At 27.1% G+C, this 45,132-nt stretch carries 39 protein-coding genes and 4 pseudogenes; 39 read left to right on the forward strand and 4 right to left on the reverse strand.

What is annotated here, in order from left to right; translation table 11 throughout:
* The 18 genes and pseudogenes from JWF52_RS00170 to JWF52_RS00250 all read left to right on the forward strand — a co-directional run.
* Positions 1 to 871 (forward strand): trans-4-hydroxy-L-proline dehydratase activase (locus tag JWF52_RS00170; RefSeq protein WP_208331358.1); only part of this gene is annotated, 871 nt, incomplete at its 5' end.
* Positions 872 to 875: 4 nt separating this feature from the next.
* Positions 876 to 3,244, forward strand: a pseudogene (gene hypD, locus JWF52_RS00175) (trans-4-hydroxy-L-proline dehydratase).
* 25 nt (positions 3,245 to 3,269) lie between these two features.
* Positions 3,270 to 4,076 carry a pyrroline-5-carboxylate reductase gene (gene proC, locus JWF52_RS00180; RefSeq protein WP_208331359.1) on the forward strand — a complete coding sequence of 269 codons (807 nt, stop codon included), beginning with the start codon at positions 3,270 to 3,272 and terminating at the stop codon, positions 4,074 to 4,076.
* Positions 4,077 to 4,218: 142 nt separating this feature from the next.
* Entirely contained in the window at positions 4,219 to 5,244 is a 1,026-nt protein-coding gene (locus JWF52_RS00185) for an AAA family ATPase (protein WP_208331360.1), read from the forward strand.
* Positions 5,244 to 6,035 carry a DUF3226 domain-containing protein gene (locus tag JWF52_RS00190; protein WP_208331361.1) on the forward strand — a complete coding sequence of 264 codons (792 nt, stop codon included), beginning with the start codon at positions 5,244 to 5,246 and terminating at the stop codon, positions 6,033 to 6,035. Before JWF52_RS00185 ends, JWF52_RS00190 begins: the two co-directional genes overlap by 1 nt.
* 138 nt (positions 6,036 to 6,173) lie before the next feature.
* Positions 6,174 to 6,680: a TraX family protein gene (locus JWF52_RS00195; protein WP_286183919.1), complete on the forward strand. Its 507-nt coding sequence runs from the start codon at positions 6,174 to 6,176 to the stop codon at positions 6,678 to 6,680.
* 11 nt (positions 6,681 to 6,691) lie between these two features.
* On the forward strand, positions 6,692 to 6,898 hold the full coding sequence (locus tag JWF52_RS19100) for a TraX family protein (protein ID WP_286183920.1): 207 nt from the start codon (positions 6,692 to 6,694) through the stop codon (positions 6,896 to 6,898).
* Positions 6,899 to 7,141: 243 nt separating this feature from the next.
* The gene (locus JWF52_RS00200; protein WP_208331362.1) at positions 7,142 to 7,381 is read left to right on the forward strand and encodes a (2Fe-2S)-binding protein; all 240 of its coding nucleotides are present in this window, start codon (positions 7,142 to 7,144) and stop codon (positions 7,379 to 7,381) included.
* A 114-nt stretch (positions 7,382 to 7,495) separates the two neighbouring features.
* A complete protein-coding gene (locus JWF52_RS00205; RefSeq protein WP_208331363.1) occupies positions 7,496 to 8,224 on the forward strand; it encodes a YwaF family protein in 729 nt (242 codons plus the stop codon).
* 89 nt (positions 8,225 to 8,313) lie between these two features.
* Positions 8,314 to 11,187 (forward strand): DNA mismatch repair protein MutS, encoded by a 2,874-nt coding sequence (gene mutS / locus JWF52_RS00210; RefSeq protein WP_208331364.1) that lies wholly within the window; start codon positions 8,314 to 8,316, stop codon positions 11,185 to 11,187.
* Between the two features lie 99 nt (positions 11,188 to 11,286).
* Entirely contained in the window at positions 11,287 to 13,284 is a 1,998-nt protein-coding gene (gene mutL, locus JWF52_RS00215) for a DNA mismatch repair endonuclease MutL (protein WP_208331365.1), read from the forward strand.
* Between the two features lie 16 nt (positions 13,285 to 13,300).
* Positions 13,301 to 14,233, forward strand: a complete 933-nt coding sequence (gene miaA / locus JWF52_RS00220; RefSeq protein WP_208331366.1) for a tRNA (adenosine(37)-N6)-dimethylallyltransferase MiaA — start codon at positions 13,301 to 13,303, stop codon at positions 14,231 to 14,233.
* An 84-nt stretch (positions 14,234 to 14,317) separates the two neighbouring features.
* The gene (hfq, locus tag JWF52_RS00225; RefSeq protein WP_208331367.1) at positions 14,318 to 14,581 is read left to right on the forward strand and encodes an RNA chaperone Hfq; all 264 of its coding nucleotides are present in this window, start codon (positions 14,318 to 14,320) and stop codon (positions 14,579 to 14,581) included.
* 112 nt (positions 14,582 to 14,693) lie between these two features.
* Complete coding sequence (locus tag JWF52_RS00230; RefSeq protein WP_208331368.1) at positions 14,694 to 15,209, forward strand: transcription repressor NadR; 516 nt, start codon at positions 14,694 to 14,696, stop codon at positions 15,207 to 15,209.
* Positions 15,210 to 15,284: 75 nt separating this feature from the next.
* A complete protein-coding gene (locus JWF52_RS00235; protein WP_208331369.1) occupies positions 15,285 to 15,848 on the forward strand; it encodes a hypothetical protein in 564 nt (187 codons plus the stop codon).
* Between the two features lie 167 nt (positions 15,849 to 16,015).
* Positions 16,016 to 17,293, forward strand: a complete 1,278-nt coding sequence (locus JWF52_RS00240; RefSeq protein WP_208331370.1) for a methionine gamma-lyase family protein — start codon at positions 16,016 to 16,018, stop codon at positions 17,291 to 17,293.
* A gap of 13 nt (positions 17,294 to 17,306) precedes the next feature.
* Positions 17,307 to 17,863: pseudogene (locus JWF52_RS00245) on the forward strand (NUDIX hydrolase).
* Between the two features lie 130 nt (positions 17,864 to 17,993).
* Complete coding sequence (locus tag JWF52_RS00250) at positions 17,994 to 19,364, forward strand: MATE family efflux transporter (protein WP_208331371.1); 1,371 nt, start codon at positions 17,994 to 17,996, stop codon at positions 19,362 to 19,364.
* 81 nt (positions 19,365 to 19,445) lie between these two features.
* Here the strand turns inward: JWF52_RS00250 and JWF52_RS00255 are convergent, their stop codons facing one another.
* A complete protein-coding gene (locus JWF52_RS00255; RefSeq protein WP_208331372.1) occupies positions 19,446 to 19,835 on the reverse strand; it encodes a 4Fe-4S binding protein in 390 nt (129 codons plus the stop codon).
* Between the two features lie 151 nt (positions 19,836 to 19,986).
* Positions 19,987 to 21,048, reverse strand: a complete 1,062-nt coding sequence (locus tag JWF52_RS00260) for a HAMP domain-containing sensor histidine kinase (RefSeq protein ID WP_286183921.1) — start codon at positions 21,046 to 21,048, stop codon at positions 19,987 to 19,989.
* A 277-nt stretch (positions 21,049 to 21,325) separates the two neighbouring features.
* On the opposite strand from JWF52_RS00260, the gene JWF52_RS19105 reads away from it, so the two are divergent.
* Positions 21,326 to 21,610, forward strand: a complete 285-nt coding sequence (locus JWF52_RS19105; RefSeq protein WP_286183922.1) for a hypothetical protein — start codon at positions 21,326 to 21,328, stop codon at positions 21,608 to 21,610.
* On the opposite strand, the gene JWF52_RS00265 is transcribed toward JWF52_RS19105, so the two are convergent.
* A complete protein-coding gene (locus JWF52_RS00265; protein ID WP_208331373.1) occupies positions 21,560 to 22,276 on the reverse strand; it encodes a response regulator transcription factor in 717 nt (238 codons plus the stop codon). The two genes, JWF52_RS19105 and JWF52_RS00265, sit on opposite strands and share 51 nt — an antisense overlap.
* 417 nt (positions 22,277 to 22,693) lie before the next feature.
* On the opposite strand from JWF52_RS00265, the gene JWF52_RS00270 reads away from it, so the two are divergent.
* From JWF52_RS00270 to citG, 19 genes and pseudogenes are all read left to right on the forward strand, one after another.
* Positions 22,694 to 22,888, forward strand: a complete 195-nt coding sequence (locus tag JWF52_RS00270; protein WP_208331374.1) for a hypothetical protein — start codon at positions 22,694 to 22,696, stop codon at positions 22,886 to 22,888.
* An 88-nt stretch (positions 22,889 to 22,976) separates the two neighbouring features.
* Entirely contained in the window at positions 22,977 to 23,858 is an 882-nt protein-coding gene (locus JWF52_RS00275; protein WP_208331375.1) for a hypothetical protein, read from the forward strand.
* Positions 23,859 to 24,068: 210 nt separating this feature from the next.
* On the forward strand, positions 24,069 to 24,608 hold the full coding sequence (locus tag JWF52_RS00280) for a dihydrofolate reductase family protein (RefSeq protein WP_208331376.1): 540 nt from the start codon (positions 24,069 to 24,071) through the stop codon (positions 24,606 to 24,608).
* Between the two features lie 187 nt (positions 24,609 to 24,795).
* Entirely contained in the window at positions 24,796 to 25,824 is a 1,029-nt protein-coding gene (locus tag JWF52_RS00285) for a threonine aldolase family protein (RefSeq protein WP_208331377.1), read from the forward strand.
* Between the two features lie 356 nt (positions 25,825 to 26,180).
* A complete protein-coding gene (locus JWF52_RS00290; protein ID WP_208331378.1) occupies positions 26,181 to 26,423 on the forward strand; it encodes a hypothetical protein in 243 nt (80 codons plus the stop codon).
* Between the two features lie 162 nt (positions 26,424 to 26,585).
* The gene (locus JWF52_RS00295) at positions 26,586 to 27,977 is read left to right on the forward strand and encodes a TldD/PmbA family protein (protein WP_208331379.1); all 1,392 of its coding nucleotides are present in this window, start codon (positions 26,586 to 26,588) and stop codon (positions 27,975 to 27,977) included.
* Position 27,978: 1 nt separating this feature from the next.
* Positions 27,979 to 29,322, forward strand: coding sequence for a TldD/PmbA family protein (locus tag JWF52_RS00300; protein ID WP_208331380.1), 1,344 nt, complete (start codon positions 27,979 to 27,981; stop codon positions 29,320 to 29,322).
* Between the two features lie 83 nt (positions 29,323 to 29,405).
* Positions 29,406 to 29,897: pseudogene (locus tag JWF52_RS00305) on the forward strand (winged helix-turn-helix domain-containing protein); the annotation flags it as partial.
* Entirely contained in the window at positions 29,878 to 31,938 is a 2,061-nt protein-coding gene (locus JWF52_RS00310; RefSeq protein WP_208331381.1) for a sensor histidine kinase, read from the forward strand. The pseudogene JWF52_RS00305 and the gene JWF52_RS00310, both read left to right, overlap by 20 nt.
* Positions 31,939 to 32,192: 254 nt before the next feature.
* Positions 32,193 to 32,861: an HAD family hydrolase gene (locus JWF52_RS00315; protein WP_208331382.1), complete on the forward strand. Its 669-nt coding sequence runs from the start codon at positions 32,193 to 32,195 to the stop codon at positions 32,859 to 32,861.
* 423 nt (positions 32,862 to 33,284) lie between these two features.
* Complete coding sequence (gene nrdE / locus JWF52_RS00320; RefSeq protein WP_286183923.1) at positions 33,285 to 35,396, forward strand: class 1b ribonucleoside-diphosphate reductase subunit alpha; 2,112 nt, start codon at positions 33,285 to 33,287, stop codon at positions 35,394 to 35,396.
* Positions 35,397 to 35,410: 14 nt separating this feature from the next.
* Positions 35,411 to 36,370 (forward strand): class 1b ribonucleoside-diphosphate reductase subunit beta, encoded by a 960-nt coding sequence (gene nrdF / locus JWF52_RS00325; protein ID WP_208331383.1) that lies wholly within the window; start codon positions 35,411 to 35,413, stop codon positions 36,368 to 36,370.
* Positions 36,371 to 36,686: 316 nt separating this feature from the next.
* A complete protein-coding gene (citD, locus tag JWF52_RS00330; protein ID WP_042274784.1) occupies positions 36,687 to 36,971 on the forward strand; it encodes a citrate lyase acyl carrier protein in 285 nt (94 codons plus the stop codon).
* A gap of 11 nt (positions 36,972 to 36,982) precedes the next feature.
* The gene (locus JWF52_RS00335; protein ID WP_208331384.1) at positions 36,983 to 37,885 is read left to right on the forward strand and encodes an aldolase/citrate lyase family protein; all 903 of its coding nucleotides are present in this window, start codon (positions 36,983 to 36,985) and stop codon (positions 37,883 to 37,885) included.
* Positions 37,886 to 37,887: 2 nt separating this feature from the next.
* Positions 37,888 to 39,438, forward strand: coding sequence for a citrate lyase subunit alpha (gene citF, locus JWF52_RS00340; RefSeq protein WP_208331385.1), 1,551 nt, complete (start codon positions 37,888 to 37,890; stop codon positions 39,436 to 39,438).
* 117 nt (positions 39,439 to 39,555) lie between these two features.
* Positions 39,556 to 40,908, forward strand: a complete 1,353-nt coding sequence (gene citS, locus JWF52_RS00345; RefSeq protein ID WP_208331386.1) for a citrate/sodium symporter CitS — start codon at positions 39,556 to 39,558, stop codon at positions 40,906 to 40,908.
* A gap of 145 nt (positions 40,909 to 41,053) precedes the next feature.
* Positions 41,054 to 41,203: a hypothetical protein gene (locus JWF52_RS00350; RefSeq protein WP_208331387.1), complete on the forward strand. Its 150-nt coding sequence runs from the start codon at positions 41,054 to 41,056 to the stop codon at positions 41,201 to 41,203.
* Between the two features lie 58 nt (positions 41,204 to 41,261).
* Positions 41,262 to 42,278 (forward strand): [citrate (pro-3S)-lyase] ligase, encoded by a 1,017-nt coding sequence (citC, locus tag JWF52_RS00355; protein WP_208331388.1) that lies wholly within the window; start codon positions 41,262 to 41,264, stop codon positions 42,276 to 42,278.
* A 70-nt stretch (positions 42,279 to 42,348) separates the two neighbouring features.
* Positions 42,349 to 43,710, forward strand: coding sequence for a triphosphoribosyl-dephospho-CoA synthase CitG (citG, locus tag JWF52_RS00360; protein WP_208331389.1), 1,362 nt, complete (start codon positions 42,349 to 42,351; stop codon positions 43,708 to 43,710).
* 96 nt (positions 43,711 to 43,806) lie between these two features.
* On the opposite strand, the gene JWF52_RS00365 is transcribed toward citG, so the two are convergent.
* Positions 43,807 to 44,487 (reverse strand): GntR family transcriptional regulator, encoded by a 681-nt coding sequence (locus JWF52_RS00365; RefSeq protein WP_208331390.1) that lies wholly within the window; start codon positions 44,485 to 44,487, stop codon positions 43,807 to 43,809.
* Between the two features lie 316 nt (positions 44,488 to 44,803).
* On the opposite strand from JWF52_RS00365, the pseudogene JWF52_RS00370 reads away from it, so the two are divergent.
* Positions 44,804 to 45,132, forward strand: a pseudogene (locus JWF52_RS00370) (oxaloacetate decarboxylase subunit alpha); the annotation flags it as partial.

Genomic DNA, 45,132 nt, shown 5'->3' on the forward strand with positions numbered 1-45,132 from the left:
ACATGATGGTCCAGGTATAAGAACGACAGTTTTTTTCAAAGGCTGCCCACTAGAATGTGCTTGGTGTCATAACCCGGAGAGCCAATCTCATAAAAAAGAAGTTCTTTATAATGAAGAAAAATGTAGCAGATGTGAGACTTGTATTAAAAAGTGTCCACATGATGCTATATATAAAGAAGAAAAATATATATATTTGAAAAAAGACAAGTGTCAGCTTTGTGAAACTTGTTTAGATTATTGTATAAATAATGCTAGAGAAATAGTAGGAAATAATTATAAAATCAAAGATTTAGTCAAAGAAATTGAAAAAGATATGATATTTTATGAACAATCTAAAGGTGGGGTTACCTTATCTGGAGGAGAGGTAATGGCTCAAGATATAGGTTACATAGAAGATATTGTATCAGCTTGTAAAGAAAAAGGAATAAATGTAGCAATTGACACTTGTGGATATGCTACATTTGAAAATTATGAAAAAATACTTCCTTATGTAGATTTATTCTTATATGATATAAAATTGATTGACAATGAAAAACATAAGAAATTTACAGGAAAAAGTAATGAATTAATTTTAGATAATTTAAAAAAGTTAAGTAAGAAAAATGCAAATATAAATGTAAGGATACCTTTAATAGAAGGTGTAAATGTAGATGAAGAAAATATTGAAATATTAAAAATCATAGAATTTTTAAAAGATATTAATGTAGAAAAAGTTAATCTTCTTCCTTATCATAATATAGGAATTCATAAGTATAAAAAACTTTATAAAGATTATAAAGGAGCAGATTTTAAAAAACCAAATGATAGTAAGTTAGAAGAAATTAAATATTTATTTGAAAAAAATAACTTTAAAACTAAAATAGGGGGATAGGAAAATGGATAGAGGAAGTTTTGATAGAACTAAAAAGCTAAGAAAGCAAAGCATAAATGAAACACCTCATATAACTATTGAAAGAGCACATCTTATAACTGAAGCATACAAAAAATACGAAGGTACTGTTGAAACACCAGTCCTTAGAGCTTTAGCTTTCAAGCATTATATGGAAAACAGATCATTATGTATAAATGAGGGAGAACTTATTGTAGGAGAAAAAGGAGATCGTCCGCAAGGTGCGCCAACTTATCCAGAGTTATGCTGCCATACTTTGGAAGACTTAGATATAATGGATCAAAGAGATATAATATCTTTTAAAGTAGATAATGGAGTTAAAAAAATACAAGAAGAAGAAATAATACCATATTGGGAAAACCGTCAAATAAGAAAAAAGATAATGGATTCTATGACTAAAGAATGGTTAGATTGTTATGAGAGTGGAATATTTACGGAATTTATGGAACAAAGGGCTCCAGGACATACGGTTGGTGGAGGAACTTTTTATAAAAAAGGATTTTTAGATCTTAAAAAAGAAATCAAAGAAGAAATAGATAGGTTAGATTTTATAAACGATTTAGATGCATATGATAAAAAAGCACAATTAGAAGCTATGGATATAGCTTGTGATGCTTTAATTATTTATGGAAAAGATATGCTAATTATGCTAGAGAATTAGCAGATAAAGAAACTGATGAAAGTAAGAAAAAAGAATTATTATTCATAGCAAAAAACTGTGATATAGTACCGGCTAATAAACCACAGACTTTCCATCAAGCAGTTCAAATGTATTGGTTTGTTCATGTTGGAGTTACGACAGAATTAAATATATGGGATGCTTTTAGTCCAGGTAGATTAGATCAACATTTGAACCCTTTCTATGAAAATGATATTGAAGAAGGTTCGTTAAATAAAGAAAAAGCAAAAGAAATACTAGAATGTTTATGGATAAAATTTAATAATCAGCCAGCACCACCTAAGGTAGGTATAACTTTAAAAGAAAGTGGAACTTATACTGATTTTGCAAATATAAATACTGGTGGTATAACAGAAGATGGAAAAGATGGTGTAAATGATGTAAGTTATATAATATTAGATGTAATGGATGAAATGAAGCTATTACAGCCAAGTTCAAATGTTCAAATAAGTAGAAAAACTCCACAAAAATTTTTAGAGAGAGCTTGCGAGGTATCTAGAAAAGGATGGGGGCAACCAGCTTTTTATAATACAGAGGCAATACTACAAGAACTTATAGAAGCAGGTAAAAGTATAGAAGATGCTAGACATGGAGGAACTAGTGGGTGTGTTGAAACTGGTTGTTTTGGAAAAGAAGCATATATACTTACAGGATATATAAATCTACCTAAAATACTTGAAATAACTTTAAATAATGGTATAGACCCTATGTATGGTAAAGAGGTAGGAATTAAAACTGGAGATGCAAGAAATTTCAAAAACTATCAGGAATTATTTGAAGCGTTTAAGGCCCAATTACACCATTTTATTGATATAAAAGTAAATGGAAATAATATAATAGAAAAAATATATGCAAAGCATATGCCTGCACCACTTATGAGTGTTATAGTTGACGACTGTATTAAAAAAGGAAAAGACTATAACGATGGAGGAGCAAGATATAATACTAAGTATATTCAAGGCGTTGGTATAGGTACAATAACAGATAGTTTATGTGCTATAAAGTATAATATATTTGACAAAGAAAAATTTACTATGGATGAACTTTTAAATGCACTTTCTAATAACTTTGAAGGCAATGAATTAATTCATAATATAGTAGTTAATAAGACACCTAAATATGGAAATGATGATGATTATGCAGATGAATTGATGCAACAAGTATTTAATGCTTTTTATAAAGAAGTTACAGATAGAAAGTCTGCTATAGGTGCTAAATATAGAATAAATATGTTACCTACAACTTGCCATGTATACTTTGGTGAAGTTATGAAAGCAAGTGCAAATGGAAGACTTTCGCAAAAACCACTGTCAGAAGGGATATCTCCAGAAAAAGGAGCAGACACAAATGGACCAACAGCAGTAATAAAATCATGCTCTAAAATGGATCATATAAAAACAGGAGGGACACTACTTAATCAACGATTTGCGCCATCTGTAGTAGAAGGCGAAGATGGACTTAATAATATGGCAAATTTAGTTAGAGCATACTTTAACATGGATGGACATCATATACAATTTAATGTATTTGACAAAAATATTTTACTAAAGGCTCAAAAAAATCCTGATGAATATAAAGATTTAATAGTAAGAGTGGCAGGGTATAGCGATCATTTCAATAATTTAAGTAGAGCATTACAAGATGAAATAATAAATAGAACTGAACAAGTTTTTTAATGAAAAGTGTAAAGGAGATTAAAAAATGAACAAAAAGATTGGTTTTATAGGTTCTGGGAATATGGCAAAAGCAATGATAGGTGGAATAATCAAATCAGGATTAGTTAATTCTGAAAATATAATCACATCAGATTTAAATGAAAATACGTTAAAAAGCATTAAAAGTGAGTTTAATATAAATACAACTACAAAATCAGAAGAAGTAGTCAAAGATAGTGACATAATAATAGTTGCAGTTAAACCAAATATATATGATATGGTATTAGGCAGTGTATCTGAATTTATAGATAATAAGAAAATAATAGTAACCATAGCAGCAGGAAAAACAATATCTTCTATTGAAAATGTTATAGGAGATGATAAAAAAATAATAAGAACTATGCCAAATACTCCAGCTTTAGTAAATGAAGGTATGAGTGCCTTATGCCCGAATAAAAACATAGATGATGAAGAGCTAGGAATGGTTAAATCTATATTTAATTCATTTGGAAAAGCTGAAGTAGTAAATGAATATTTAATAGATTCTGTAATAGGTGTTAGTGGATCAGCCCCTGCATATGTATTTATGTTTATAGAAGCTATGGCAGATGCGGCAGTACTTCATGGAATGCCAAGAAGTCAAGCTTATAAATTTGCAGCTCAGGCGGTAATGGGATCTGCAAAAATGGTACTTGAAACAGGAACTCATCCAGGAGAGTTAAAAGATATGGTATGTTCTCCAGGAGGAACTACAATAGAGGCGGTTAAAACCTTAGAAAATAAAGGATTTAGAGGTTGTGTAATAGATGCAATAACAGACTGTGTTGAAAAATCAAAAGAAATGAGCCAATAGATTAATAAAATTTATATTACAAATAAAATAATTACAAATAAAATAATTATAAATATTTAAATAAGACTAGATATATTATACTAGTCTTATTTTTATGCCTTTGAATATAATTTTATATAAGTGTTTTGAGGAGGGATATGTATTGCCAAACCATATAAAAGATATTTATATAAAAAGTTTTAAAGGGATAAAAGATTTAAAATTAGAAGATATGAAATCAGTAAATATATTAGTTGGAGATAATAATTCAAAAAAAACTACTGTACTTGAAGCTGTGGAACTCTTTGAAAGACCTTATGACTTTATATCTCACATAAAAAGGATTAGCAGAAAATACAATCTAAAAACTGTTAAATATAATAAAATAAAGGAAATGTTTTATAATTGTGACTTAGATAATGAAATTAACATAAATTTATATGTAAAAGATAAATTACATAGACTATTCATAAATGGAAAAGAAGAACAGCTTATATGCATTGATGATAACGGTCAAAGTAATGAGTTAAAAGATATTGATAGAACTATACTTAGATATGAATTTAATAATGAGCCAAAAGAATTTATAATGAATGATAATGAGAAGAGTTTTGTAAGACCTAAAAAACAATTAAAGCTTTTAAATATAGGATATATGATGCCTATAGATACGTATATAGAAAGTAGATCTATAGAAGCAATAGATAGAGTAATACAAAAGGGAGAAAAACAAAGATTAATAGATATGTTAAAAATATTTGATGATAATATAGTAGATATAAATTTTACATCTGATAGAGAAATATATATAACTACTAATGACAAATTAAGTATGAGTATGGGGAGTTTTGGTGATGGATTTAAAAAGGCTATAATACTTACGTCTAAAGTTATAGATGCTGAAAATGGAATATTATTAGTAGATGAAATAGAAACAGGAATACATAAAGATATAATAGGAAAAATTTTAAAAGAAATAATAAAGAACAGTAAACTATATAATACTCAGATAATAGCAACTACTCATAGTTTAGAGGCAATAGGAGTATTACTTGAGAAATTTGATGAAAGTCTAAATGAAGTGGCTATATATAGATTGGAAGAATTTAAAGATCAAATATATTCAAGGAGATTTTCAGGAGATAAGGCCTATGAAATCGTAGTACAAGAAGGTGGTGATTTAAGATAATGGATCATTACCTTTTTATAGTAGAAGGAGCTCATGATGTTGCATTGATATCAAGTATACTTAGGGTATTAAAGTTCAGATGCATAAAAGATATTAATAATGTAATAAAACCTTTTAATAATTTATTAATAGATAAATTTCCATGTGAAAAAAATAGTTTAGAAAATTATAATAAGATACCAAGTTTTTATGATAAAGAAAATAAAAATATATGTATAATAAGTGCAGATGGAGAAACGAAATTAATTAAAGCATTAGATAATGCTATAAGTAAGTTTCGGTTAGATGAACTAGATGAGATTACTAAGGTAGTAATTTTTTGTGATGGAGACCTTAAGAGTAGAGAAGAGAAGATAAGCGAGTTAATAAAGATTAGCTTCCCAAAGAATAATGACTTAGAAATAAGTAAAGACAAGTTAATTGAGGGTTTTTTGTCATTAAATAATATAGATATTATAAGTATAGATACTGAGTTCTTTGTTATGCCAAATAATAAAGATAGCGGAAGGTTAGAACAAATATTAATAGAGGCTATAAAATCAGTAGACAAAACTTTGTTGGAAGAAGTAGATATATTTTTAGCTAATATTCCGAATAAATATAAAAGTAAATGGAGCGAAAGTAATTCAAGGTATGATAAAACTAGAATATCTTGTGTTGGAAATGTTAAAAACCCGGCTTCATCAATGGGATCATTAATAGGAAGTAGCAAGTGGATAACATCGGATACAGTAAAAAGTTGTAAACTACTTGGAGGAATCTATAAATATATAGAAGAAACAATTAAATGACCTAAATTTAGGTCATTTTTTATTGAAATACATTTAAATCTTACAAAAATGTAAGCACAATGTAATGCAATTAAATGTCTTCTTTTAAACTATGATTATATAATTAAAGCATAAAATCATAAGAGATAAGGAGACAATATGAAAAAATTAGACGGATTTCAATTAAAAATTATAGCACTTATATTAATGCTACTTGATCATTTGTATTTTGCATTCCCAACAGTATTTCCAGAATGGTTTCATCCATTATCAAGAATAGTTGCACCGATATTTGCTTATTTAATGGTAGAAGGATTTTTCTATACTAGAAATAGATTTAAATATAATTTAAGACTTTGTGGGTGGGCTTTATTTATGGAAGCTGGAAATAGAATTTTGAGTATGGTTTTAGTTTCTAAAGAAGTAGGAGTTCATAACAATATATTTATGACTTTAGCACTAGGTCTTACATTACTTAATTTAATAGAATTAGTTAAGAAAAATAATGGATTTAAAAAGATAGGATTAATAGTAGTTACTTTATTATTACTTCCATTAACAATGTTAGTAGAAGGAGGAATAGCATTAATACCTTTTATATTAGTAACATATTTCTTTAGAGGAAATATGAAAAAACAGTTATTGGTTATACCGTTTTATCATTAATCTTATTTAAGATGGATTTTGTATGGTATGGAAATATTAAAGAAACAATAGATATGTTAATGTTTAACTCAGACTTTTTACTTATATTAGCAGTACCATTTATATTAGCTTATAATGGAGAAAGAGGGATTAATAATAAGTTTTCAAAATATTTATTTTACGTATTTTATCCACTACACCTATGGGTATTAGCTATATTACAATTTATATTAAAATAAAAAATTTTAATATAGATATTGTTCTTAAAAAAGATAATAATAGCTATGTAATCAAAGGAGATTTAAATCTTATGAAAGATATTTTAAATATTGTTATTGGTGGAGGAACTGGTTATTTAGAAGCTTATAATGAAAAACATTCTGAAGAGGTAAAAGAATAAATATAAAAAGTTATAGTTATGAATTTATGGGTATATATAATAATAATTTTTATCAAAACTATAAATTTGAAAGAGGATTATTATGATAAAAAAACTTGTAGATAAATATAAAAAATATTTTAAAGCAAATAAAAATGAGCAAGTGTGCCGTTGCTTTAATGTAACTAGTGATGACATAGAAAAAATAATTAATGAAGGTTCAAGTTCTATAAAAGATATAAGAACAATTACTAAGGCAGGCAAGGGATGCGGTAGATGTAATGCAAGTGTAGAAAGAGTTACTTATAAGGCTATAAAAATGAAAAATAAACGATTAGATTAAGAGTATGATAAACGTCCTACTCTTTTTTTATTTTGCAAAAATAAAAAGTTAAAATAACATTTAATAAAACTCATATATATAATAAACTGTTAAATTTTAAGGGGATGAGATTATATGTCTGAATTTTTTAATTATGTAACTGTATTTGATCATAAGACAACAGTACTTGAAATAGGAATTCCAATGTTATTTATAGCTATTATTATAATATTAATATTTACTTTTAGGAATAAGTTGAGCTTAGGTAGTAAAGCTGATAAAATAGTAAGATTTATATTATTTATTTTATTATTAACTTTTTATGTATCAAATTATATTTTATTATGGACTCAAAGTAGTATAAAAATATCAAATCTTCCACTTCAATTATGTCCAATAAGTGCACTACTTTGTATTTTATTACTAATTAATAAAAATAAAAGAATATTTAACTTTGTTATATTTACAGGAGTATTAGGAGGAATAGGGTCAGTGCTTAGTCCTGATGTTTCTTGTTCATTTATCTATTATAGATATTATCAATTTATGGGTATGCATATGTTAATTGCAATAGTTCCTATTTATTATGCAATAGTTTATAAGTATTTACCAAATAATAAAGAGGCTATAGAAACATTTGTAGCAGTACATATATTGGCAGTTTTTATGGGAATATTTAATACAATATTTAACACTGACTATATGTATATATCATTTACAAAGAATATAGGTCCAAGAGGAACCATACTTGCATCTTTTGGAGAGGGATATATGTATATTATAACCTTTGAAGTATTTGTAGCTGCTTTATTTATAATATGGTTTTATGCAGTTAGATTTATTTTTAGAAAAAATATATTGTAAGTACAATAACACTTGAAATTGTGCATATAAGATTACAATAATTTTCACTTATGATATAATAATTATCTAGAAATAAAGGAGGTTTTACAATGACAATAGATAGAAATAAACTAACTCCTATGATGAAACAATACTTTGAAGTTAAAGATAGATATCCAGATTGTGTATTATTTTTCAGATTAGGAGATTTTTATGAGATGTTCTTTGAAGATGCAATAGTAGCTTCAAAAACACTTGAAATAGCTCTAACAGGAAAGTCGTGTGGTCTAGATGAAAGAGCCCCAATGTGTGGGGTACCTTTTCATAGTGCCAATTCATATATATCAAAACTTGTAGAAGCTGGATTTAAGGTTGCAATAGGCGAACAGTTAGAAGACCCAGCAACTGTTAAAGGTATAGTAAAAAGAGATGTTATAAGAGTTATAACTCCAGGGACTGTGCTTGAAGGAAGCTTACTTGAAAATAAGAAAAATAACTATTTATTATCAATATACAAAGAAAATGAAAATATAGGTTTAACTTATGTAGATATAAGCACTGGTGAAGTTAATGCAACTCATTTATCTAGTGATAAAGTAGTTGAAGAGATAGCGAAAATTCATCCTAGTGAAATTATTATAAATGATTTAGGGTTTATACCAAGTCTTCAAAATATGATAACTCTAGGTAATATATATGTAAATGAAAATTTTAATGAAAATTATTTAGATATAAATATATTAAAAGAATATTTTAGTGATGACTATTTATCTAATATAAGATTTGATGATAAAAATCTTATGAAAAATAGTTTATCTATACTTTTAAATTATATATATAATACTCAAAAACAAGTAACTTCTAATATAAATTCTATAAATGTATATAATTCTAGCGAATATATGGTATTAGATATGTTTACTAGAAGTAACTTAGAACTTACTCAAACTATAAGAGGAAATAAAAAGAAAGGCTCTCTACTTCATGTACTTGATAAAACATCTACTGCAATGGGTGGTAGACTGATGAGAAAATATGTAGAAGAACCTTTAGTTAATAAAGATAAAATAGATGAAAGACTAAATGTTATAGAAGAAATAAAAGATGATTTCATGTTAAGGGAAGATTTAAATGATATACTTAAAAATGTATATGATATAGAAAGAATATGTGGAAAAATTGCCTTTGAAAAAGTAACTCCAAAGGAAATGATACATTTAAGAAATTCAATAGAAAAACTTCCAATTTTAAAAGAAACTATAAATTCATCAAATGGAGATATAATTAAAAAATATATAAAAGACTTAGATGATTTAAATGATATTTATAGCTTAGTAGATGAAGCAATAATGGAAGAACCTGCAATAACTATAAAAGATGGAAATATAATAAAATCAGATTTTAATGATGAATTAAAAGAACTTAGAGATATTTCTCAAAATGGTGCATTTTTAATAAAAGAAATAGAAAATCGTGAAAAAGAAAAAACAGGAGTTAAATCTTTAAAAATAGGATTTAACAAAGTGTTTGGTTATTATATAGAAATAACAAAAGTAGGGCTTACTACTGCTAAAATAGATGAAACTTATATAAGAAAGCAGACTCTAAGTAACGCAGAAAGATTTATAACTCCAGAACTTAAAGAAATAGAAGATAAGATACTTAATGCACAAGATAAAATAAAAGCACTTGAGTATGAGATATTTGTAAATATAAGAAATGAAATATATAAAAATATAGATAGGATACAAAAGGTTGCAAAGACTATTGCAAATATAGATGTATTTGTATCTTTAGCGACTGTTGCCTATATTAATAATTATGTAAAACCTAATATAAATGAAGAAAATAAGTTAGATATAAAAGATGGAAGACATCCGGTTGTTGAACGTATTGTAGGAGAAGAAAACTTTGTAGCAAATGACACTTATTTAAATAGTGGCGAAAATATTATAAATATAATAACAGGTCCCAATATGGCAGGTAAATCTACATATATGAGACAAACTGCTATAATAGCTTTAATGGCACATATTGGTTCATTTGTTCCAGCTGAATATGCAAATATTCCAATACTAGATAGAATATTTACTAGAGTTGGAGCTAGTGATGACTTAAGCCAAGGACAATCCACATTTATGGTTGAGATGAGCGAAGTATCATTAATCCTTAAAAATGCTACAGAAAAAAGTTTAGTTATACTTGATGAAATAGGTCGTGGAACTAGTACTTATGATGGTATAAGTTTAGCGTGGTCAATAGTTGAGTACATTCAAAATAATATAAAGTGTAAGACTTTATTTGCAACACATTACCATGAATTAACGGATCTAGAAAATGAATTTGAAGATGTTAAAAATTATTCTATAGCAGTTAAAGAAGATAATGACGGAATAATATTCTTAAGAAAAATAATACCTCAAGGTGCAGACAAAAGTTATGGAATATACGTTGCAAAGCTTGCAAAACTTCCAGATAAAGTTATAGATAGAGCAAAAGATATACTAAAAGATTTAGAGAAAAACCATGTATATAATAATATAGCTATAAACTCAGATAGTTTAGTTGATTTACAAGTAAAAGAGAATATTGTATATGAAACTACGGACAAAATAAAAAGCCTAGAAATTGAATTAGAAAGATTAGGACAAGATAAATTAATTTTAGAAGAACAATTAACAAAAGTAACTAAAGAAAAATTTGAAAATGAGTCTATAAAAAATGATTATCAAATTTTAATTAAAGAAAGCGAAAAAACTAAAAAAGAGTTAGATAAAATAAATAATGAGTATAAAAAGCTAAAAGAAGGATCAAATAATGCTGTAGCTGAAGTTGCACTTACTCAAATTTCTTTCGATACTATAAATGATAGCAATTTAAATGATGAAATATTAAATTTAGATATATTAAATATGACTCCACTTGATGCTATGAATGCACTTTATAATCTTCAAAAGAAAGCGAAAAATTCGCTACGCTCATAGCGCCAACGATGTGATACTCGCATACGCTCAATCATATCCGTTGCTTAAAATTAACTGCGTTCGTAGTGGGAAATAATTTTATTTAGAGGAGGTGTATATATGAATAGAATTAATATATTAGATGATTTAACTATAAATAAAATAGCGGCAGGGGAAGTTGTAGAAAGACCTTCTTCAGTCGTTAAAGAACTAATTGAGAACTGCATAGACGCAGGTGCATCTAAGGTAGTTATAGATATAGCTGATGGCGGTAAAAAATTCATAAAGATTATAGATAATGGTAGTGGAATAGCTTCTAGTGAAGTTGATAAATCATTTTTAAGACATGCCACTAGTAAAATAAGCAAAATTGATGATTTATATGACTTATACTCTCTAGGTTTTAGAGGAGAAGCATTAGCATCTATATCAGCAGTTTCAAAATTAGATATGATTACAAAGACTAAAGATGAGCCAGTTGGTACGAAGGTTTATGTAGAAGGTGGAAAAATAATATCTAAAGAACCAGCTGGAGCAAATAATGGTACTACTATAATCATTAAAGATATATTTTATAATACACCTGTAAGACAAAAGTTTTTAAAATCAACTCATGCAGAAACTATAAATATAAGTGATTTAATTAATAAGTTAGCTATAGGAAACCCAAGTGTTCAATTTAAGTATGTTAACAATAATAAACCAATGTTAAATACTCCAGGAGACGGTAAGCTAACCAGTGTTATAAGAAGTATCTATGGAAAAGATGTATGTGAAAATTTAATTGAAGTAAATTATGATTGTAAATATTTTAAAATAAGTGGATTTGTAGGAAATAATAATGTTTACAGATCTAATAAAAATTTACAGCATATTTATATAAACAAAAGATTTGTAAAAAGTAAAGTAATATTAGATGCAATAAGTGAAGCTTATAAATCTATTATTCCTATAAATAAGCATGCAGTATGCTTTTTAAATATGCAGATAAATCCAGCGAGTATAGATGTTAATATACATCCAACAAAACTTGAAATAAAATTTGAAAATGAACAAGAATTATATATAGAACTTAGAGACTATTTAAGAAGTAAATTATTAAGTTCTAGCCTAATAGGAAAATATGAAGTTTATGATAAAAATAAAATTCAACCAAGATCTATTAACAACTTAGCTGAGAGAAAAATAGAACCATTTGAAAAAGAACATAAAAAAATTGAAGTAATAGAAATAGATAGTGAAAAACCAATAGATACATTTCTATCTGTTAATGACATAATAAATAAAAGCTCAAGTATAAATGAGGAAAGTAATAAAAATTTATATATGAATGAAAATATAAAAGAAGCTAATGTATACTCATTAGAACATTCTTTTAAGGAAAATAAAGATGATTTTAATGCTCAAATAGATAATATGTATAAATCTCAAGCTATAAATGAATTACAGAATATAAGTGAAAATCTTTCAATTTACAATATAGATGTAAAAGAAGATGAACAACAAAATTTCTTTGAAGAAAAAATAGATGACAATAGATTTTCATTAGATGATTATAATGTTATAGGGACTATATTTGATACTTATATAATATTATCAAAAGGTAATTCTATGTATTTATTAGATCAACATGCTGCACATGAAAGAGTTTTATATGAAAGGTATATGAATAAGTTTTACAAATCAGATATAAATATGCAATTGTTACTTAATCCTATAGTAGTAGAACTTTCAAATGTTGATATGTTAAAAGCTGAAGAAAACCTAGAATTATTTAAGAACTTTGGTTTTGAAATAGATATATTTGGTAATAATCATATAATGATAAGATGTGTGCCAACTATATTTGGTGTTCCTGAATCTGAAAAATTCATATTACAAATAATAGATAATATAGATGAAATAAAAAATAACTATGAGCTTAAAGGTGAAAGATTTGCATCGATGGCATGTAGGTCAGCGATAAAGGCGAATGATAAAATAAATACTTTAGAGATAAAATCTTTATTTGAACAAATGAAAGAATGTAAAAATCCTTTTACTTGTCCACATGGTAGACCTATTATAGTAGAAATTTCTAAAACTGAAATAGAAAAAATGTTTAAAAGAATTATGTAGTTAGGAAAGGAACATTATGAAAAAGACACCAATTATAATACTTACAGGCCCAACGGCTGTTGGTAAAACTGATTTATCAATAAATTTATCAAAAGAACTAGATGCCGAGATTATATCAGCAGACTCTATGCAAATATATAAGTATATGGACATAGGTAGTGCAAAAGTAACGGAAGAAGAAATGAATGGAATTAAGCATTACTTAATAGATGAAGTTACTCCAGATTTTACATTTTCGGTTTCAGAGTTTCAAGATAGAGCAAATAAATATATTAAAGAAATAAATGAAAAAGGAAAGAAAGTACTGGTAACTGGAGGTACTGGACTTTATTTAAACTCTTTAATATATAATATGGATTTTGCAAAATCTGATGCTGATAATGAACTTAGAGAGAAATTAAGAATAGAGCTTGAAGAAAATGGTATCGATTATATGCACAATAAATTAAGAGAACTTGATTTTGATAGTGCAAATAGAATACACAAAAATAATACAAAGCGAGTAATAAGAGCTTTAGAAGTGGCATTAAGTGGTAAAAAAATGAATGATTTTTCTAATGATTTAAAATTTAATGATAGATACGAGCCTATAATAATAGTATTAAATAGAGATAGAGAGCGTCTATATCAAAGAATAAATAAAAGAGTAGATATTATGATGGAGTCAGGGCTTATTGAAGAAGTAAAAAGATTAATTAGTATGGGATATACTAAAGATATGATATCTATGCAGGGCATAGGTTATAAAGAAATAATCAAATACTTAGAAGGCGAATATGAACTTGATGAAGCTATTGAAATAATAAAAAGAGATTCAAGAAGATATGCCAAGCGACAATTAACTTGGTTTAGAAGATACGAAAATGCAAAATGGTTTGACTTAGATAGTTATACTGATAGCAAAGTACTTAAAGATGATATAATCAAGCATATTGAAAATATGGTATAATATGTATAGAATATAAGAATAGAGAAATAGTAAAAAAATAAAAAATATATTAATTTATTAATTTAAATTTCGGGAGGATATCTAATGAAAAATGTAGCTTTAAATTTACAGGATTTATTTTTAAATAATGCGAGAAAAGAAAAAATACCTGTAACTATATATTTAATGAATGGGGTACAAGTAAAGGGGATTGTCAAAGGATTTGATAGTTATATAATAATGTTAGAAGGGGATAACAGACAACAAAACATGATATACAAACATGCTGTTTCCACTATATTACCTGGAAAATATATAAACTTACAAAATAATAATCAACAAGGAAATAATAACAATAACCATAGATAATTTAATATATAAATTAAAATAAGACTGCTAAATTTAAATAGTAGTCTTATTTTAATTTTACAAGCAAATGTTATAATAGATTTATAGTATTTAAATTAAGGAGAAATGTTAAATGAGCGTTTTAAGTAGAAGAGAAAATATATTAAAAATATTAAAAAATTCTAAACAAGCAGTTAGTGGTACAAGTTTAGCAAGTGAATTAAATGTAAGTAGACAAGTTATAGTAGGGGATGTTGCAATACTTAAAGCTGCAGGTGAAGATATTATATCAACATCAAAAGGATATATATTAAATGATAAGAAAGAAAGTGAGGATTATATATTAAAAACTATAGCTTGTAAACATAGCAAGGAGTACATTGAAGATGAACTTAACTCAATAGTTGATGAAGGTGCAACTGTAGTAAATGTAATGGTTGAACACTGTCTATATGGTCAAATAACTGGAGATTTATATTTATCATCTAGACGTGATGTAAAAGAATTTATTCAAAAACTTAAATCTGACATAGTAAACCCTTTAGCGGATTTAACTGATGGTATACATTTACATACAATAAAATGTAGGGATGAAGTATCATTTAATGAAATTATAAAAAGCTTAGAATCGAAAGGATATTTATTATAATATTGACAAGAACATTCTTTTTATTTAAACTGTAATTACTGGTGTATATACAGTTTAAATAAGGGGGATAAAGATATGAATAAAAAAGTAAACACTCAAGCTGTTGTTATTTCAGCAATTTTATGTTCTATTGCAATTATAATACCTATGTTTTCACCAATTAAAATAATATTAGAGCCTGCATCATTTACATTAGCTAGCCATGTTCCGATTTTTTTAGCTATGTTTATTTCGCCAGGTACAGCAATATTTGTTACAGTTGGCAGTACTATAGGTTTTTTATTGGGAGGATTTCCAATTACGGTTGTGTTAAGAGCATTAAGTCATTTAATATTTGTTATAGTAGGATCAATATATTTAAAAAAACATAAAGATATAATTGAGGAAGGTAAATCATCGTTAATTTACTCTTTTACGGTTTCTTTAATACATGCAATAGGGGAAGTATTAATAGTAATACCATTTTATTTAGGGTCTTCTTTATCTCAAGGTTATTATGATAAGGGGTTTATTGTTTCAATACTAGGACTAGTTGGAATAGGAACCATAATACATAGTATGATAGATTTTTCATTATCAAAGTATATATGGAAACTAATGCCTAAGGATGTAGTCAAAAAAATTGTGGTAAATATATAGTATATAAATATAAAAATGGCTACTATAAAAAATTATAGTAGCATTTTTATATTTATATATTTAGTAAGAACATATTCAAAAATTCTAGTAAATGCCAGATAACTTGAACTAAATTATTTAGTGTGATAAAATTTTAATGTTAAAATTAAAAGAGACAGGTGAAAAATATGCTAAACGAAACAAAAGAGTTATTAAAAGGATTTTATCAATTAGATGATGAGGTATTTGAATTATCTGAAGGTGTTATGGATGACATTAAAGGTAGATTTGAAGAAATAAAAAAAGTAAGAGAATACAATCAGTATAAGGTATTGAAAGCTATGCAAAATGCTCACCTAAGTGATAATCACTTTAACTGGACTACAGGATATGGATATAATGATATTGGACGTGAAAAAATAGAAGAAATATATTCTGAAGTTTTTGGTGCAGAAGATGCTTTAGTTAGACCGATAATAGTTAATGGTACTCATGCTCTTACACTTTGCTTACAAGGTATAGTAAGACCTGGTGATGAAATACTTTCAGTAACTGGAAAACCATACGATACATTAGAAGGTGTTATAGGAATAAGAGAAGAAAAAGGTTCTTTAAAAGAATTTGGAGTTACATATAATCAAGTAGATTTCTTAGAAGATGGAAATGTTGACTTAGAAGGAATAAAAGAAAAGATAAATGATAAAACAAAACTTGTTATGATTCAAAGATCTAAAGGATACTCTTGGAGAAAATCACTTACAATAGCAGATATAAAAGAAGTAATAGATACTGTAAAATCTATAAATAAAGATCTTATAGTTATGGTTGATAACTGTTATGGAGAATTTATAGAAACTAAAGAACCAACTGATGTTGGAGCAGACATAATGGCTGGGTCATTAATTAAAAATCCAGGTGGAGGTCTTGCTTTAACTGGTGGATATATAGCAGGTAGAGCTGACTTAGTTGAACTTATATCATATAGATTAACTTCTCCTGGAATAGGTAAAGAATGTGGATTAACATTTGGAACTAGTAGAAGTGTACTTCAAGGATTTTTCATGGCTCCATACGTTGTATCTCAAGCTGTAATGGGTGCAATATTCTGTGCAAGAGCATTTGAAAAAATGGGATATGATGTTCTTCCAAAGTATGATGATGTTAGAAGTGACATCATACAAATAGTAAGACTTAAAGATGCTAAAGAAGTTATAGCTTTTTGTCAAGGAATACAAGCAGCGGCTCCTGTTGATTCGTATGTTAAGCCAGAGCCATGGGCAATGCCAGGTTATGATGATGAAGTTATAATGGCTGCAGGTGCATTTATTCAAGGCTCTTCTATAGAATTAAGTGCAGATGCTCCAATAAGACCTCCATATAATGTATACTTCCAAGGTGGACTTACATTTGACCATTCTAAAATGGGTACATTAAAGGCAATACAATATATGAAAAACTCAAAATAATAAGGGGTGTAGCATGAATTGGATTGAGGAAATAGAGAGATATGTTCCTGTTGATGAACAAGAAAAAAAGATAAAGAAATAATATTAAAATGTATAAAAGAAAATGATGATATATTAACTAGAGATAATGAAGTAGCACATATTACTAGCTCTGGATTTATTGTAAATAAAAATAGAGATAAAGTACTTATGATTCACCATAATATCTATAATTCTTGGGGATGGACTGGTGGTCATGCTGATGGTGATTGTGATTTATTGCATGTTGCTGTAAAAGAAGCAAAAGAGGAAACTGGCATTAAGAATGTAGTACCAGTAACTAATAATATATGCTGTATAGATATACTACCTGTAATCGCTCATATTAAAAGAGGAAAATATGTTGCATCTCATTTACACTTATCAATAGCCTATGTACTGGAAGCAGATGAAAGTGAAAAATTATTTGTCAAAGAGGATGAAAATAGTGGTGTTAAATGGATTAATATATCGGATATAGAAAGTTGTACGGATGAAAAACATATGCTAAATGTTTATAATAAATTAGTTAATAAAGCTAGATTATATTAATATAAAAGTACCTTGTAATTGTTACAAGGTATTTTTATATATTTCTATATTTAATATAGAATTTTTAGGGTATAATTAAAACTTATTAGCAAAACATATAAAACTATTAAAAACTGAATAAGGAGATAATATGAAAGGCAGAATTGATTTAACACAAGGAAAAATTGCAAGTAAGTTAATTAAATTAGCACTTCCAATAATGGGAACATCATTTATACAAATGGCTTATAACTTAACTGATATGATATGGGTTGGCAAAGCTGGAAGTAGTGCAGTGGCTGCTGTTGGTACAGCTGGATTTTTCCCATGGCTTGCTATGGCATTTATAACTATATCTAAAATAGGCGGAGAAGTAAAAGTAGCACAAAGTATAGGTGAAGGTGATATAAAATCAACAAAATCATTTATAAAAGCAGCTATAGAAATAAATATTATTTTATCGGTATTATATACTATATTTTTAGTTTTATTTAATAGACAATTAATAGGTTTCTTTAGATTGGGTGATGCACAAGTTATTAATATGTCTAGACAGTATTTAGTAATAGTTGCACTAGGAATGGTATTTTATTTTATAAATCCAGTATTTACAGCAATATTTAATGGTCTTGGAAATAGTAAAACTCCTTTTAAGATTAATACTATAGGGCTAGTTACAAATATTATATTAGACCCCGTATTAATACTTGGACTTGGTGGGTTTCCAAAGCTTGGAGTAGTAGGTGCTGCAATAGCTACAGTTATTGCACAAATAGTTGTGGCTACATCATTTTTAATTATAATCGTAAAAAATAAAAATGAATATTTCAAAGTGAAATTATTTAAAGATATAGAATTAAATTATTATAGTGTACTATGCAAATTAGGGCTTCCTGTTGCTATACAAAGTGGTATGTTTACTGTATTTTCTATGTTAATAGGAGTAGTTGTTGCTGCATTTGGACCAGTAGCAATAGCAGTTCAAAAGGTAGGGTCTCAAATTGAATCTATCACGTGGATGACAGCAGAAGGACTTGCAGTAGCACTTGGAAGTTTTGTAGGCCAAAATTATGGAGCTAAAAAATATGATAGAATAAATAAAGGTTGCAAAATAACTTTAATAATAGCTTTAATACTCGGTATCATTAATACACTAATATTAGTATTCTTTGGGAAATATATATTTAGTGCATTTATACAAGAGCCAGATGCTATAAGAGAAGGGACTATATATCTTAAGATATTAGGATATTCTCAGTTATTTATGTGCTTAGAAATAATAACAACAGGAGCATTTAAAGGACTTGGAAAAACATTTATACCAGCATTAATAATAACAATTTTAACAGGTGCAAGAGTACCAGCAGCCTATTTTTTATCGAAACCACAAATACTTGGACTAGATGGCGTATGGTGGAGTATTAGTTTAAGTAGTATATTAAAAGGTATTTTAATGCTAAGTATATTTATTATAATGCTTAAGTGTGGTAAATTATATGGTGAATATAAAAAATCTGAATAGTTATAGAATAGATTAAATGGCGTGAGTATATTAAATACTCATGCCATTTTGATTTTAATTATTATGTAGGTATTGTTAAGATTATGCTTCCTGAATTTCAAGGATACCCATAGGACAGGCATCAACGCAAATTCCACAAGAAATACATTTGCTTGGAACAGGTCTTTCTTCAACTTTTGCCATTACATTTTTTGGACAGACATCAACACAAGTAAGACACCCAGTGCATAATTTTTTATTTATCATGTAGACACCTTTAGCATTTTGAGTTATAGCTCCCGTAGGACATTTTTTTGCACATAGGCCACATTGATTACAAACTTTTACAAGTATAGAATTATCTTTCTTTGTGTCAATTTTAATACAAGTTGTTGAGTCTCCATAAGTTTTGTAAAACGCTTGAGAACAAGCTAATTCACATGACAAGCAATTTTTACATAAAGAACGGTCTGCTACAGCTAATTTTTTCATATTCTAATCCCCCATAAATACCAATTATCTCAAAAAATTTTCAAGTTAAGTGTAGGATACAATAAAATAAAAAGCAATTAAAAAATCAGAATTATTTTATATTTAATTTCCTTTTTATATAAAATAGAGTATAAAAAATTTTAAATAACAATTATAAGTTTATGGATTTAAACTTTACAACAACTTTAAATAAATCACCATCGATATTTAAATTTAAAGTACCATTTTGAAGATCAACTAAATTTTTAGATATTGAAAGTCCAAGTCCACTTCCATCAGTATTACGAGATATATCTCCTCTAACAAATCTCTCTAAAAGTTCATTTGAACTTATATTTAACTTGTGATTAGATATGTTTTTCATAGTAATAATTATATTATCATCAACAATATCTAAATCAATATAAACTCTAGTGCCGCAAAGAGAGTATTTAGTTATATTATTTATAAGATTCTCAAATACCCTAAAAGTTTTTTTACCATCTATATTAGCAAAAACAGAGTCATCAGGCGTGTTTATTATAAAATCAAGTTTTGATTTTTCTATTTTATCTTCAAGCTCTACAATACTTTGTATAAGAAGTTCTTTAACATCCGTTTTTTCTATAAAAAGCTCTATATCACCACTATTTATTTTAGAGGCTTCAAATATATCTTCAACCAAAGTCTTAAGTCTTGTAGCCTTTCTGTCTAATATATTTATATAGTCTTTTGTAGTTTTTAAATCAAGTTCATTGTTTTTAAGTATATCAATATAACTTACAATAGAAGTTAGTGGAGTTTTTAAATCATGGCTTACATTTGTGATAAGTTCTGTTTTCATTTTTTCACTTTTAAGTTTTTCTTCTAATGCATTTTCAAGGCCATCTGTTAAATTATTTATGCTACTTGCAATAGAAGTTATTTCATCATTTCCTATTACGTCTAATTTATATTCTAAATTTCCAGATTCAATATTTTTAATATTAGTAGATAAGTAGTTTATATAATTAGTTTTTTTACTTAAAAAATGATATATATATGAATAACAGATAATATTAAAAATAGAAAGAACTATTGAAGGAACTAAAGCTTCTGCGTAATAGGAAACTGCTCTAAAAAATATGTAAGATAGTAAAAATTGGATAACTATAGCTACTACAAAAACTGACTTTAACTTTTTATTAAAAGATTTTTCGTTATGTTTATTTAATATATTTTGGAAAAATTTCAAAATAATAATCCTATCTTTTAAGTTTTCATTATAAAGTTTAAAACTATTATAAGTAAAATAAACTGACCATAAAATTATAAAATTAAATATAATTAAAATGTTATCATAAAACGAACTAGTGTTGTTCCAAAAGAAATATCTAATTAAAAATAATGAAATTATAAATAAGAAAATACTATCTATTGAGAGTTTTGATAATAGTTTAAAAATATTATCTAAAAAATTATTATCAGTATCTTTGTTTAATCTATAAATTATAAATAATATAATAGACAAAATGCAAGTAGTAAAAGCAAGAGCTTTTACAGTATATATAATATCAAAATTTGAATACCTTTCAACTGGTCCAAAGAATATATACTTAGCTATAGAAGATGTATTATATAAATTACCAAAGCTAAATAATAAATTAAAGCAAGCTTCAAAACATATTGATACGCTTAAAAAAAGTAAAGTTAATGATATGAGCTTTAACTTAGAATTATTAGCAAATAGTTTTAGACTAGAGTTATTAGTAATTAATGTTTTCAATTTTGTATCCAATTCCCCACACCACCTTTAAATATTTAGGATCTTTAGAGTTTATTTCTATTTTTTCTCTAATCCTTCTTATATGCACAGCAACAGTTTTTTCACAGTTATAAGCAACCTCTTCCCAAACTTTTTCATATATATCCTTAGATGAAAATACAACACCTTTATTTGAAAGTAAAAGCTCTAATATTTTAAACTCAATAGGAGTAACCTTTACTTCTTCGCCATCTAGAGTAACTTGCTTGCTATCTTTATTTAAAGAAAGTCCTCCACTAGTTAAGATAGCATTACTATCAATTATAGTATTGTTATTTTTCATAGTATTTAAGTTTATAAACCTTCTTAGCTGAGATTTAACACGAGCTATAAGCTCTAATGGATTAAATGGCTTAGTGACATAATCATCAGCACCCATATTAAGACCTAAAATTTTATCCATATCTTGATTTTTAGCGGATAAAAGTATTATAGGAATATTGTTATTTTCCCTAATTGTTAAAGTTGTTTTTAGACCATCCATATTTGGCATCATAACATCCATTATTATTAGATCTATTTTATTTTCTATCAAAGCTTCAATAGCTTCAAGACCATCATAAGCTTTAAATGTATTAAAGCCCTCTGGCTTTAGATAAAATTCAATAGCATCTACTATTTCTTTATCATCATCCACGATTAGTACGCTTTTATTCATTTGATTCACCCCTTTGAAAACTATTATATCATACACATTTATAGTGTGAATTTACAAAATACAGCCTAAATAATTAAGAATTTATAACATAAAACTATAATTATTACAAATTTATTAAGAGAAGAAAGTGATTAATACAAGATGTTATATTTGTATGTTAAAAGTAAAAGGGAGAGCGGTTAAGGTTTTTTTGATTAAAAAAAGATAGTAATAATATCAATAACAAGCTTATTAAGTATATTTACATTTGTTTGTAGTACAAAAGAAAGTGTTAATGTAAATGAACAAAGGAAAAAAATTATTAGTTTTAAGTAATCATTAATCAAGGTTTAAGGATGAAATTTTTGATTTATATGAATGGGAAAAAATAATAAATTAATTATTAAAAGTCACATTCCATATTCTGATATAGAGCAATTGCCAAAAGATCAATTAAAAGAAAGATTAGATACAAATGATACTTTAGAATTTGGGCACTCACTTCAAAGTCAGATTGGCGATCAAATAGATGCGGGATTTTTAATCAGTGGATTTTATGAGGATAATTCAGGAGGAGATTTGTTAGATAAACATATAGATACATATATTGCGACTAAATCAATAAAATTATAAAATAAATAACAAAAACTGCAAGACAAAAAATACAAAGTATTATAGTATATAAGTTATATGTAATTTATATATTGTGGGGGAAGTAATAATGAATAAAAAAACAATCAGCAAAGTTTTATCAATAATTCTTTGTATATTATTGGCAATGCCAACAGTGGTGGAAGCAAAAATAGGTAGAAGCTCGTCATCTAGAGCATCAAAAAGTAGTATTAGTTCATCTTATAAGGGAAGTAGTTTAAGTAGTAAATCAAAGTCTTCACTTAAAGTTAAATCAACTAAAGATGAATTAAAGTCGTTTAATTCGAAAGAATCACCTAATCAATCAACTAAAAAAAATACAAGTAATGACTCGCCAAGTATTAAGTCTAGTTCTAATAAAACTGATAAAGTAAAATCAGGAAACTTTAGCAAAAATAAATCTGATTCAAAAGATGAAGAAAGTAATAATTTAACAGATAAATCAAAAAAAGAAAGTGATAAAAATAAAGCAAAGACAGCTCTAAAGGTTGGTTCTATGGCTGGAGCAGCTGCAGTTGCTGGCAATACAAAAAAAGTAAATGCAGATTCTAATAAATCTTCACTTAAAGCAGATAGTGCAAACTTTACAGTTAAGCCTAAAACTATAGATAAAAATAAGAAAGATAATACATCAGCAAATAATAGCTCAACGTACAAGCCAAGCTATTATAAAAATTATAGCAAAAATAACTTTTTCTCAACAAATAATGCATGGTTTTATTATTATGCACTAGATAAAGTATTTAATAATAGAGATAGAGTAACGGAGCAAGATATAGCTAGAGAGTTAGAAGAACAAGGATATACAGAAAAAGAAGTAGATACTATAATGTCAGAAGGAAAGAGAGAAATATCAAATAAAAAAAGTAAAAATACTTTTAAATATATAACAATAGGAGCTGTGGTATGCATATTAGGATGGTTTATATATATTAAGAGAAGAAGATATTAAATAGAAATATTTATATAATAAAATATAATTATACTTTAATATAAATAAAGCTAGGAATATTCCTAGCTTTATTTATATTATTCTAAGGATGTAAGATTTCATAAATTTTCATTTCAAATATGATATAAGATGTCAGCTATTATTTAGTATAATATGTTTTGTAAGTAAGTTAATAATTAAAATAATCAAAAAAAGAAAGGGTACAAAATTATGAAAAGAGAGAGAAAAGTAATTTTATATATAGCAATGAGCTTAGATGGATATATAGCAAGAAAAAATGGAGATATTGATTGGCTTTGTGGTGATGGAAGTGAACCAGATAGTGACTTTGGATATAAGGACTTCTATGAAGGAATAGATACTGTTATACTTGGGAAAACAACTTACGACCAAGTTGTAAATGAACTAAGTGTTGGTGTTTGGCCATATGAAGGCATAGATAGTTTTGTGTTTACAAGTAAGGATATTGAAAATAATAAAGATGTTAAATTTATAAAAGAGGACATATGTGCTTTTATAAACAATTTAAAGAAAAGAGAAGGTAAAGATATTTGGATAGTTGGTGGGGCAGAGTTAGTAAGACATCTAACAGAGGTAAACTTAATAGATGAATATATTATAACAGTTATACCAACTATTTTAGGTGAAGGTATATCTTTATTTAAAGAAGGAAGCAAAGAGTTAAAGCTCAAGTTAAGAGAATCTAAAGTTTATAATGGAGCCGTAATGATTAACTACATCAGAGACTAATTAAGATAATTTGGCTAAAGTCAAAATTTTATCTATGGATACAATTAGAAACGACGGTATATATTAATAGAAATAATTTAAATATGATTGAAGAATTAGAAAAATAATTGTATATGATATAGATACTAATTCTAAATAATGTTAATATAAAATTATATTTAATTTATACAAAAGAGGGGGATCAGATATGCATAGTTTCAAAAGTGATTACAGTGAAGGAGCACATCCACAAATTCTTGAAGCTTTAGTTAAAACAAATCTAGAACAAAGTGAAGGTTATGGTTTAGATACATATTGTGAAAAAGCGGTAACAGCTATAAAGGAAAAATTACAAAATGAAAATGTAGATATTCATTTTATACCTGGAGGAACACAAACTAATTTAACTGCTATATCAGCATTTTTAAGACCACATGAAGCAGCAATATCTGCAAATACAGGACATATATTTGCTAATGAAACAGGAGCAATAGAAGCTACAGGCCATAAAATTATAACAGTTGATGTAAAAGATGGGAAGTTAAGAAAAGAAGATGTATTATATGCACTTTCTAAGCACACTAATGAGCATGTTGTAAAGCCAAAACTTGTTTATATATCAAACTCAACGGAAATAGGAACTATATATACTAAAAGTGAATTAGAAGAATTAAATAAAGTTTGTAGAGAGAACAATTTAATTTTATATATGGATGGAGCAAGACTTGGTTCTGCCTTATGCTGTAGAGAAAACGATTTGACATTATCTGATATAAGTAATTTGACAGATGCTTTTTACATAGGTGGAACTAAAAATGGAGCATTATTTGGGGAAGCTATAGTGATATGTAAAGAATCTCTTAAAGAAGATTTTAGATATTACTTAAAGCAAAAAGGAGCTATGCTTGCTAAAGGAAGATTATTAGGAATACAATTTTTAGAACTATTTAAAGAAGATTTATTCTTTGAAATAGGAAGACATGAAAATGAAATGGCTAATATTTTAAGAGATGGAATAAATGAATTAGGATATAAATATTTAGTAGATTCTCCATCTAATCAAGTATTCCCTATATTTAATAATGATGTAATAAATTTACTAAAAAATAATTATGCATTCAGTATATGGTCTAAAGTTGATGAAGAAAATACTGCTATAAGGCTAGTAACTTCATGGGCAACAACTAAAGAGTCAGTACTAGGATTTATAGCTGAATTAAAAAAGGTATCTAAGTAAATATAAAAGAAGGAGTCGTATTTTACGACTCCTTTTTAAATATTAAGATCAACTAAAAAAGTACTAACTAAAAAGAAGCTATTAATATTATTTGAAACAATTTAATAATTATAACTGGCAAAACATATAAATTAAAAAGATAGTAAACAGTAGGTTAACATACAATATGTATAATAAAGCTATGAAAGAGAAATAAAAGTAAAAATTTAGATAAATCACACAGTTTTCATAATAAAAAAAGACTATATTAAAATTTTTAATATGGTCTTTTTTTATGAAAACAATACAAAGTTAAGCTTAACTTAAGGATAAAATGATATTAATTATTATAATAAAACTTAGAAGGTGGTAATAAAATGAATCGTAGTTTGCAAAGAGTGAAGAGAAAAAGAGAATTAGATAAAATAAATAAAGCGAAAAAACAAGAAGAAAATATTGAAAAAAGAAATTTAATAATAAAAATAAGTACACTAGTCTCTATAATAACTTTAATTTTTATAATAGTTAGTATATCAATAAAAGCAGATAATTTTATATCTGATATCTCAAATATATTAAATATATTTAATGTTGGAAATCCATATAAGAATGTATACTAATTTTAGATGATATAGTTTTATAATTTATCTCAGCTAAGTCTAATACATATGCTAAATAAATATATTATGATTACATATAAATTTTATTGGATAATTATAGAAATAAAAGATATAATTAATACTAAAATGAAATAAAGATCTAAATATAGATTGGAGGAAGTTATGATTTTACGAGAAATTGCTACACAAGTACTGGAAAAGTGCTTAATTACAGGTGGAGATTTTGCAGAAATATTTGAAGAAGATACAATCACTAACTCAATAGGATTAATAGATAATAAAATAGAAAATGCTCTAGGTGGGAGAAACTATGGTATTGGAATAAGAATATTTAAAGGATTTAAGAGTGTTTATGCATACACAAATGATAATTCATTAAGTGGTATGCTTGATACTGCATATAAAGCAGCACTAGCGTTAGGTAGCTTATCTGAAGAAAAAATGGTAGTACTAAATAATAATAAAATTTTAACAGATATAAACCCTATAAAACTATACCCAAGTAGCGTAGACTATCAAAAGAAAATAAATGTAATGAAAACTGCATATAAAAATGCAAAAGAGTATAGCACAGATATATCACAAGTAAGTATAAGTTACACAGATAAAGATCAAAAAGTTTTAATAGCAAACACTGAGGGATTATACGTTGAAGATAGAAGAATAAGAACAAGACTTGGTATAAGTTCTGTAGCATCAAAGGGAAGTGAAAATCAAACTGGATTTGAAGGTCCTGGAGGATGTAAAGGATTTGAGATATTTGAAGATATAGACCCAGAATATTATGGAAAAGAAGCATCAAGAGTAGCATATACTATGCTAAATGCTAGAAATTGTCCTGCTGGTAAAATGACAGTAGCAATAGACAATGGATTTGGAGGAGTAATATTCCATGAAGCTTGTGGTCACTCTCTTGAAGCTACAGCTGTTGCTAAAGGGAACTCTGTGTTTGCAGATAAGCTAGGTCATCAAATTGCATCAAGTAAAGTAACTGCAATAGATGATGGAACGCTTAAGAATCATTGGGGTTCAGCAAATATAGATGATGAAGGAACTCCAACTAAAAGAAATGTACTAATAGAAAATGGTATATTAAAATCATACATGATAGATAAATTAAATGGAAGAAGAATGAAAATGGAGTCAACTGGAAGTTCTCGTAGACAAAGTTACAAGTTTGCTCCAACTTCAAGAATGACAAACACATATATTGCAAAAGGTGAAGATAAGCCAGAAGATATAATAAAATCAATAGATAATGGATTATATGCAAAGAAAATGGGAGGCGGTTCTGTAAACCCAGTAACAGGAGAGTTTAACTTTGCAGTATCTGAAGGTTACCTAGTTAAAAATGGTGAGATAGTAGAACCAGTAAGAGGAGCTAGTTTAATAGGTAAAGGTAGCGACGTACTTATGGATATCGATATGGTTGGGAATAACTTAGCTCAAGCTCAAGGTATGTGTGGTTCATCATCTGGAAGTATACCAACAAATGTAGGTCAGCCTATGATAAGAGTAAGAGAAATAACAGTTGGTGGAAGAAAGGAGGACTAATATGAACTTTATAAAATTTAAAGATTTATTATTTAAAAAAGCAATTGAAGAAGGATTTAAAGAGTGTGAAATCTATTATAGCTATGGTGAAAGCATAAGCATAAGTGTTTACGAAGGAGAAGTTGAAAAATACAATTTATCTAAATCATTTGGGTTATCATTTAGGGGAAAAATAGATGGGAAAATGGGATATTCATATACCGAAATATTAGATGAAGATGCTATAAATATGCTAATAAATAATGCTAAGAGTAGTGCTAATTTAATTGAAAATAATGATGTTCAGTTTATATATGAAGGAGATAAAGAGTATAGTAATGTTAAAACATATTCAAAAGAACTTGAAAATATAGACCCGGCTAAAATGATAGAATTAGTTCTTGATTTAGAAAAAGAAACTAAAAAGTGTTCAGAAAAAGTTGTAAATTTAAATGGTTGTAAAATATCATACTCTTCATCAAATTATGGAATATACAATACTAAAGGATTAGAACTTACGAATAAAGGAAATATACTTACATCATATGTAGTAGCTATAGTTGAAGATGAGAGTGGAAAAAATGATGGAGTAGGATATGTAGTAGCAAACTCTTTAGATGAAGTAGTTCCTAAAAAGATTGCTAAGCAAGGTGTTGATGAAGCGTTATCTAAGCTGGGAGGAAAGAGTGTAAAATCTGGAAGCTATAAAACTATAATATACAACGAAGCGATGGTTCAGCTTCTTGAGACTTTTGCTGGGATTTTTAGTGCAGATGCAGCTCAAAAGGGGTTATCGCTTTTGAAAGATAAAGAAGGGGAAATGATAGCATCAAAAATAGTTACTATAGTTGATGATCCACTATTAGATGATGGATTAGCATCAGCTCCTTTTGATGATGAAGGGGTAGCCACTTTTACTAAAGAATTAGTTTCAAATGGAGAGCTAATTACATTACTACACAATTTAAAAACTGCAAATAAGGCAGGAGTAAAGACTACAGGTAATGGATTTAAATCTTCATACGCATCATCTGTTGATGTATCTGAAAGTAATTTATACTTACAAAAAGGTAAAAAGTCTTTAGATGATTTAATGAAAGAAATAAATGAAGGTTTAATGATAACTGATTTAGCAGGTCTACACTCTGGAGCAAATGCTGTAAGTGGAGATTTTTCATTAGCAGCTAAAGGATTTTATATAAAAAATGGTAAAAAATCATTCCCTGTTGAACAAATAACTGTAGCAGGAAATTACTTTGAGTTACTTAAAAATATAGCTGAAGTAGGTAGTGATTTAACATTCCCTATGAGTAATGTTGGTTCACCTTCTGTAATAGTTGAAGGTTTATCAATAGCTGGAGAATAGAAATAGAAAAGAGAGCTGATTTTTTCAGCTCTTTTTTATTTTAAAAAATCTTAATAAAATCTTAATAATTTAGGAACTAAATATTAAAAATAAGGGAAGAAAAAAATATACCAATAATACTTGTATCTGCAAAGACACAAGACACAGATAAGATTATAGGTCTTAATATGGGAGCAGATGATTATGTAACGAAGCCATTTAATCCACTTGAATTAGTTGCAAGGGTAAAGTCTAATTTAAGAAGATACACAAGTTTAGGAAATTATACTGAGGAAAGTAGTGATATTTTAAGATATAAAGAACTGGAATTAAATAATATTAGTAAAGAGGTAACTGTAGATGGAGAATTAGTAAAATTTACTCCTATTGAGTATAAGATACTAGAACTATTACTTAGAAATCAAGGAAGGGTATTTTCTTCAAGGAAGGTATATGAAAATGTTTGGGAAGAGCTAGGATACAATTGTGACAGGATAGTTGCAGTACATATAAGAAGGATAAGAGAAAAAACTGAGATAAACACAAAAGATCCAAAATATATAAAGGTGGTGTGGGGTGTTGGATATAAAATTTAAAATAAATAAAGAAATATTAGTAGCCATTATGTGTTTTTGTATATCAGTAATGATTTTTAGAGTAGATTTAATATCTAATTATATGTATTGGTATAGTAATAATAAAGATTTTTATAGAAGCTACCAATTAGAAGGAGCAATATATGATATAGGTACAAGTTCTGTATATACAGTAGTTGGAGATAATGCAAGTGAAAATATGTTGGCATATAGAAATAAATCAAATACTATGATTGAAGAGTTTAAAAGTGCACAAGTATTTGTAGTAAATAATGATAGTAAAAAGACTTATTCTAATAATGGTACTAATAGTATAGAAGAGTTTAATAAGATAACAAAGGATTTTCCGTATATTTTAGAGCTTAATTTCAAAAATAACACTTTAAAAAAAATAAAAAACGGAAAGAAAGAAAATTATATTACAAATAATTATGGAAACATAGTAGACGCGAAAAAAGAAGATGTAACTACATATATAGCAATACCAAGTATTGAGAAAATAAAAGAAAGTGATTATGATAAAAATGGGGATAGAGTTAAATTATTATATGAAGACAATATAAAAAGTAATAGAGAAGCGATGATTTTTCTAGGCTCTAGAATAATTGCAGCAGTAGTTTTATTAAGTAGTTTTCTGCTTTATATAAATAATATGATTAAGATAAAAAAGAATTATAAAAATAATGAAGATTACATAGAACAGCATAAATTATATTTTAAATCAAAAAGTAGTAAAATATTTAATTTAGAGGGCTTATTTATAATAGGGGTTATATCATTAATATTATTAAATATGTTTAAATACCATGGTTTTTATATATTATTTAATACAATTTTGCTTTTAGATATATACTATTTTATATATACAGTAATAGATATAAAAAATATAGAGGATTTAGTTAATAAAAGTAAAGCGTTTAAAATGTTATATAAAAAAGAACGTATTTCACAAAATAAAATAGTAATAACAAAATTTGCAATACTGTTTACATTAATACAGATTATAGTATTATTTATTATACTTTATACTATGTATGGAACGAATAGTATTAGTGGTATATCAGATTTTATTACGTATACGTTAAAGTATGGCATACCATATTTTATTTCGTATATGTTAGAGTATAATAAATATATAATAATCATGTTTATAGGTATTGTATTAGGAAATATATTACTAGCTTTAATAATAATTAAAAAAATGAAAAAAATCACAGACATACAAACTTCATTAAATGAATTTAAAAAAAGTAACTTTAATTATAAAATAGAAGTAAATGAAAATGATATGTTCAAAGAATTAGTAGAAGATATAAATAGCTTAGGTGAAGTTATAAATGAAGCTGTAGAAGAAAGATTAAAAAGTGAAAGAATGAAAACAGAGCTTATAACAAATGTAAGTCATGATTTAAAAACACCACTTACAGCTATAATAAACTACATAAGTTTAATGAAAAAAGAAGATATAAAACCAGAACACGTAAAAGATTACGTAAAGGTACTTGATAATAGAACGCAAAAGCTTAAAGTATTAATAGATGACTTATTTGAAGCATCAAAAGTTAGTAGTAATGATATAGAAGTTAATTTAGAAAAAACTGATATAAATCAATTACTGACACAAAGTATAGTAGAAATGGAAGAAGAAATAGAAAAAACTAAATTAGACTTTATTATAAATACACCAGATAAAGAAGTTTATATAATGGCTGATGGAAGAAAGCTTTGGAGAGTGTTTGAAAATCTTATATCAAATATTTTAAAATATTCATTAGAAGGTACTAGAGTATATATAGACATGATTACAAAAGATAATAAAGTAAATATAACTATGAAAAATATATCTAACTATCCTCTTAATTTTAATCCAAAAGAAATAACAGAAAGATTTACAAGGGGAGATTCATTAAGAAATATAGAAGGATCAGGCCTAGGATTATCAATAGCTAAGGGATTTGTAGAACTTCAAGATGGAAGCTTAGATATTGAAATAATAGGTGATTTATTTATAGTTACTTTAATATTTAATTTAGTAGAATAGTATAAAATATCAATGTTATAATGTAGTGAGAAATTCTATCAATAAGCTACAGAGAATAAAGGTATTTAGTAGATAATGTAGTATTATAAAGTATAGATGAAAATATCTAATAGATATTTATTCTATACTTTTTTATTTCACTTAAAATATAAAAATGTTAAACCACACTTTAAATTTTAAGATGAATATATTTATATTATATAGGTTATAACATATGGAGTAATTGGAAGTTAAATATTAAAGGGGGCATAGATATGTTAAAAGCCGTTATTTTTGATATGGATGGAGTATTAGTTAATACAGAGCCAGTTTACTATAAAGTTACAAAAGAAATATTAAATGAAAATGGTCATGATATAGATTATAAAGAATATGAAAAATATATAGGAATGACTAATGAGTGTACATGGGAACTACTAAAACAAAAGTATTCTATAAATATAGATACAAATGAATTAATAGAGAATATGATGATATTAAAAGATGTTATTATAAAAAGAGATGGATATGAATTAATAGAGAATGTAGAAAGTTTATTAGAGAATTTAAAGCAAAATAATATAAAAATAGGATTAGCTTCATCATCTCCAATATGTGATATATTAGATGTAACTAAAAGTACTGGTATATATAAATACTTTGATAAATTAATTACTGGAGAAAGTGTTGAAAAATCAAAGCCATCTCCAGATATATTCTTAAAAGCTGCAAATGAATTAGGTGTAAATAGTGAAGAATGTATTGTAATAGAAGATTCTAAAAATGGAGTACTTGCAGCAAAGTCTGCTAATATGAAATGCATAGGATTTTTTAACAAAGATTCAGGTAAACAAGATTTAAGTTTATCAGATATAATAATATCTAATATGAGAGATATAGATTATGATTATATTAAAAAAATATTTAACATATACAAAAAATAAGAGCGCCTTAAGGTGCTCTTATTTTTTATACTAAAGTCTAATGTTTTAGTAAAAATAAATATATTAATAAGTACAAAAATAAAACAAAAGAACACTAACTAGTGTTCCTTAAAGACATAAGAAGAAAAATATTTACTTTATATATATTAGACTTAATTTAAAATAAACCTTTAAAAAATTTAAATTTATCTGATATTTATTTTAACTACCCATTTATATATAAATTAAACGTAATTTACGAAAATTTTAAGGAAAAATATTACCAAAAAACATTGAAGTAAATACTATATATAGTTTAAAATAAACAAATGAGCACTACATATAGTATATACTGCTTGTTTTACTGAAGATTATAAATAAGCTAGTAATTGCAATGGTTAAGAGAATAATGTCTCATAAAAATCATAAAAAACGGTAAAAGGAATGATAAGTATGAAGTGGATAGAATTAAATAACCAAGTTATCATAAGAGATGATAATGGTAAGTTTCAATTAGAAAAAGATAAAGAAGCTCTTAATGTATATATTAATGAATCAATAGAAATTAGAATGAAGCACTTTAACAATATTGAAGAAAAAATAGATTATCTAGTTAAAAATAATTATTACTCAAAAGATGTTATAGAAAAATACGATATATCATTTATAAAAGAACTTTATAAAAATATTAAATCTCAAGAATTTGAATTTAAATCTTATATGAGCTCAAGCAAGTTTTTTGAAAACTATGCTTTAAAGGATAATAATGGAGAAGAAATTTTAGAGAGTTATGAAGATAAGGTATTAATATGTTCATTAGCATTAGCTGATGGAGATGTTGATTTTGCTAGAAAAATTTCAGATAAATTAATTAAACAAGAATTTCAGCCTGCAACGCCAACATTTTTAAATGCAGGAAGAGCAAGAGCAGGAGAAATGGTGAGTTGTTTCTTACTTTCTATTGAAGATAGTTGTGAAGGTATATCTTATGCTGTAGCTTCTGCAAATCACTTATCTAAAATTGGTGGTGGAGTTGCGCTAAATTTAAGTAGACTTAGAGCAAGTGGAGAAAGTATAAAAGGAATTGAAGGAGCAAGTGGTGGAGTAGTTGGTGTAGCTAAAATGTTAGAACAATCATTTAGTTATTTTAATCAAATGGGAGCAAGACAAGGTGCAGGAGCGGTATATTTAAATGTATTACACCCAGATTTTGAGCTTTTAATGGATACTAAAAAGATTAATGCTGACGAAAAAATAAGGCTTGCAACATTATCAATTGGAGCTATTATCCCAGATAAATTTATGGAATTAGCACAAAAAAATGAAGTAGCATATGCATTTTATCCTCATACTGTATTTAAAAAATACGGAGTTAACATTGATGATATTAATATGGATGAGTGGTATGAAAAATTAGCTAATGATAAAGACATTAGAAAAAAGGAAATAAACCCAAGAAAAATATTAACAAGAATTGCTCAAACCCAACAAGAAAGCGGGTATCCATATGTAATGTTTGTTGATAGCGCAAATAAAGAACATGTTCTAAAAGATTTAGGAAAAATTAGAATGTCTAATTTATGCTGTGAAATTTTCCAATATCAAACTCCATCAGATATAGTTGGGTATAAAGGTGAAAATAATTGGGGACAAGATATAAGTTGTAATTTGGGTTCTTTAAATATTTATAATGTAATGAAGAATAAAGATATAGAAAATGTAGTAGATACGGCAATAAGAGCCCTTACAGTAGTTTCGGATAAAACAAGTATAGATGAAGTGCCAACAGTAAAAAATGGGAATAATGCGTCACATGCAGTAGGTCTTGGAGCTATGAATTTACACGGATATTTAATGAGTGAAGATATATTATATACATCAAGTGAAGCGTTAGACTTTTCAAATACTTTCTTTGCAATGATTAGATACTATGCTATAAAAACGTCGATGAAGTTAGCTATTGAAAAAGGAGAAACATTTAAAGGCTTTGAAAAATCTGAATATGCAAAAGGTAAAGAAAGTGAAGTTCTTAAAAAATATTATATAGAAAGCTATTTACCTAAAACTGATAAAGTGAAAAAATTATTTGAAGGTATTTATATACCAAGCAATAAAGACTGGGAAAGGTTATTAGAGGAAGTTAAGGAAAAAGGGATATACAATGCATACTTAATGGCAATAGCACCAACTCAAAGTATTAGTTATGTTCAAAATGCAACTTCAAGTATAATGCCAATAACAGAACAAATAGAGGTTAGAACTTATGGAGATTCTACAACAATATATCCAATGCCTTTTTTAACTAATGAAAATGTACTATATTATCAATCTGCATATAGAATGGATATGTTTAAGGTAATAGATATGGTATCAGTTGTGCAAAATCATGTAGATCAAGGAATTTCAACTACGCTATTTGTAACAGATGATAAAACTACAAGAGATATTGCAAGATATTATATATATGCTTATAAAAAAGGATTAAAGAGTCTTTATTACACAAGAACGAAAATGTTAAGAGAATCTGTTGATGAATGCGTGGCATGTTCTGTATAGAAAGGGTGGTAAATATGACATTTATACATAAGGCTGTTAATTGGAACAGAGAAGATGATGATTTTACACAATTATTTTGGGAACAAAATGTTAAGCAATTTTGGCTTCCAGAGGAAGTACCAATATCTAAAGATTTAAAGTCATGGTCAAACTTAAATATTGATGAAAAGAATTTATATAAAAAAGTATTAGGTGGATTAACATTATTAGATACAAAACAAGGAAATAATGGAATACCATCAATGATGAGCCTAACAGAAGACTTACAAAGAAAAGCAGTACTTTCATTTATGGGAACAATGGAAGAAATTCATGCTAAGAGCTATTCTTCTATATTTACAACATTACTTTCAAATGCTGAAATAGATGAATTATTTGAGTGGATAGAAACTGAACCTACCTTACAAAATAAAGCAGAAATAGTTTTAAGACAATATGAAAATACAACTGATAAAAAAAGTTTATATTTATCAATGGTTACAAGCGTATTTTTAGAAAGTTTCTTATTCTATAGTGGATTTTTCTACCCTCTATATCTAGCAGGTCAAGGAAAGATGGTAGCTAGTGGAGAGATTATATCTTTAATACTAAGAGATGAATCGTTACATGGAAAGTATATAGGATTACTTGCACAAGAAATATATAATTCATTAGAAGTTTATGAACAAGAAGAAGTAACTAATAAAATGTATAAAATACTTCGTGAACTTATGGAAAATGAAGAAAACTATACGAGATTAATATACAAAGGTACAAATCTTTCTGATGAGGTAATAAACTTCTTAAAGTATAATGCGAATCAAGCACTTGAGAATTTAGACTTTCCTAAATACTATAAAGTAAATCCTGTTAACCCGATAGTTTTAAATGGATTAAGTACAGAAACGAAAACTCATGATTTTTTCTCAACTAAAGGTAATGGATATCAAAAAGGAGTTTATGAAGAATTAGAAGACAGTGATTTTATATTTTAAAATTATAAGTAAATTATAAAAAAGCTATGTACTGCTTAATTAAAAAGCAGTACATAGCTTTATTTTAATGGTGAAAAATAAAGCTATGCCTTAGATAATAAAATATAAGTTATTAGAAAAACACCAAAAGAACATTGAGAAAAATGTTGAAAAATCAACGTTTTTGTAAGATGTATTTTATATATCGTTAAAATTATATTGAATAAAAAAAATACATCTTATATAATTAAATCAGAAAAATGGTATACAATAAAACGTAATTGTATACAGGTATACGTATGTATACTTAATAAAAATTACAGGAGGAATACTAGCTATGGAATTAAAGGTAGTTGCTAGTGCTGGGACATTAGAATCAAGTGATATTCAAATCATATTAGAGCCAAGTGATAATGGAATATCTATAGAGCTAGAAAGTACTGTGATGGCTCAGTTTGGCGAACAAATTGAAAACGTTATCGCAGAGACATTAAAAGCACTTAATGTTACAGACGCGAAAGTATTTGCAAATGATAAGGGAGCAATAGATCCAGTTATACAAAGTAGGGTTCAAACTGCTGTCTATCGTTCAGCACAATGTAGTGAATATAAATGGATATAAGGAGAGAACTAATGAAATTAAGACGTTCAATGTTATTTGTTCCAGGTAATAATCCAGGAATAATAAGAGATGTTCATATATACAAGCCAGACTCAGTAATGTTTGACTTAGAAGATGCAATAGCAATAACAGAGAAAGACTCTGCAAGATTTTTAGTACATAATATGTTAAAAAAATTAAGCGATTATTATAAAGAATTAAATATAGAAACTGTAGTTCGTATAAATGGACTTGCTACAGAATTTTGGAAAGATGACATAGAAGCTGTAGTAACTGGTGGAGTAGAGGTAGTAAGAATACCAATGACTGAATCAGTTGAAGATGTTATGGCTGTTGATGCTGAAATAGAAAGAGTAGAAAAAGAGTGTAAAAGGGAAGTTGGTTCTACTAAAATAATGGTAGCAATAGAAACTGCACTTGGAGTTATGAATTCATTTAATATAGCTAAGTCACCTACAAAAAGATTAATAGGTATGGCTATAAGTGGAGAAGATTTTGTAACAAGTATGAAAACTACAAGAACACCAGAAGGAGACGAACTATATGTTGCTAGAGGAATGGTGGCAATGGCAGCTAGAGCTTGTGGACTTGAAGTGTTAGATACAGTTTATTCTGATATAAACAATGATGAAGGTTTCCTAAAAGAAGCTAATCTTATAAAGAGAATGGGATTCGGTGGTAAATCATTAATTCACCCAAGACAAGTAGAGCTTATACATGATGTATTTACACCAAGTGAAAAAGAAATAGCTAAAGCTCAAAACATAGTGGATGCAACTAGAGAAGCTTTAGAGCAAAACTTAGGTGTGTTTACAGTAGATGGAAAAATGGTTGATAAGCCAATCATAGAAAGAGCTCAGAGAGTTCTAGAACTTGCAAAAGCTGCAGGGGTTTTAGTTGGAGGTGACAATTAATAATGGAGACTAAAAGAATTAGTAATGAATTATTAAATAGCATAAAAGGTTATGAAAATAGATCAGCTTATGTTGCTCCTTTCTCTAGCCAACCATCAGATAGAATAGTTAAGTCTGATAGTGAAAACTTAAAAGAACATGTAAGAAGAGATAAAATAGTTGGATCTTTAAGAGATGCTATAGAAAAATGTGAAATAAAAGATGGAATGACAATATCTTTCCACCATCACTTTAGAGCTGGTGATAAGCTTTTAATGATGGTTGTTGATATATTAGCCCAAATGGGAATTAAAAATCTAAGAGTAGCAGCAAGTTCATTAACTAGTGCTCATGATGGTTTAGTTGCTCACATTGAAAATGGAGTTGTAAACAGAATAGAAACTAGTGGTCTTAGAGGAAATTTAGCTAAAGCAGTTTCTGAAGGTATATTAGGAGAACATCCAGCAGTTATACGTTCTCATGGTGGAAGAGCTAGAGCTATAACTTCAGGTGATGTTAAAATAGATGTTGCATTTTTAGCAGCTTCTTCAGCTGACTGTATGGGTAATGCAAACGGTGTTGTAGGAAAATCTATATGCGGATCTATGGGTTATGCAAAGGTAGACGCGGCTCATGCTAAAAAGACAGTTGTAGTAACTGATACTATAGTTCCTTATCCAAACTTCCCACAAAGTATACCTCAAACTCAAGTTGACTATGTAGCAGTAGTTGATGAAGTAGGTGATTCTAAAGGAATAATGTCTGGTGCTACTAGATTTACAAACAATCCTAAGGAATTATTAATGGCGAAGAGAGTTTTAGATGTAATGAAAGCTTCAGGGTTATTCGTTGATGGATTCTCTATGCAAACAGGTTCTGGTGGGGCATCACTTGCTGTTACTAGATTTGTTAAAGAAGAACTTATAAAAAGAAATATAAAATTAAGTTATGCTTTAGGTGGAATAACAGGTCCTATGGTCGACTTATTAGAAGAAGGACTAGTTGACACATTATTTGATACTCAAAGTTTCGATTTAACTGCAGCTCAGTCTGTAGGTAAAAATGAAAAGCATGTTGAAGTAAGTGCAGATTTCTATGCATCTATAGGAAATAAATCAGCAGCAGTAGACAAGTTAGATTTTGTTATACTAAGTGCTCTTGAAATAGATACAGATTTTAATGTTAACGTTATAGCTGGTTCTGATGGAGTTATAAGAGCTGCATCTGGTGGGCACAGCGATACATCTGCAATGGCTAAAGTATCAATACTTGTAGCGCCTCTTACAAGAGGTAGATTATCTACAATAATAGATAAAGTTACTACTGTTGTTACTCCAGGAAGTACAGTTGATGTAGTTGTAACAGATTATGGTGTAGTAGTTAATCCAAGAAGACAAGATTTAATGGCTAAGTTTAAAGAAGCTGGAATCCAACTTGTAACTATGGAAAAATTAAGAGAAATAGCTACAAGATTAGTTGGAACACCAAAAGAAATAGAGTTTAGTGATGATGTAGTAGCTGTAGTTGAGTACAGAGATGGAAGCATAATAGATGTTATAAAAAAAGTAAAATAAATCCTAGTAAATGTTTAATAAAAAATATTTAAAATATTAACACCATGGATACTAAAAAATCCATGGTGTGATATAGAAATTATATTATAATAGAAGATAATATCGGAGGAGAAAACGATGGCAGTGATCAATGCTAATAACACAGTTAAAAAGGAAACATTGAAATTCTTTGGAATGCCTTGGTACATATTTGCAGCAGTAGCAGGAATAGTATTTATAGCAACAATGAATAATTATTTACCAAGCAATACAATAGGAGCATTTGCGCTACTTTATACACTAGGTATAACATTTGGATACATAGGAGATAGAATACCTGTATGGAATACTTATATAGGTGGAGGTTCAATACTTGCATTCTTAGGATCAGCATTTTTAGTTTATAAAGGATTAATACCTGATGCAGCAGTTGAAACTGTAAAAATATTTATGGATACAACTGACTTCTTAGATTTATTTATAGCAGTACTTATAACAGGTTCAATATTATCAGTTAACAGAAAATTATTATTAAAAGCTTTTGCAGGATACTTACCAGCAATACTTGCAGGAGTAGCAGGAGCGATAGGTTTAGGAATAGCTGGTGGTATGATATTTGGAGTTTCACCAGCAGATATAGCAACTAGATATGTATTACCTATAATGGGTGGAGGAACTGGAGCAGGTGCAATACCAATGGCAGATATTTATGCAAATGCTACAGGAAAGGACCCAGCACAATGGCTATCATTTGGATTATCAATACTTACAATAGCTAATATAATAGCTATAATAGCAGCAGGCGTACTTAATAAATTAGGAACAACTAAAATTGGTTCTAAATTCAACGGAAATGGTGAATTAATAAGAAATGCTGAAGATTTATCAAAATTAGAAGATACTCAAGAAATAAAAGTAACAGCTAGAGATATGGCAGTAGGATTAATATTATCTTGTACATTCTACGTATTAGGAAATATATTATCTAAAGCAGTTCAAATACCAGAATTTACACTATTTGGATCAGTACTAAAAATAGACATACATAGATTTGCATGGATGGTTTTATTAGTTGCAGCAGCTAACGTGTTAGGTGTAATACCAGCTGAATTAAGAGAAGGTGCTAAAAAATTACAAGGATTCTTTGCTAAGCAATTCTTATTAGTAATAATGGTTGGTGTTGGTATAGCATTAACTGATTTAGGAGAATTAATAGCAGCATTAACACTTGCAAACGTTGTTATAGCGGCATTTATAGTAATTGGTGCTATATTAGGTTCAGGACTTGTTGGTTGGTTAGTTGGATTCTATCCAATAGAAACTGCAATAACAGCAGGGCTTTGTATGGCAAATAGAGGTGGTTCAGGAGACTTAGCAGTTCTTGGAGCTGCAAAGAGAATGGAACTAATATCATTTGCACAAATATCTTCTCGTTTAGGTGGAGGATTAATGCTTATAATAGCGAGTGTAGTGTTTGGAATATTCAGATAAGAAAAATTTATTATAAAATATTAGAATATTCAAACTGTATTATATATTATTAAAAAGGTATTGTAGTTATGCAATACCTTTTTATGATAATATTTTGTATAAGGATTTTTATTTAATCACTAAATTAGTAAAATGAGGTGTTAGTATGAGTAAAAAAAATAAAAAAACTAATAAAGAACTTTTAAAGGAAGCAAGAGAAGAAGGTTTATTTAAAGAAGCAGAAGAATACACTAAGAAAAAATATGTAATAGCAAGTTTGCCGGATGGGATATTAATGGCCATTATAATTTTTTAGGTATAATAGTATTTACATTGGCTAATAATTTCTTTGGTGTTTAAGAAGGTGATTAAATATGTATTATAATGTAGAGAGTGTAAGTTTAAAATCAAAATATGAAATAAATGAAGTTAGAGATTTTTTAGAAAAATTTGACTTAAAATATGAAGATGTGGATTATAGCGTAGTAATAAAAGATCAAGGTGAAATTATTGCTACCTGTTCTAAAAAAGGAAATATACTTAAATGTTTTGCAGTGGATGAAAATTATCAAGGTCTAGGTCTTTCAAATAATTTAATATCAAAAGTTACAGAAAAATTATTTTTAGAAAATAAATATCATAGCTTTATATTTACAAAGCCAGAAAGTCAAAATATCTTTGAAATGTTAGGATATAAAAATATATTTACAACTGATAAAGTAAGTTTACTTGAAAGTGGAAATAAGAACATAAATAAAAGCTTAGATAATTTAAAGTCAGAATATAAAATAAATGAAAATGAAAGTTATGCATCTATAGTAATGAACTGTAACCCATTTACTTTAGGACATAGATATTTAATAGAAAGAGCTAGTAAAGAAAATAAAAATGTAATAGTTTTTGTTGTAGAAGAAGATCAATCAATATTTCCATTTAATGTGAGATATAGATTGATTAAAGAAGGTATTAAAGACTTAAAAAATGTATTAGTAGTACCAGGTGGACAATATATAATATCATCTGCAACATTTCCAAATTATTTTTTAAAGAAAAATGATAATAGTCTTAAAGAATATACGAAGTTAGACTGTAATATATTTGGAAAATACTTTGCACCTAAGTTTAATATTGCTAAAAGATACGTTGGTAGTGAGCCACACTGTGAGGTAACTAATATATATAATAGTACTATGAAAGAGGTATTACCTAAATACAATGTAGAAGTTGAAATTTTAGAAAGAAAAGAAATATTAGAAGATGCTATAAGTGCATCAAGAGTAAGAAGTTTATTAAAAGAAAATAATATAAAAGATGTAGAAAAGTTAGTACCTAAAAGTACAATGGACTTTTTACTTAGTGAGGAAGGTGAAATAGTAATAAATAAGCTTTAAGCAAAGCGAATTTTGAGTGACTGTGTCGGCGATATGAGCGAAGCGAATTTTTACTAAGTCAATTATGAATATGGATTTAATACAAGAATTTCTAATGGATAGAGAAAAAAGAGTGTTTCACCAAGAAGAATTAATAGAAAATAATAAGACTAAAACTTTAGTAACAATAAGAATTAATTACCCTGGAATTGAAAAATCAAATTATATTACAGATGATATAGTAAACATTATATATAATGATATAATGACTTATCATAAAAGTGATATAATTTATAATGATAGATATAAAAATAAAGAAGGTTTAGTATGTCATCTTTTATTTAGCACAGACGTTGTAAGTGTAAAAAAACTTATGATAAATATAGAAGAAAGACATATTTTAGGGCGTTGTGTAGATATAGATGTGTATTCTTATAAAGATAATAAAACAGTAGGTATATCACGTTCAGATTTAAATAAATCACCTAGAAAATGTTTTATATGTGAATTAGATGCAAAAATATGTTCAAGATCACAAACGCATAATATAGATGAAATTAAAAAATATTTTGAAGATATATATATAAGATACAAAGAAGAAGAAAAGAAGATAGACCAGATATCATACGATATATCTCAAATTGCACTTAAAGCTATGATAAGTGAAGTATCTACTTTCCCATCATTTGGATTAGTATCTCCAATAAGTAATGGATCTCATAAAGATATGAACTATTACACATTTTTAAATAGTTCTATGGCAATAGCACCGTATTTAAAAGAAATGGCTAAAGTTTCTTATACTTATAATAAGCCACAATGTATATTTAATGTAATAAGAAATATAGGTGTTATATGTGAAGGAAAAATGTTTGAAGCTACAAATAACGTAAATACTCATAAAGGAATGATATTTTTAATGGGTACTTGTATAAGTGCTACTATGAAATCAATTTACGATAACAAAGGATTTTATAATATAAAAGATATAATAAAGGATATGACACAAGATATATTAGATGATTTTAAAAATTTACATTTAAAAGATAAGTTAACTCATGGAGAAAAATTATATATAGAGCATGGATTTACAGGTATAAGAGGTCAAATAAAAGATGGCCTAGCAGTAGTTTTTGACGAAATAGTAAGTAAGTATGAAAATAGTGATTTAATAGAAAATGAACTATATATTCAAATGCTAATTTCTCTTATGTCTTTAGTTGAGGATAGTACAATTGTTTATAGACATGATATAAACACTTTAAGAAAAGTACAATCTGATGCAAAAGAGTTATTAAGAATAGGTGGAGTTAATACTATCTGTGGTAAAAAACAAATTGAAAAAATGGAAAAAGAGTATATTAAAGAAAATATAAGCCCAGGTGGATGTGCAGATTTGTTGGCTATAAGTATATTTTTGATGGATATAAAACATAAATATATAAATATATAAATATATAAAAAGTGTGTACCTTAGGTACACACTTTTTATATATAATTTATAATTATTAAGTAAAAAAATTTCATATTATATGTAGTAAAGAATACTTTAATCTATTTCTTTTAACACAACATTTAAAGAAATATTTAGATGAGATTTTATAATTTCTTCAGCTAAATTTTTATCTTTAGATACAATAGAATTTAATATTTGTCTATGTTCAATTAAAGCCTTTTCTCTTCTTTCATCATCTAGTATAGATATGTTTCTAAATCTTTGCAAATAGCTATTTAAATTAGAAATCATAATAGGCAATCTTCTCATTTTAGAAGATTTATATATAAGAGAGTTAAATTCTCTAAATAAGTCAATAACTTCATCTATTTTACCCTCTTGATTTAAATTTTCAGTAAGATCTAAAAGAGCAGAAATTTCTTCTACCTCATGGGGGTAAATGTTTTCCATAGCCTCAAAAATAACTAATAGTTCAAGAGATTCTCTAATCCTATATATTTCAATAACATCATCTTTTGTAATTTGTTTTGCAACAACTCCAATTCTTGGTATATATTCTACAAGATCTTCAAGTTCTAATTGTTTTAGAGCTTCTCTAACTGGAGTTCTACTTATATTTAATCGTTGAGCATATTCTTTTTCTACAATTCTTTCACCTATAGGAACTTTTCCACTAATTAATGTACTTCTTAAGCTTTCATACACAACCTCTCTAATAGGTTTATTTTGAGATAAGTCTGTATTATTTACAAATTCATCCATCCAATTATACATATATTATATTCCTTTCAAATACTTATTATTAAATATATTTTAACTTAAAACGACAAAAAAACCAATATTTTTCGCGGAAATAGTATACAAAATATTAAAAAAGTATACAATATGATACAAAAAAACACATAAAACACTTAAAGAACACTAAAAAGACTTGGTATACAAAATGTTAAGTTATATAATAAATTTGTAGAGAAAATTAAATGCAAATAACAAAAAAGATTGCTTTTTATAAAGGAAGAAAACATTTTAGTAAATTTATTAAAATAGCAAATTTTTGTTTAAATAAGTTTTACAGGAGAGTGATATTTAGGTGAGTAAGCTAAAAATAACTGAAACTGCTCTAAGAGATGGACATCAATCCTTAATAGCGACTAGGTTAAAAACAGATGAAATCATACCAATCTTAGAAACGATGGATAAGGTAGGATACCATTCTATGGAAGTTTGGGGAGGAGCTACATTTGATTCATGCATACGTTTTTTAAATGAAGACCCTTGGGAAAGATTAAGACTTATAAGAAAGCATGTAAAAAATACAAAGTTACAAATGCTTTTAAGAGGTCAAAATTTACTTGGATACAGAAACTATGCTGATGATACAGTTGACAGATTCATAGAGTTATCTATAAAAAATGGTAT

Origin of the sequence: Clostridium sp. CCUG 7971 (assembly GCF_017590215.1) — a bacterium.
Taxonomy (GTDB): Bacteria; Bacillota; Clostridia; order Peptostreptococcales; family Peptostreptococcaceae; genus Faecalimicrobium.

Bases quoted from the DNA above. Each gene is read 5' to 3' on its own strand.
- JWF52_RS00285 (WP_208331377.1), top strand. From the start codon at position 24,796: ATGCATAGTTTCAAAAGTGATTACAGTGAAGGAGCACATCCACAAATT.
- JWF52_RS00315 (WP_208331382.1), top strand. From the start codon at position 32,193: ATGTTAAAAGCCGTTATTTTTGATATGGATGGAGTATTAGTTAATACA.
- mutL (WP_208331365.1), top strand. From the start codon at position 11,287: ATGAATAGAATTAATATATTAGATGATTTAACTATAAATAAAATAGCG.
- JWF52_RS00280 (WP_208331376.1), top strand. From the start codon at position 24,069: ATGAAAAGAGAGAGAAAAGTAATTTTATATATAGCAATGAGCTTAGAT.
- JWF52_RS00230 (WP_208331368.1), top strand. From the start codon at position 14,694: ATGAGCGTTTTAAGTAGAAGAGAAAATATATTAAAAATATTAAAAAAT.
- hfq (WP_208331367.1), top strand. From the start codon at position 14,318: ATGAAAAATGTAGCTTTAAATTTACAGGATTTATTTTTAAATAATGCG.
- JWF52_RS00235 (WP_208331369.1), top strand. From the start codon at position 15,285: ATGAATAAAAAAGTAAACACTCAAGCTGTTGTTATTTCAGCAATTTTA.
- JWF52_RS00265 (WP_208331373.1), bottom strand. From the start codon at position 22,276: ATGAATAAAAGCGTACTAATCGTGGATGATGATAAAGAAATAGTAGAT.
- JWF52_RS00275 (WP_208331375.1), top strand. From the start codon at position 22,977: ATGAATAAAAAAACAATCAGCAAAGTTTTATCAATAATTCTTTGTATA.
- JWF52_RS00255 (WP_208331372.1), bottom strand. From the start codon at position 19,835: ATGAAAAAATTAGCTGTAGCAGACCGTTCTTTATGTAAAAATTGCTTG.
- citG (WP_208331389.1), top strand. From the start codon at position 42,349: ATGGATTTAATACAAGAATTTCTAATGGATAGAGAAAAAAGAGTGTTT.
- JWF52_RS00240 (WP_208331370.1), top strand. From the start codon at position 16,016: ATGCTAAACGAAACAAAAGAGTTATTAAAAGGATTTTATCAATTAGAT.
- JWF52_RS00195 (WP_286183919.1), top strand. From the start codon at position 6,174: ATGAAAAAATTAGACGGATTTCAATTAAAAATTATAGCACTTATATTA.
- JWF52_RS19100 (WP_286183920.1), top strand. From the start codon at position 6,692: ATGGATTTTGTATGGTATGGAAATATTAAAGAAACAATAGATATGTTA.
- proC (WP_208331359.1), top strand. From the start codon at position 3,270: ATGAACAAAAAGATTGGTTTTATAGGTTCTGGGAATATGGCAAAAGCA.
- JWF52_RS00300 (WP_208331380.1), top strand. From the start codon at position 27,979: ATGAACTTTATAAAATTTAAAGATTTATTATTTAAAAAAGCAATTGAA.
- JWF52_RS00250 (WP_208331371.1), top strand. From the start codon at position 17,994: ATGAAAGGCAGAATTGATTTAACACAAGGAAAAATTGCAAGTAAGTTA.
- citC (WP_208331388.1), top strand. From the start codon at position 41,262: ATGTATTATAATGTAGAGAGTGTAAGTTTAAAATCAAAATATGAAATA.
- mutS (WP_208331364.1), top strand. From the start codon at position 8,314: ATGACAATAGATAGAAATAAACTAACTCCTATGATGAAACAATACTTT.
- JWF52_RS00335 (WP_208331384.1), top strand. From the start codon at position 36,983: ATGAAATTAAGACGTTCAATGTTATTTGTTCCAGGTAATAATCCAGGA.
- JWF52_RS00200 (WP_208331362.1), top strand. From the start codon at position 7,142: ATGATAAAAAAACTTGTAGATAAATATAAAAAATATTTTAAAGCAAAT.
- JWF52_RS00295 (WP_208331379.1), top strand. From the start codon at position 26,586: ATGATTTTACGAGAAATTGCTACACAAGTACTGGAAAAGTGCTTAATT.
- JWF52_RS00205 (WP_208331363.1), top strand. From the start codon at position 7,496: ATGTCTGAATTTTTTAATTATGTAACTGTATTTGATCATAAGACAACA.
- miaA (WP_208331366.1), top strand. From the start codon at position 13,301: ATGAAAAAGACACCAATTATAATACTTACAGGCCCAACGGCTGTTGGT.
- citS (WP_208331386.1), top strand. From the start codon at position 39,556: ATGGCAGTGATCAATGCTAATAACACAGTTAAAAAGGAAACATTGAAA.
- nrdE (WP_286183923.1), top strand. From the start codon at position 33,285: ATGATAAGTATGAAGTGGATAGAATTAAATAACCAAGTTATCATAAGA.
- JWF52_RS00190 (WP_208331361.1), top strand. From the start codon at position 5,244: ATGGATCATTACCTTTTTATAGTAGAAGGAGCTCATGATGTTGCATTG.
- nrdF (WP_208331383.1), top strand. From the start codon at position 35,411: ATGACATTTATACATAAGGCTGTTAATTGGAACAGAGAAGATGATGAT.
- JWF52_RS00290 (WP_208331378.1), top strand. From the start codon at position 26,181: ATGAATCGTAGTTTGCAAAGAGTGAAGAGAAAAAGAGAATTAGATAAA.
- JWF52_RS19105 (WP_286183922.1), top strand. From the start codon at position 21,326: ATGCAAGTAGTAAAAGCAAGAGCTTTTACAGTATATATAATATCAAAA.
- JWF52_RS00365 (WP_208331390.1), bottom strand. From the start codon at position 44,487: ATGTATAATTGGATGGATGAATTTGTAAATAATACAGACTTATCTCAA.
- citF (WP_208331385.1), top strand. From the start codon at position 37,888: ATGGAGACTAAAAGAATTAGTAATGAATTATTAAATAGCATAAAAGGT.
- JWF52_RS00350 (WP_208331387.1), top strand. From the start codon at position 41,054: ATGAGTAAAAAAAATAAAAAAACTAATAAAGAACTTTTAAAGGAAGCA.
- citD (WP_042274784.1), top strand. From the start codon at position 36,687: ATGGAATTAAAGGTAGTTGCTAGTGCTGGGACATTAGAATCAAGTGAT.